This window comes from Candidatus Effluviviaceae Genus I sp. (genome assembly GCA_016867725.1).
GTDB lineage: Bacteria > Joyebacterota > Joyebacteria > Joyebacterales > Joyebacteraceae > VGIX01.
In genome coordinates this window covers 115,344-173,014 of the sequence record VGIX01000001.1, presented here as the reverse complement: position 1 = coordinate 173,014, position 57,671 = coordinate 115,344, and the positions used below count along the sequence as shown (strand labels likewise).

The 57,671-nt window shown below is 70.5% G+C and carries 50 protein-coding genes, 2 tRNA genes and 1 riboswitch (1 of these 53 only partly in view); of the genes, 44 read left to right on the top strand and 8 right to left on the bottom strand.

Going from position 1 to position 57,671, the window contains the following annotated elements; translation table 11 throughout:
* Both FJY74_00710 and FJY74_00705 read left to right on the top strand, forming a co-directional pair.
* Positions 1 to 619, top strand: the 3' portion of a protein-coding gene (locus FJY74_00710; protein MBM3306838.1) for a radical SAM protein. It extends 323 nt beyond the left edge of the window; 619 of the gene's 942 nt are visible here — the last part of the coding sequence; its start codon lies beyond the left edge, outside the window; it ends in the stop codon at positions 617 to 619.
* Positions 616 to 1,329: an anaerobic ribonucleoside-triphosphate reductase activating protein gene (locus FJY74_00705; protein MBM3306837.1), complete on the top strand. Its 714-nt coding sequence runs from the start codon at positions 616 to 618 to the stop codon at positions 1,327 to 1,329. The genes FJY74_00710 and FJY74_00705 overlap by 4 nt, the downstream gene beginning before the upstream one ends.
* Positions 1,330 to 1,392: 63 nt before the next feature.
* On the opposite strand, the gene FJY74_00700 is transcribed toward FJY74_00705, so the two are convergent.
* The 3 genes from FJY74_00700 to thiE are packed head-to-tail and all read right to left on the bottom strand — an operon-like array spanning position 1,393 to position 4,348.
* Positions 1,393 to 2,088, bottom strand: a complete 696-nt coding sequence (locus tag FJY74_00700; GenBank protein MBM3306836.1) for a hypothetical protein — start codon at positions 2,086 to 2,088, stop codon at positions 1,393 to 1,395.
* Positions 2,085 to 3,176 (bottom strand): AIR synthase family protein, encoded by a 1,092-nt coding sequence (locus tag FJY74_00695; GenBank protein ID MBM3306835.1) that lies wholly within the window; start codon positions 3,174 to 3,176, stop codon positions 2,085 to 2,087. The genes FJY74_00700 and FJY74_00695 overlap by 4 nt, the downstream gene beginning before the upstream one ends.
* Positions 3,173 to 4,348, bottom strand: coding sequence for a thiamine phosphate synthase (gene thiE / locus FJY74_00690; protein ID MBM3306834.1), 1,176 nt, complete (start codon positions 4,346 to 4,348; stop codon positions 3,173 to 3,175). The genes FJY74_00695 and thiE overlap by 4 nt, the downstream gene beginning before the upstream one ends.
* Positions 4,349 to 4,452: 104 nt before the next feature.
* Positions 4,453 to 4,546: riboswitch (TPP riboswitch) on the bottom strand.
* Positions 4,547 to 4,699: 153 nt separating this feature from the next.
* Between thiE and FJY74_00685 the strand changes: the two genes are divergently transcribed.
* The gene (locus FJY74_00685; protein MBM3306833.1) at positions 4,700 to 6,088 is read left to right on the top strand and encodes an MBL fold metallo-hydrolase; all 1,389 of its coding nucleotides are present in this window, start codon (positions 4,700 to 4,702) and stop codon (positions 6,086 to 6,088) included.
* Between the two features lie 490 nt (positions 6,089 to 6,578).
* Here FJY74_00685 and FJY74_00680 read toward each other — a convergent pair.
* From FJY74_00680 to FJY74_00670, 3 genes are all read right to left on the bottom strand, one after another.
* Positions 6,579 to 6,653 (bottom strand) — tRNA-Glu (locus tag FJY74_00680).
* A gap of 8 nt (positions 6,654 to 6,661) precedes the next feature.
* Positions 6,662 to 6,735 (bottom strand) — tRNA-Gln (locus FJY74_00675).
* Positions 6,736 to 6,741: 6 nt separating this feature from the next.
* Entirely contained in the window at positions 6,742 to 8,199 is a 1,458-nt protein-coding gene (locus FJY74_00670; protein ID MBM3306832.1) for a glutamate--tRNA ligase, read from the bottom strand.
* 229 nt (positions 8,200 to 8,428) lie between these two features.
* Between FJY74_00670 and FJY74_00665 the strand changes: the two genes are divergently transcribed.
* From FJY74_00665 to FJY74_00610, 12 genes are all read left to right on the top strand, one after another.
* On the top strand, positions 8,429 to 10,126 hold the full coding sequence (locus FJY74_00665) for a glutamine--tRNA ligase/YqeY domain fusion protein (protein MBM3306831.1): 1,698 nt from the start codon (positions 8,429 to 8,431) through the stop codon (positions 10,124 to 10,126).
* A gap of 32 nt (positions 10,127 to 10,158) precedes the next feature.
* Positions 10,159 to 10,641 (top strand): DUF2914 domain-containing protein, encoded by a 483-nt coding sequence (locus FJY74_00660; protein ID MBM3306830.1) that lies wholly within the window; start codon positions 10,159 to 10,161, stop codon positions 10,639 to 10,641.
* Positions 10,642 to 10,707: 66 nt separating this feature from the next.
* Complete coding sequence (locus tag FJY74_00655; protein MBM3306829.1) at positions 10,708 to 11,067, top strand: winged helix-turn-helix transcriptional regulator; 360 nt, start codon at positions 10,708 to 10,710, stop codon at positions 11,065 to 11,067.
* 2 nt (positions 11,068 to 11,069) lie between these two features.
* The gene (gene trxA / locus FJY74_00650) at positions 11,070 to 11,402 is read left to right on the top strand and encodes a thioredoxin (protein MBM3306828.1); all 333 of its coding nucleotides are present in this window, start codon (positions 11,070 to 11,072) and stop codon (positions 11,400 to 11,402) included.
* Positions 11,403 to 11,462: 60 nt separating this feature from the next.
* Complete coding sequence (locus tag FJY74_00645) at positions 11,463 to 12,068, top strand: TlpA family protein disulfide reductase (protein MBM3306827.1); 606 nt, start codon at positions 11,463 to 11,465, stop codon at positions 12,066 to 12,068.
* Between the two features lie 245 nt (positions 12,069 to 12,313).
* On the top strand, positions 12,314 to 12,706 hold the full coding sequence (locus FJY74_00640; GenBank protein ID MBM3306826.1) for a L,D-transpeptidase: 393 nt from the start codon (positions 12,314 to 12,316) through the stop codon (positions 12,704 to 12,706).
* 94 nt (positions 12,707 to 12,800) lie between these two features.
* Entirely contained in the window at positions 12,801 to 13,466 is a 666-nt protein-coding gene (locus tag FJY74_00635; protein ID MBM3306825.1) for a deoxynucleoside kinase, read from the top strand.
* Between the two features lie 78 nt (positions 13,467 to 13,544).
* A complete protein-coding gene (locus FJY74_00630) occupies positions 13,545 to 14,081 on the top strand; it encodes a TlpA family protein disulfide reductase (protein MBM3306824.1) in 537 nt (178 codons plus the stop codon).
* A 3-nt stretch (positions 14,082 to 14,084) separates the two neighbouring features.
* Positions 14,085 to 15,560 (top strand): hypothetical protein, encoded by a 1,476-nt coding sequence (locus tag FJY74_00625; protein MBM3306823.1) that lies wholly within the window; start codon positions 14,085 to 14,087, stop codon positions 15,558 to 15,560.
* 8 nt (positions 15,561 to 15,568) lie between these two features.
* Positions 15,569 to 16,627 carry a hypothetical protein gene (locus FJY74_00620; GenBank protein ID MBM3306822.1) on the top strand — a complete coding sequence of 353 codons (1,059 nt, stop codon included), beginning with the start codon at positions 15,569 to 15,571 and terminating at the stop codon, positions 16,625 to 16,627.
* Between the two features lie 243 nt (positions 16,628 to 16,870).
* Positions 16,871 to 18,721, top strand: a complete 1,851-nt coding sequence (locus FJY74_00615) for a T9SS type A sorting domain-containing protein (GenBank protein ID MBM3306821.1) — start codon at positions 16,871 to 16,873, stop codon at positions 18,719 to 18,721.
* 77 nt (positions 18,722 to 18,798) lie between these two features.
* Positions 18,799 to 21,126 carry a carboxypeptidase regulatory-like domain-containing protein gene (locus FJY74_00610; protein ID MBM3306820.1) on the top strand — a complete coding sequence of 776 codons (2,328 nt, stop codon included), beginning with the start codon at positions 18,799 to 18,801 and terminating at the stop codon, positions 21,124 to 21,126.
* Between the two features lie 62 nt (positions 21,127 to 21,188).
* Here FJY74_00610 and FJY74_00605 read toward each other — a convergent pair whose 3' ends face one another.
* Both FJY74_00605 and FJY74_00600 read right to left on the bottom strand, forming a co-directional pair.
* A complete protein-coding gene (locus FJY74_00605; protein MBM3306819.1) occupies positions 21,189 to 23,441 on the bottom strand; it encodes a tetratricopeptide repeat protein in 2,253 nt (750 codons plus the stop codon).
* A gap of 19 nt (positions 23,442 to 23,460) precedes the next feature.
* Entirely contained in the window at positions 23,461 to 23,649 is a 189-nt protein-coding gene (locus FJY74_00600; protein ID MBM3306818.1) for a hypothetical protein, read from the bottom strand.
* A gap of 182 nt (positions 23,650 to 23,831) precedes the next feature.
* Here FJY74_00600 and FJY74_00595 point away from each other — a divergent pair, with 182 nt between their 5' ends.
* The 29 genes from FJY74_00595 (at position 23,832) to FJY74_00455 (ending at position 57,649) form a co-directional block, all read left to right on the top strand.
* Positions 23,832 to 24,119 carry a hypothetical protein gene (locus tag FJY74_00595; GenBank protein MBM3306817.1) on the top strand — a complete coding sequence of 96 codons (288 nt, stop codon included), beginning with the start codon at positions 23,832 to 23,834 and terminating at the stop codon, positions 24,117 to 24,119.
* Between the two features lie 46 nt (positions 24,120 to 24,165).
* Entirely contained in the window at positions 24,166 to 24,981 is an 816-nt protein-coding gene (locus FJY74_00590) for an MBL fold metallo-hydrolase (GenBank protein ID MBM3306816.1), read from the top strand.
* A 2-nt stretch (positions 24,982 to 24,983) separates the two neighbouring features.
* On the top strand, positions 24,984 to 26,312 hold the full coding sequence (locus FJY74_00585; protein MBM3306815.1) for a UDP-glucose/GDP-mannose dehydrogenase family protein: 1,329 nt from the start codon (positions 24,984 to 24,986) through the stop codon (positions 26,310 to 26,312).
* 9 nt (positions 26,313 to 26,321) lie between these two features.
* Complete coding sequence (locus tag FJY74_00580; protein MBM3306814.1) at positions 26,322 to 26,846, top strand: dTDP-4-dehydrorhamnose 3,5-epimerase family protein; 525 nt, start codon at positions 26,322 to 26,324, stop codon at positions 26,844 to 26,846.
* A gap of 94 nt (positions 26,847 to 26,940) precedes the next feature.
* Complete coding sequence (locus FJY74_00575) at positions 26,941 to 28,578, top strand: SLBB domain-containing protein (protein ID MBM3306813.1); 1,638 nt, start codon at positions 26,941 to 26,943, stop codon at positions 28,576 to 28,578.
* A 43-nt stretch (positions 28,579 to 28,621) separates the two neighbouring features.
* Positions 28,622 to 29,827, top strand: a complete 1,206-nt coding sequence (locus FJY74_00570; GenBank protein MBM3306812.1) for a hypothetical protein — start codon at positions 28,622 to 28,624, stop codon at positions 29,825 to 29,827.
* Positions 29,828 to 29,854: 27 nt separating this feature from the next.
* On the top strand, positions 29,855 to 31,324 hold the full coding sequence (locus FJY74_00565; protein MBM3306811.1) for an oligosaccharide flippase family protein: 1,470 nt from the start codon (positions 29,855 to 29,857) through the stop codon (positions 31,322 to 31,324).
* Positions 31,321 to 32,760, top strand: coding sequence for an O-antigen ligase family protein (locus FJY74_00560; protein ID MBM3306810.1), 1,440 nt, complete (start codon positions 31,321 to 31,323; stop codon positions 32,758 to 32,760). Before FJY74_00565 ends, FJY74_00560 begins: the two co-directional genes overlap by 4 nt.
* Positions 32,757 to 36,074 (top strand): glycosyltransferase, encoded by a 3,318-nt coding sequence (locus tag FJY74_00555; GenBank protein MBM3306809.1) that lies wholly within the window; start codon positions 32,757 to 32,759, stop codon positions 36,072 to 36,074. Before FJY74_00560 ends, FJY74_00555 begins: the two co-directional genes overlap by 4 nt.
* Positions 36,071 to 36,283: a hypothetical protein gene (locus tag FJY74_00550; protein ID MBM3306808.1), complete on the top strand. Its 213-nt coding sequence runs from the start codon at positions 36,071 to 36,073 to the stop codon at positions 36,281 to 36,283. The genes FJY74_00555 and FJY74_00550 overlap by 4 nt, the downstream gene beginning before the upstream one ends.
* Positions 36,284 to 36,496: 213 nt before the next feature.
* The gene (locus tag FJY74_00545; GenBank protein ID MBM3306807.1) at positions 36,497 to 37,456 is read left to right on the top strand and encodes a GDP-mannose 4,6-dehydratase; all 960 of its coding nucleotides are present in this window, start codon (positions 36,497 to 36,499) and stop codon (positions 37,454 to 37,456) included.
* Between the two features lie 123 nt (positions 37,457 to 37,579).
* Entirely contained in the window at positions 37,580 to 38,737 is a 1,158-nt protein-coding gene (locus FJY74_00540; protein ID MBM3306806.1) for an undecaprenyl/decaprenyl-phosphate alpha-N-acetylglucosaminyl 1-phosphate transferase, read from the top strand.
* 41 nt (positions 38,738 to 38,778) lie between these two features.
* The gene (gene serS / locus FJY74_00535; protein ID MBM3306805.1) at positions 38,779 to 40,050 is read left to right on the top strand and encodes a serine--tRNA ligase; all 1,272 of its coding nucleotides are present in this window, start codon (positions 38,779 to 38,781) and stop codon (positions 40,048 to 40,050) included.
* A gap of 96 nt (positions 40,051 to 40,146) precedes the next feature.
* Positions 40,147 to 41,424 carry a HAMP domain-containing histidine kinase gene (locus FJY74_00530; GenBank protein MBM3306804.1) on the top strand — a complete coding sequence of 426 codons (1,278 nt, stop codon included), beginning with the start codon at positions 40,147 to 40,149 and terminating at the stop codon, positions 41,422 to 41,424.
* A 50-nt stretch (positions 41,425 to 41,474) separates the two neighbouring features.
* The gene (locus FJY74_00525) at positions 41,475 to 43,037 is read left to right on the top strand and encodes a response regulator (GenBank protein ID MBM3306803.1); all 1,563 of its coding nucleotides are present in this window, start codon (positions 41,475 to 41,477) and stop codon (positions 43,035 to 43,037) included.
* 2 nt (positions 43,038 to 43,039) lie between these two features.
* Positions 43,040 to 43,537 carry a tRNA (adenosine(37)-N6)-threonylcarbamoyltransferase complex ATPase subunit type 1 TsaE gene (tsaE, locus tag FJY74_00520; protein MBM3306802.1) on the top strand — a complete coding sequence of 166 codons (498 nt, stop codon included), beginning with the start codon at positions 43,040 to 43,042 and terminating at the stop codon, positions 43,535 to 43,537.
* Between the two features lie 4 nt (positions 43,538 to 43,541).
* A complete protein-coding gene (gene tsaB / locus FJY74_00515) occupies positions 43,542 to 44,210 on the top strand; it encodes a tRNA (adenosine(37)-N6)-threonylcarbamoyltransferase complex dimerization subunit type 1 TsaB (protein MBM3306801.1) in 669 nt (222 codons plus the stop codon).
* On the top strand, positions 44,210 to 44,713 hold the full coding sequence (gene rimI / locus FJY74_00510; GenBank protein MBM3306800.1) for a ribosomal protein S18-alanine N-acetyltransferase: 504 nt from the start codon (positions 44,210 to 44,212) through the stop codon (positions 44,711 to 44,713). Before tsaB ends, rimI begins: the two co-directional genes overlap by 1 nt.
* Positions 44,710 to 45,507: a purine-nucleoside phosphorylase gene (locus tag FJY74_00505; protein ID MBM3306799.1), complete on the top strand. Its 798-nt coding sequence runs from the start codon at positions 44,710 to 44,712 to the stop codon at positions 45,505 to 45,507. Before rimI ends, FJY74_00505 begins: the two co-directional genes overlap by 4 nt.
* Before the next feature lie 50 nt (positions 45,508 to 45,557).
* Positions 45,558 to 46,460 (top strand): acetyl-CoA carboxylase carboxyltransferase subunit beta, encoded by a 903-nt coding sequence (locus FJY74_00500; protein ID MBM3306798.1) that lies wholly within the window; start codon positions 45,558 to 45,560, stop codon positions 46,458 to 46,460.
* Positions 46,432 to 47,748 (top strand): bifunctional folylpolyglutamate synthase/dihydrofolate synthase, encoded by a 1,317-nt coding sequence (locus FJY74_00495; GenBank protein MBM3306797.1) that lies wholly within the window; start codon positions 46,432 to 46,434, stop codon positions 47,746 to 47,748. Before FJY74_00500 ends, FJY74_00495 begins: the two co-directional genes overlap by 29 nt.
* 20 nt (positions 47,749 to 47,768) lie before the next feature.
* A complete protein-coding gene (ugpC, locus tag FJY74_00490) occupies positions 47,769 to 48,887 on the top strand; it encodes a sn-glycerol-3-phosphate ABC transporter ATP-binding protein UgpC (protein MBM3306796.1) in 1,119 nt (372 codons plus the stop codon).
* Between the two features lie 6 nt (positions 48,888 to 48,893).
* On the top strand, positions 48,894 to 49,847 hold the full coding sequence (locus tag FJY74_00485; protein ID MBM3306795.1) for an ROK family protein: 954 nt from the start codon (positions 48,894 to 48,896) through the stop codon (positions 49,845 to 49,847).
* 30 nt (positions 49,848 to 49,877) lie between these two features.
* The gene (locus tag FJY74_00480; protein MBM3306794.1) at positions 49,878 to 53,267 is read left to right on the top strand and encodes a hypothetical protein; all 3,390 of its coding nucleotides are present in this window, start codon (positions 49,878 to 49,880) and stop codon (positions 53,265 to 53,267) included.
* Between the two features lie 222 nt (positions 53,268 to 53,489).
* Positions 53,490 to 53,774 carry an HU family DNA-binding protein gene (locus FJY74_00475; protein MBM3306793.1) on the top strand — a complete coding sequence of 95 codons (285 nt, stop codon included), beginning with the start codon at positions 53,490 to 53,492 and terminating at the stop codon, positions 53,772 to 53,774.
* A gap of 115 nt (positions 53,775 to 53,889) precedes the next feature.
* On the top strand, positions 53,890 to 55,278 hold the full coding sequence (locus FJY74_00470) for a hypothetical protein (GenBank protein MBM3306792.1): 1,389 nt from the start codon (positions 53,890 to 53,892) through the stop codon (positions 55,276 to 55,278).
* Between the two features lie 3 nt (positions 55,279 to 55,281).
* Positions 55,282 to 56,505, top strand: coding sequence for a hypothetical protein (locus FJY74_00465; protein MBM3306791.1), 1,224 nt, complete (start codon positions 55,282 to 55,284; stop codon positions 56,503 to 56,505).
* A 39-nt stretch (positions 56,506 to 56,544) separates the two neighbouring features.
* Positions 56,545 to 56,883, top strand: coding sequence for a hypothetical protein (locus tag FJY74_00460; protein MBM3306790.1), 339 nt, complete (start codon positions 56,545 to 56,547; stop codon positions 56,881 to 56,883).
* Between the two features lie 10 nt (positions 56,884 to 56,893).
* Positions 56,894 to 57,649, top strand: coding sequence for a slipin family protein (locus FJY74_00455; GenBank protein MBM3306789.1), 756 nt, complete (start codon positions 56,894 to 56,896; stop codon positions 57,647 to 57,649).
* Positions 57,650 to 57,671: the final 22 nt, after the last annotated feature.

The following is a 57,671-nucleotide window of genomic DNA, read 5'->3' as shown; positions in this document are numbered from 1 at the left end:
CCTCATGACGGACGACGCCGTGTGCGCGGCGCTCGACCTCGCGGACGTCGTTCTTCCGTCCCTCGATGCCGTCTCGCCGGATGCGTTCAGGCGCATCAACCGCCCTCATCCGTCGCTCGACCCGGCCGCGATCGCCCGAGCCATAGCGGACTTCTCGCGCGAGGCCAGGCCCCAGGTGTGGCTGGAGTCGGTCTTCGTACGTGGCGTCAACGACAGCGACTACGAGGTGAGCCTTCTTGCCGAGGCTGTCCGCGCCATCGCCCCGGAACGAGTCCACGTGAACACGGTTGTGCGGCCTCCGGCAGTGGACGGCACGTTCCCCGTCGGCGCCGAGGGTCTGTCGAGCATCGCGCGCAGGCTTGGAGAGCGCGCCGAGGTCATCGCGGCACAGCCGCTCGGGCGGCAGCGAGGGACCGAGAGGACGCAGGATGATGTCATCGTCGCGATGTCGAGGAGGCGTCCGCTCACCGCGGAGGATGTCGCGAACGCGCTCGGGACAACGCGCGCGCGCGCGGAGGAGATTCTCGCGGACCTCGTGAGCAGGAAGCTCTTGACGCTTGTGCTTCACGACGGGAAGTTGTATCATGAGGCTCGACCTGACCCGGGAGAGCGACCGTGAAGTTCGGCATCAAGGGCTTCGACCGCATGTCCCTCGTCGACTGGGACGGCATGGTCGCGACCACGCTCTACGTCTCCGGCTGCAACTTCCGTTGTCCGTACTGCCACAACTCCGGCCTCGTGCTCTTCCCCGACGAGTACGAGACCGTCGGCGTCGCCGAGGTCCTCGCGTACGTGAAGGAGCAGAACGACTTCCTCGACGGGGCCGTGATCTCCGGCGGTGAGCCGTGCACCCACCGCGACCTGCCCGAGCTCGCCGAGCTCCTGCGCGGGGCCGGCGTGCGCGTCAAGCTGGACACCAACGGCTCATTCCCCGACCTCATCGAGACGCTCATACGGCGGGACCTGGTCGACTACGTCGCGATGGACGTCAAGGCGCCGCTGGACTTCGAGTCATACTCGAGGAGCGCGGGGATCACCGACGCGCGTCTGGTGGAGCGGGTCCGCGACAGCGTGGATCTGCTTCTGGACGGCAAGGTGGACTACGAGTTCCGCACGACCGTCGTGCCGGCGCTGCACCGCGCGACGGACCTCACGAGGATCGCCGAGCAGATCAGGGGCGCGCGGCGATTCGTCATCCAGAACTACAAGCCCCGGACCACGATCGACCCGGAGTTCCTCGAAGAGACTCCGTACAACCCGGAGCGGTTGGAGGAGTTTCAGAAGATGGCGGCGGGCGCGGTCGAGGAGTGCCTCGTTCGCGGCCTGTGACGATCGCCGCCCGTCCGCGCGTCTCCCGACGTTCCGAGGACACGTTCACCGAGGAAGGGCTGCCTACCGAGGGCGGCCGCGCCGCAGATCGCGCGGGCCGGGCAGGAGCGTCCAGCGCGTGTACATGCGGTCGCGGATGCTCCTGACCGACCGCCGGTCGTCGGCCCGCGGCGCGCGCCTCCCGCCGGCGCCGAGCGCGAGCGCCACCGCGCACCCCGACGCGACGAGGAGCGGCGCGTGTTTGAGCGGCCCGTCCGCCACGGCGCCGAGCGCGCCCCAGAGGAGACCGGTCGCGGCGAGCGCCCAGCGCAGCGCGCGGTCCGCCCTCTCGGCGCAGTTGAGGACGGCCAGGGCGACGAGCAGCGTGGGCTCGAGAAGGACGCCGTAGGGCGAGAAGAGGACCGCGGGCAGCCCCGCGGCGTACCCGGGGTACGCCGCGCCGAACGCCGCCGCGGCCCCCATCGCCACGAGGAGATGCCGCGGCGCCGTCTCGAACGCGAAGGCGTTCGCGGGCGCGAGCGCGTCGCGGACCCACAGCGCGGCGAGCGCGGCGGCGAAGGCGCCCGCCGGCCGCGCGCCGGGTGTCGCGAGGAGCGCGACGGCGGCCGTGGCGAACGCCGACGCGAGGCACCAGTCGATGAACCGGTTCATCGCGCGCCGCCGCGCCCAGTAGACGGCGGCGGTCGTGTACAGCACGAGATGCTGCGCGACCGCAAGCCAGAGGAGCCTGTCCGCGGCGACGCTCCGCGCGTCGTTCACCGTCCCGCGCCTCCCTCCGAACCTCGCCCTCCGGCGCTTCTCCTCGCGGCCTGCTTCGCGAGGTACTCCTCGAAGCGGCCCCAGAACGGGTCGACGCGCGGGTGCTCGAGCGACCGCTCGCCGTCGTCATCGACGACCCGCACACCGCGCTCGGCGGGGAGGAGCTCGCCGACGATCGACGCCGGGATGCCGCTTTCGCCGAGCACCGAGACGGCGCGGTCGGCGCTCTCGGGCGCGATCGCGGCGACCAGCGTTCCCTCGCTGATCGCGGCGAACGGATCGATGTCGAAGACCTCGCAGACCTTGAGCACGACGTCCTGCGTCACGATCCTCCGCTTGTCCACGAGCAGGCCCGCGCCGCTCGCCCGCGCGACCTCGAAGAGCGCGCCCCAGATCCCGCACTCGGTCGCGTCGTGCATGGCGCGGACGCCGCCGACGCCGGCGCAGAGGGCGGCGTCACGGACCACCGACATCTGGTAGAAGACGTCGCACGCCTCCTGCGCGACCTCTTTCCCCCAGCGCTCGACGATGAACTCCGGGAACTGGACCGCCATGAGGCCGGTGGTCTCGATGGCGGGCCCCTTCGTGATGACGATGGCGTCGCCCGGCCGCGCCTTCCTCGGGTCCACCAGGTCCCGCTCCGACCCCACGCCGAAGACCGTCGCTCCGCCGACCATCGGGAAGTTGCAGCCCGCGTACCGCGCCGTGTGGCCGCCCACGATCGCGATCCCGAGCTTCGCGGCCTCGTTGTGGACGGTCCTCCAGATCGTGGTCAGCGTCTCCTCGTCCATCTCGGGAGGGAGATTGAGATCCACCGTGAGGAACCGCGGCGGGATGCCGCTCACCGAGACGTCGCTCGCGATGATGTGGAGCGCGAACCACGCCGCGCGCTCCCATCCGAGCGACGGGGCGATGAAGAACGGGTCTGAGGAGAACACGACCACCCGGTCGCCGATCCTGACCGCCCCGAAGTCGACGCCGTGGGTCGGTCCGACCACGACGGCATCGTCCTTGGCCCCCAGGTGCGGGAAGATCACCTCATCGAAGAACTCCGGAGTCGCCTTGCCGAGCGCGGGGAGCTTCGTCACGTCCTGTTCCTCCTTCTCTCAGTGAAGTACCTGGCGAGGGCCGAGCGGTGTGTCGGGAACGCGATGTCGCGCGGCAGCTCGTGCTCCGCAAAGAACGCCGCGTCGTCGGCGTCGTCGCCGGGGGAGAGACACCCGCCGACGGCGACGCCCGTGAACGCGATGCACACGACCGGGGTCCGCGGGTCCTCGCGGGTGGCCCACGTGTCGAAGACGCCCGTGATCCTGACGTCAAGCCCCGTCTCCTCCCGCGCTTCGCGCGCCGCGCACTCCGACGGCGACTCGCCGGGCTCGACGAATCCCGCGGGGATGCACCACATGCCTGCCTGCGGCGGGTACCTTCGCCTGACGAGAAGGACCGCGCCGTCGCGCTCGACGAGCACGCACGTCACGGGCGCTGGCGGCGCGTACACGATGTAGCCGCACCGGGGGCAGCGCGGGCGCGCGTGCCCGCGCACGTCGGTCTGCGCGAGCGGCGCGGCGCAGCGCGGACAGAAGCGCAGCCCCTCGTGGTTGACCTGTGCGTCGATGTCCTCCAACGGTCGCGCCTCCCGGCGGCCGCGCCGCGCCGCCTCCAGCAGCGCGTCGAGCGCCGCGACGGGGTCGTCCGCCGCGCACACCGCCGAGACGACCGCGAGGAGTGACGCGCCGGCGTTCACGACCGCTTCGGCGTTCGATCGATCGATTCCCCCGATGGCCGCCACGGGGAGGTCCCGGACGGCGGCCGCCACGCGCGACAGCCCGGCAAGCCCCATGGGCGGCGCGGCGTCCGGCTTCGTCGCCGTCGGGAACACCGGCCCCGCCCCGACGTAGTCCGCTCCCGCGTCGCGCGCCGCGACCGCCTCCCGCGCCGTCGTCGCCGAGACGCCGACGATCCTGTCCGGACCGAGCGCGGCCCGCGCCGCGGCGGGCCGCGCGTCGCCCGCCCCGACGTGAACGCCGTCGGCCCCGACCGCGACCGCGATGTCGGGGCGGTCGTTCACGATGAAGAGGGTGCCCGTGCCGAGCGTGACGCGCCGAAGGTCGGCCGCGAGGCGGAGGAGCGCGTCGTCTTCGAGGCGCTTCTCGCGGAGCTGGATGGCCGGCACGCCGCGGTCGACCGCGGCGCGGGCCAGATCCTCGTGGGCGATGCGGGGCGCCGTCAGCACGAGGTACACGCCTCGGGCGGTCCGCATCGTCACTCGCGGCGATGATCCCACGGTTCCTCGCTTCCCGCCGGAGTCTCTCACGACCAAAGACAAAGGGCTCCGACCCGACACGTGCGGGCGGAGCCCCTGAAGGCGCGATCGAGCCGTTTCCCTACGCTGGCATTGCCCAGATCAGGTTCGTGGGGTATCGGTTCTCAGGCCCGCGGGCCACCCCCAACGACTCCGCTCGGTCCGCTCTCGCGGGGACGAACGCGTCCCTCGACCTTGAGCGGCTATGTGCTTTCCGATACGCTAGCACGCACCCCGCGCGGCGTCAAGGCCCCGGCCGGCGGACGCTCGGGGGCGCTCGGCGGCACACCCTGCATCGGGGGAGGGCGCATGCGGTTCACGGCGTTCGGCGCAGCGCGCAACGTCACCGGGTCGAAGCACCTCCTCGAGGTCGGGCCGTCGCGCGTCCTCCTGGACTGCGGGCTCTTCCAGGGACACCGCGAGGAGAGCAACCGCAGGAACCGGGAGTTCCCGTTCGACGCCGCCTCGATCGACGCCGTGCTCCTCTCGCACGCGCACATCGACCACTCGGGGAGCCTCCCGTCGCTCGTCCGCTCGGGCTTCCGCGGCCGCATCCTCGCGACGGCGGCGACGGCGGACCTCACGGAGGTCCTCCTGCAGGACTCGGCGTGGCTCCAGCAACGCGATGCGGAGTACCTGAACGCGAGGCGCAGGCGGGGGCGCGCGGAGATCGCGCCGCTCTACTCGCTCGCCGACGTCGAGGCCGCGCTCGCCCGGGTGAGTGCGGTCGAGTACGACCGCCCCGTGGCCGCGACCGCGGGAATCACCGTGACGTTTCGCGAGGCGGGGCACATCCTCGGGTCGGCGATGCTGGAGATCGACGCGCGGGAGCGAGGTCGGCGGACGCTCATCGTGTTCACGGGCGACCTCGGCCGGCGCGGCGTGCCGATCCTGCGCGACCCGTACCGGCCGCCCGACGCCGACGTGCTCGTGACCGAGAGCACGTACGGCGGGCGCGTCCACGCGCCGCCCGCGGACGCGCGGGAGCGCCTGGCGCGCTTCGTCTCGCGCGTCGCGTCCCGTCGCGGGACGATCGTCGTGCCGGCGTTCGCGGTCGGCCGCACGCAGGCGCTCGTGTACGAGCTCCACGGGCTCATGCGCGAGGGGCGCGTGCCTGGGATCCCGATCTACGTCGACAGCCCGCTCGCCGTCCGCGCCACGGAGCTTCTCGAACGCCACCCGGAGTGCTTCGACGAGGAGATGAACGCGCTCGTCCGGAGGCGGGGCGACCCTCTCGGGTTCGATCGCGTCACGTACGTCCGTTCGGCGGACGAGTCGAGAGCCCTGGGCGGGAGGCACGGGCCGATGATCGTCATCTCCGCGTCCGGGATGTGCGAGGGGGGACGCGTGCTTCACCACCTGAAGCGCACGCTCGGAAGCCGCCGGAACGCCGTCCTGATCGTCGGCTACCAGGCCGAGTGGACGCTGGGAAGCAGGATCGCGGCAGGCGCGGACTTCGTGAAGATCCTCGGGGAGACCCACGCGGTGCGGGCCGAGGTCGTCGTCTTCGACGAGTTCAGCGCCCACGCCGATGCCGACGGGCTCGCCGCCTTCGCGTGCGGCTTCCGACGCGCTCCGCGGCGCACGATCGTCGTCCACGGAAGCGAGGAGAACGCGCTCGCGCTCGCGCGACGTCTCTCGGCCGACGGTCTTCCTCGCGTGAGCGTTCCTCTCGACGGCGAGTCGTTCGATCTCTAGATCCGTCGCGCGCCGTTCCGAACTCGACGCGTCGCGATGTCGTTCGTCGCTTCGTCGACGTCGTCGCGCGTCGTGATCGTGGTCGTCGACGTCGTCTCCGTTCGTCCGCCGGCAACTTTTTCCTTGACACGAATCCGCCGTCATTCTACATATGTCCACGTCACGCGCTCGGATGAGCGCATCGCTCTTTCACACGATACAAGACGACGACCTCATGGTCTCTTCGGTGTTGACGGAGGCGTGTGGTGAGGGCGCGCGTCGTCCGGATCTTGGATGCGCGTCGCGTCCTCTTGATGGGAGCCAAGTCGGCCAACTCCCCCCGCGAATGGGCGCGGGTGGGGCGAAGGAGGTGAAAGGCCATGGCGAAGAAGAAGGTCGCGAAGAAGAAGGTTGCGAAGAAGAAGGTCGCGAAGAAGAAGAAGAAGTAACTGACGGGTTGCTGAGGGACGAAGCGGGGCACGGCCTAGGCGGTGCCCCGCTTCTGTCTTGGTGGTAGCGCCAACGGGAATCGAACCCGTGTTACCGGCTTGAGAGGCCGGCGTCCTAACCGCTAGACGATGGCGCCTGGGGTGCTGGTTGGGGAGGGAGGGGTCGAACCTCCACTAGCGGATCCAGAGTCCGCGGTCCTGCCATTAGACGACTCCCCAGTCATCCTACGCGACGAGCGCTTGGGCCTTCGCGATCCTGTCGAGGGTCCGCGTGCGCCCCAGGACAGACATGACCTCGAAGATCCCCGGGCTGGCCGTCCGTCCCGTGATCGCGACCCTCATCGGCTGAATGGCTGCGCCGAGCTTGAGACCTCTCGTCTCGGCGTAACCCCGAAGGAGCCGCTCCAGCGTCGCCGGATCGAAGTCGGGCGCGGCGGCGAGGAGCTCACGGACGGCCATCAGCGTGTCGCCGGCGCCGGGCGCGCGAAGGACCTTCTCCACAGCGATAGTATCATAGGCGATGTCCGACGCAAGGAAAAACCCGAGCTGCTCCGCGGCATCGCCGAGTGTCTTGACGCGGTCGCCGACGACATCGAGCGCGCGCTCGAGGTGTTCCCGTTGCTCGGAGGTCTCGTCCTCACCGACGAGCCCCGCGGCACGAAGGAACGGCACGGCGCGCTCCGCGCGCTCGCGCACGGGAAGCCGCTTGATCCACTGCGCGTTCATCCAGACGAACTTCTCGGGGTCGAACGCCGCCGCCTTCTTCCCGACGCCCCGGATGTCGAACGCCGACACGAGCTCGTCGCTCGTGAAGAACTCGCGCGAGTCGTCGTAGGCCCACCCAAGAAGCGCCATGTAGTTGACCACGGCCTCCGCGACGTAGCCCTGCCGCCGGTACTCGCGGACGGCGACCGCGCCGCGCCGCTTGGAGAGCACCTTCCTGTCCTGGTCCAGCACGAGGGGCAGGTGGGCGTAGTCCGGCGGCCTCGCCCCGAGCGCGCGGAAGATGAGCACCTGCTTCGGCGTGTTCGTGACGTGGTCGCTGCCGCGGATGACGTGCGTGATGTCCATGAGCATGTCGTCGACGACCGCGACGAAGTTGTAGGTCGGCACGCCGTCCGACCGCGCGATGACGAGGTCGTCGAACTCCGAGTTCGCGACCTCGATGTCGCCGAGGATCAGATCGCGGAAGCCGGTTCTGCCCTCGGGGATGCGGAACCGCACGGCCGCTGGGCGTCCCTCGGCGAGGTAGGCCTTGCGCGTCGCCTCCGGCAGGTCGAGGCAGCGCCGGTCGTACTTCCACTCGCGTCCCTCCTGCGCGGCCGCGCGCCTGCGCTCCTCAAGCTCGGCGGCCGGGCAGAAGCAGCGGTACGCGGCTCCCTCTCGCAGGAGCTTCTCGACGTAGGGGCTGTACGTGTCCGAGCGCTCGGACTGGAAGTACGGTCCGACGGGCCCTCCGACCTCCGGGCCCTCGTCCCAGTCGAGCCCGAGCCACCGCAGGTCCTCGATGAGCGCGTCGAGATACTCCCTCGTCGAGCGCTCGCGGTCGGTGTCCTCGATGCGCAGCACGAACGTGCCGCCCTCGTGCCGGGCGAACAGCCAATTGTAGAGGGCTGTCCTTGCGACGCCCATATGAAGGAAGCCCGTCGGGCTGGGCGCGAACCGGACGCGGACCTTGGCCATCGGCGCTCTCCACGAAAAAGGCCTCCCGAGGCGAGGCCTGTGATGCGCCGAATCTACCAAGCCGCGGCCCCCGCGTCAAGTCGGCGTCCGGGGCGGCGGACCCGCACCCGTGCCGTGCCGCCGTTGACATGCGCATCCACGTTGCATAGAGTGAGTGCGCGGGCGTCCGGGGCGGCGATCGGACGCCCGTATCGGCAACGCCGCCCGCATTCCCTCCGGGAGACCCAGGATGGCCACGAACGGCCCCGCGGCATCGCGGGACTTCATCCGCGAGAGGATCGACGAAGACAACCGCACGGGCCGGTACGGCGGGCGCGTGCACACGCGGTTCCCGCCGGAGCCGAACGGCTATCTCCACATCGGCCACGCGAAGTCGATCTGCCTCAACTTCGGCATCGCGCGCGACTACGGCGGCCTGTGCAACCTCCGCTTCGACGACACGAACCCCTCCAAGGAGGAGGTCGAGTACGTCGAGTCCATCAAGGAGGACGTCCGCTGGCTCGGATTCGACTGGGAGGATCGCCTCTACTTCGCGTCCGACTACTTCGAGCGCCTGTACGAGGGCGCCGTCGAGCTCATCAAGCGGGGCAAGGCCTACGTCTGCGACCTGAGCCAGGACGAGGTCCGGGAGCACCGAGGGACCCTCACGCGGCCCGGTGTCAACAGCCCCTACCGCGACCGCTCCGTGGAGGAGAACCTCGATCTGTTCGCGCGGATGCGGGCGGGCGAGTTCCCCGACGGGTCGAGGACGCTCCGCGCGAAGATCGACATGGCCTCGCCGAACGTGAACATGCGCGACCCGGTCATGTACCGCATCCTACACGCCGAGCACCACAGGACCGGCGGCGCGTGGTGCATCTACCCGATGTACGACTACACGCACTGCATGTCGGACTCGTTCGAGGGCATCACGCACTCCATCTGCACGCTCGAGTTCGAGGACCATCGTCCGCTGTACGACTGGTTCCTCGACGAGCTCGACCTGTACCATCCACAGCAGATCGAGTTCGCCCGACTCAATCTCACGCGCACCATCATGAGCAAGCGCAAGCTGCTCGAGCTCGTTGAGGGTGGGCACGTCACGGGATGGGACGACCCGAGGATGCCGACGATCGCGGCGATGCGCAGGCGCGGGTATCCGCCTGCGGCGATCCGCGACTTCCTCGGCCGCGTGGGGGTCGCGAAGTTCGACAGCACCGTGGACGTGGCGCTTCTCGAGCACTGCGTCCGGGACGCCCTCAACCTGACCGCGCCGCGCTCGATGGCGGTGCTGCGTCCCCTACGCCTGGTCATCGACAACTACCCCGACGGCAAGGTCGAGGAGCTCGAGGCCGTCAACAACCCTGAGTTGCCGGACGCCGGGACGCGCCGCGTGCCGTTCTCGCGCGTTCTGTTCGTCGAGCGGGACGACTTCCGCGAGGACCCGCCGAAGCAGTTCTTCCGGATGGCGCCGGGGCGCGAGGTGAGGCTCAAGCACGCCTACCTTGTGACCTGCACCCGCGTGGTGAAAGACGAGCGAACGGGCGAGGTCGTCGAGCTTCACTGCGAGCACGACCCCGCCTCGCGGGGAGGTGAGGCGCCGGACGGGCGAAAGGTGCGGGGCACCCTGCACTGGGTGTCGGCGGAGCACTCCGCCGAGGCGGAGGTGAGGCTCTTCGACCACCTGCTTCTCGAGGACGATCCCGGCGCGCCGCCTCCGGCCGACTTCATCGAGCGGCTGAACCCGCGCTCCCTGACGAGGCTCACGGGGTGCCGCGTCGAGCCCTCTCTGGCCGGCGCGCTGCCCGGCGAGCGCTTCCAGTTCCTGCGGCACGGCTACTTCTGCGTTGACACGAAGGACTCGAGGCCGGGGTCACCGGTCTTCAACAGGACGGTGTCTCTCAAGGACACGTGGGCGAAGATCGAGAAGACGCTGTCGGGGGTCTGACCGGCGCCGCGAGCGGCGCGGAGTGAGCGACGATGGCTGTTCGTGCGGTTCTCTTCGCAGTGCTGATGCCCGTGACTCTGTGCCTCACGCCGAGTGCGACGGCCGACGAGCCGTCCACGGAAGAGCCCGGCGCCGCCACGGCGCCGGCACCACCCACCCAGCCGCGCATGGTCGTCTCGCCGGCCGGCCTCGAGGTTCTCCGCGCCTACATCTGCGAGGACGTCGAGGAGCGGCAACCGGTGCAGGCCGGCACCTCGTTCGTCGGCGACGATCCCGGCGCCTCCAGGCTGTGCTGCTTCAGTGAGATCGGCCTCCCCGCGGCGTCCGACACCGTGCTCCACATCTGGTACTGGGGCGAGCGCGAGATGCTGAGGATCCCGCTCGAGGTGAGGGCCCCGCGATGGAGGACCTGGAGCGCCAAGAGCGTCAGCGACAGCTGGAGCGGCGCCTGGCGCGTGGACATCACCGACCGCGCTGGCCTTGTGCTCATGCGCCTTCCCTTCTCGGTCGAGTAGCAGCCTAGGGCTTGACAGCTCAGCATTCGATGAGTATAATATCAGCACTATTGAATGTTCTCCTGCATGGGAGGAGCCGTACTGGTGCGGTCCGGGGCGAAGAGGTTCGGACAGGTCGGCGAGGAGGGACCCGGCAACGCGGCGGAGCTCGATGACGCCGCGGCCGTCTTCCGGGCCCTGGCGCATCCGGTGCGCGTTCGGATCGTCTCCCTCCTGTGCGACGGAGAGCTGTGCGTCAAGCGCATGGAGGAGCTCCTGGGCATTCCGCAGCCGTCCGTGTCACAGCACCTGACGAGGCTGCGGTACGCGGGGCTCATCTCGGCGGAGCGACGCGGCCATCTCGTGTGCTATCGGCTGAACGAAGGTCCGGCGGCCGCGATCGTCGCGGCCGCGCTCGGAGGCGCTCGCAAGGCGAAGGGGGTGTGAACATGGGATCAGCGAAGACCGTGGATGTGAGCGAGGCGACGTTCGACGCCGAGGTCGCGACGTCGGCGGTCCCGGTCGTCGCGGACTTCTGGGCCCCGTGGTGCGGACCGTGCCGGATGGTGGGGCCCGTGCTCGAGGAGATCGCGGCGGGGAACCAGGGCAAGGCGAAGGTCGTAAAGGTCAACGTCGACGACAACCCGGGGCTCGCGCAGCGGTTCGGCGTGCGGGGCATCCCGACACTCATCTTCTTCAAGGGTGGGGCGGAGGTCGACAGGATGGTCGGTGCCGGCCCGAAGGAGACCATCCAGAAGCGCATCAACGCGATCGCGGGTTGACGGCAAGGGCCGGCTGCGAGGCCGGCGGGCTCGGCGCAACAGCAAAGAAGGGGGAGTGACATGGCGCAGTTCTTGAGGTGGCTTGCGGTCGGGATGCTCACGGTGGCGGTCCTCGCCGCGGCGGGATGCTCAAGGCAGGAGACGCCCCCGGCCGGCGCGGATGCAGCAACGCAAGGCGAGGCGAGCGGCGGGTCCGCTGTTCCGGGCTCGGCGGCCGTCGGCGTTGACGTCGGGATGACGCCGCCGCCCTTCACGCTCAAGGACGTCGACGGGCGGGATGTCTCGCTGTCCGACTTCCAGGGCAAGGTCGTGGTGCTGGACCTGTGGGCGACGTGGTGTCCGCCCTGTCGCCAGGAGATCCCGTTCCTCGTCGGGCTGTACGAGGAGTTCAGGGACCGGGGGCTCGTGGTCGTCGGCATCGGACTCGACGACGGTGGAGCCGACGTGCTGAGGCCCTTCGCCGCGGCCAACAAGGTCTCGTATCCTGTGCTCGTCGGAGACAAGCCCGTCGCGGCGTCCTACAAGGTCAGCTCGATCCCCATGACGTTCGTGATCGGCCCGGACGGGAGGATCGCGGCGAAGCACGTGGGGTTCACCCCGGCCATCGGGAATGCGCTCCGTGAGGAGGTCGTGAAGCTCATCGAGGGCGCGCCGCAGGAGGTGTAGGGGAGAGGCAATCGGCCGGGCGAACGGGCGCGCCCCGACGGGCGCGCCCGGGTGCCGGCCCCAGGCGGAGGTCGTGCGGTGAGATGGTCGAACGTGGCGTTCCCGGTGGTCTTCCTGGCGGCGTGGCTCATCCTGCAGCTCGTCGTGCTCCCGCGCCTCGGCGTCTCCACCTGACTGCGAGGCGCGTGCAGGCCCGCGGAGCGGGCGAGCGAGGCTGAGAAGGACGGCGGCGGGAGGAAAGGGCAGTGACGCTGCCGCGGGTCGTCGTGCGGAAGTCGGCCTTCGTGCTCGAGCTCGAGACGGCCGAGGGCACGCTGAGGTTCCCCGCGGCGATCGGCGCGAACCCCGACGGCGCGGACAAGAAGGCCGAGGGGGACTGCCGCACGCCCGAGGGGGAGTTCGAGGTCGTCTCGATCGAGGACTCGAGCGACTGGGAGCACGACGGCAGGCGCGCCTACGGCCCCCTCTTCATCAGACTCGCGACGCCGCCGTGGACCGGCATCGGCATCCACGGGACCGACGAGCCGGACACCGTCGGCACGCGCTGCACGCTCGGCTGCGTCCGTCTGCGGAACGAGGACCTCGTCGTTGTCGCGAGCGTGGTCGGTCCCGGCACGCGCGTCGCGGTCCTCCCGTGAAAGCCGTTGACACTGGCGCGCGCCGGGAATAGATTCTGGGCGCCTCGACGGCGAGGCTCCCGACAGACGCAGCCCTCGTTCCCGGAGCGCCTCCATGCGACCCGGTCAGTTCGTTGCCGTGGCGGGCAACATCGGTGTGGGCAAGACGCACCTCACGACGCTCCTCGCCAACCGCCTCGGCTGGCGCGCGTACTACGAGCCTGTCATCGACAATCCGTACCTGGACGACTTCTACGCCGACATGACGCGCTGGGCCTTCCACCTGCAGGTGTACTTCCTCTCGAAGCGCTTCGAGATCCACCGCGACATGGTCCGGCTCGGCGAGCCGTGCATTCAGGACAGGACGATCTACGAGGACAAGGAGATCTTCGCGGCGACACTGCATCGCCAGGGCTTCATGGCCGACCGCGATTACGCCAACTACGTGGCGCTCTTCGACGCGATGACGAGCTTCCTCAGGGTTCCGGACCTCGTCGTGTACCTTCGCGCGGACGTGCCCAGCCTGTTCGAGCGGATACGCTGCCGCGGGCGCGACTGCGAGAAGGAGATCTCGGCGGGCTACCTGGACGCGTTGAACTCCGCCTACGACGACTGGAGCGCGCGTGCGGCCCGGGCGACCAGCGTGCTGACGCTCGAGACCGACGGCGTCGATCTCGTCTCCGACGAGGGCGCCATCGAGGAGACGCTCGACAGAATCCTCTGCCGCCTGGGCGGAGCGCCCGCATGCGAGCCCGCGCACGCCGTGGGAGCCGGACCCTGAGCGGTCACCGCCCCGAAGCGTCCTTGACCAACGCTATTCATGGTGGTATAATCAGTTAGGAAAGGTCAGGGGGAACTCATGACCAAGAGGCGAGGTGTAGGCACAAGCGGCTGGGCCGCCGTGTTGCTCGTGGCGGCGACGTGCGCCTTCGGCGCGACGCCGACCAAGGCGCCCGACTTCACGCTGCCGAACGTCGAGGGCAAGTCCCTCACGCTGTCGGAGCTTCTGAAGGGCGGGCCGGTCGTCGTCGACTTCTGGGCGACCTGGTGCAAGCCCTGCATCAAGGCCTTCCCGGACCTGCAGCAGGTGCTCGACAAGTATGCCGACTGCGGCCTGCGCGTCGTCGCGGTGTCCATCGACGGCCCGAAGTCGGCCTCGCGCGTCGGGGCGCTCATCGCCTCCAAGGGGCACACGTTCGACGTCGTGCTCGACACGTCGCAGGACGTGGCCCGGAAGTTCCACGTGTCGGCGGTCCCCCGCACAGTCCTCATCAACACGAAGGGGGAGATCGTCTACGCGACGGCCGGATACCGGCCGCAGAACCACGCCGAGCTCGACGCGGCGGTGCGCTCGCTCCTCCCGGCGGGCTGCCCCGAGCGGACCAAGCAGGAGTAGCGCGTGAAGCGGATCGCGACCGTCCTCGCAGCCCTCGGAGCCTCGCTCGCCTGGGCGCTCCCCGCGTCGTCGTTCGACGCGGGCGACGTCACCGTGAGGGGATCGGTCGACGGCGAGTACCTCCACAACGTCGATCTGGACGGCTCGGTGTTCGACGGGCGCGTTGAGTTCGGCATCGAGGTCGGACGGTTCCTCCTCGGCGCGACGTATCGCGCGTACCAGCTCTCGGACCCCGGCTACAGTCCGGCGCAGAAGGACATCCCCCGCTCGGAGGTCAGGCACCGGTACGCCGAGTTCCGCAACGAGTCGCTGTCGGCCCGCGCGGGCAGCTTCTTCTGCACCTTCGGGAAGGGGCTCGCTCTCCGGAGCTACGAGCAGACCGACCTCGAGCACGACACGGCGCTCGATGGCGTCCTCATCGGCTATGGGACGGGGCCGCTCGCGTTCACGGCGGTTTCCGGCGTCGTGAGCGAGCCGCTCTCGAGGGTCCGCACCCGCGAGCACACGGTGCGGGGGCTCGAGGCTGCCGCCGCGCCCTGGGACTGGGTGCGGCTCTCCGCTCGCGCGGTGGAGCGCTCGTGGGAGGACGCCGACGCGAACCTCGTTCTTCCGCCCGCGCAGGCCCGCCGTGAGGACGTCGTGCTCGACGGCGCCGTGGACCTCTGGCTCGGCCGCGTCGCCCTGTCCGGCGAGTACGCCAGGCGCGACGTCGAGAACCCGGTCACGGGCGCGGAGGCGGGCGAGGGCCGTGCTCTGTACCTCTCGGGGACGTTCGACCTCGGGCTGCTCACGCTCTTCGGCGAGTTCAAGGACTATGACCTCTTCTCGCACCACCTGATCAACCCGCCGACGTGCGTGCGCGAGCACCCGTGGACCCTCATGAACCGGGCCACGTACGAGATCAGCCTCGATGACGAGCGCGGGTTCCTCGGCGAGGGCACGCTGCCGGTCGGCGACGCGCTCTCGCTCACGGCGGGCGCGTCGGAGGCGAGGACGCACTCCGGGAACCTGTCGCACTGGGAGATCTTCGGCGAACTCTCGCATTCGCTCGCCGCGTCGGTGAGCGGGGCCGTGGCGGGGTCGTGGTCCCGCGAGTATCTGCTGGGGAAGTTCACGGAGCATCTGATCGGCGCGGCGGAGTTCGACGTGGAGCTTCCGGCCGAGCAGAGGGCCGAGCTCGGCATCGAGATCGGCTCGACCGACGACGTCACCGGCTCCGCCTACACCGACTACATGGGGTCGCTCACATGGTACGCGCGCGCCGACCTCACCGTGTCCGCGGTGTTCGAGCGGAGCACGGCCGACTTCGAGGAGCGCGAGGCGTGGTTCTCGGCGGAGCTCAAGAAGCGGCTCTCCGACGACGTCGAGGTGCTGTTCGGCGCGGGCACGCAGCGTGGCGGGAAGAAGTGCGCCGGCGGCGTCTGCTGGTTCGAGCCGGAGTTCGAGGGCGTGCGCGTTCGGCTGAGCGCGTACTTCTAGGAGGGGGCGTGGCGAGGACGCGGACCGGACGGTGGTGGGGTCGGGCGGGCGCGGCCGCGCTCGCGGCGCTGGCGCTTGCCGCCGGCTGCGACTGGTTCCACTCCCCGGCCGAGGTGAACCTCCTCCCGGAGACGGTCATGGAGGCGTGCCCGGCGCCTGGCGCGGTCGTGGCGGGCGCGGACGCGCTCATCGCATGGAGCGGCAGCGACCCCGACGGGGCGGTGGTGAAGTACGTCTGGTCCCTCAACGACACGCTGACCGGGGAGACGACGGCCACAGAGCTCGTGCTGCCGGCGGTCGCCGAGGGAGACTACCTGTTCGAGGTCGCCGCCCTGGACAACGACGGCGACCTTGACCCGACGCCGGCCGCGTGCTCGTTCGCGGTCGGGCCGGCGGGCGGGCTCGTCCCGCGCGTCGTGCTGGCGGAGCTTCTCACGACGCGCCCGTGCGCCAACTGCCCGAACGCCGAGGCCGGCCTCCACACGGTGCTCGGCGAGTACGGCGCGGGCAACCTGTGCGTGATCGCGTATCACGATCTTCTCCCGCCGGCCGACCCGCTCGGGACGCCCGAGACGAATGCGAGGATCGACTGGTACATGGGGCCTTCGTGGAACACATGGCCCGCGGTGATCTTCGACGGGGACGTCGCGCGCATCGTCCAGGGCGCCGGGTCGCCGTCCACCGCGGCCGCGGCCTACCGCATGGAGATCGACCACCGGAGGACCTTCGGCTCGCCGGTCTCGATGCGGATGGCGGGGAGCGCGGCGTCGGGCAGCGTGACGGTGACCGTGAAGGTCCGCGAGGCGCTCACGACGACCGAGGCCGTGCTCAGGGTCGTCGTCATCGAGGACCACGTCGTCGTGGCGTCGAGCGTGTACGACTTCGTCGCGCGCGACCTCCTCGACGACGAGCCGCTGAGCGTTGCGTCCGTGGGCGACTCCGCGGTCGTGACGCGGTCGTTCGCCGTGAGTCCGTCGTGGAACACGGCCAATCTGAGTGTGATCGCGTTCGTGCAGGACGACCTGACCAAGGAAGCCCTGCAGGCTGCGCGACTTGGAGGACGATAACAGGCACGAGAGCGGGGATGCCGACACCCCACGCACACGGCGCCGGAACCCCGAGAGAAGGCCAACGCATCGCCAGGAAGGGAGACCATGACGATGAAGCGTTCGGCGATGATCGGACTCGCAGCGGCCCTGCTGCTCGGCGGCGCGGTGACGGCCGTGCCGGCGGAGCGGGCGGTCCTCGCGGAGCTGTTCGGGGCCACGTGGTGAGGGTACTGCCCGAACGCCCGTGCGGCGCTCCAGGCAATGCAGAACGACTACGGCAAGGACAACCTCGTCGTCCTCTACTACCACCTGAACGACGCCTACTCCACGACCGAGACGCAGGCGCGCGCCACCTACTACGGGGTGGGCGGCATCCCCGAGGTCGACTGGGACTCGGTGGTCGAGGTCATCGGAGCGGGTTCGACCGTGCGCGATACCTACGAACCCATTTACGCGGCCCGAAAGGCAGCTTCGACGCCGATCGTCATGAGGACGAAGGGCCTCGTGGTGGACGACCCCGGGACGACGTGGATCGAGGCCACGTTCAAGGCCGTCGAACCTCACACTCTCGGTCCGCTCCGCGCCCAGTTCGTCGTGTACGAGAACATCGGGACGGACTACCCATGGACGGTGCGCAAGATGCTGCCGACGGAGAACGTGACGCTCTCGGCCGTCGGCGACTCGGTGACCGTCTACCGTAGCCTTGTCCTGAGTTCGTCGTGGAACCACGCGAACGTGTGGATTGCGGCGTTCATCGAGAAGGTCGAGTCGCCGCGGCTCATCGTGAACGCGCAGTGCATGCGCGAGCCGTACGGCGTGGGCATGTCGCCCGAATCGTACGCCGCGGAGATGGGATACCTCGAGAGCAGGAAGTTCTTCGCGAAGATCAAGAACACCGGCACCGTGGCCGACTCGATCAGGGTCAGCCTCTCGTCGGTCTTCCCGCCTGAGGTCGGCCCATACGAGTGGCTCGCGATCGCGTGTGATCCGGACGACGTGTGCTGGATCACGGCGCAGACCTACCACTTCGAGGCAGGCGAGGAGAAGCGGTTCTCCGTGGAGATCTCGGACTTCATCGGCACCGTGCGGGGGCTCGGGACCGCGACGCTGACGGCGACGAGTAGAACCAACGCTTTGAAGACGGCCAGCGCGTCGTTCGGCGTGTTCGTGGACCTCCCGTCCATCCTCATCGTGGACGACGACGGAGGTGCCTCGTACGAGAGCCACCTCAGGCAGGCCGTCCTCGACAACGGGTACACGCCGCTCGTGTGGGACGCGAGCGCGAAGGGGAGACCGCTGCAGCTCCTCCTGAACGACTTCTGGGCGGTCTTCTGGACGACCGCCAACACCGACGGGTCGGCCATCAACGCGGCAAACGAAGCCGCGATGGCCGCGTACCTGGACGGCGGCGGGAACCTGTTCCTCTCGAGCATGGGGTATCTGAGCAGCCGCACCGGGGCGACGACCTTCACCAGCGACTACCTGCACATCGCCTCGTGGTCGAACAACACGGGCGGCTTCATTATGACGGGCGTGGCTGGGGATCCGATCTCCGACGGGATGTCCCTCGGGATCACCGGCGGGCCGTTCTCGGTGTCGGGGAGCGAGAGCGTTGAACTCAACGCGTCCGCCGACGGCATCTTCACGGCCGCGAACGGCATCAAGGCGCTGAAGGCCGCGGGCCGCGGCCACCGCGTCGTGTTCACGTCGTTCCCGTTCGAGTGCGTGAAGACGGCCGCGGCCGACCCGAACAACCAGCGGACGCTCATGAACCGCATCCTGCACTGGTTCGGGCCGATCCCGACCGGCGTGCCCGAGACGCCGCCGGTCACGACGCTCGCGCTCAGGCAGAACTTCCCGAACCCGTTCAACCCGACGACGACGCTGGCCTTCACCGTGCCGGCCGACGCGGGCCGCGTGACGCTGGCCGTGCACAACGTGAACGGCCGCGCGGTGCGCACGCTCGTGGACGGTGATCTTGCCGCCGGGCCGCACGCGATCGCGTGGGACGGGACGGACGACGGCGGTCGCGCGCTGGCGTCCGGCGTGTACTTCGCGCGGCTCTCGGGGGCCGGCGAGACGCGCACGACGAAGATGGCGCTTCTGAAGTAGACGAGAGCGGCGGCGGGCGCCCGGGGGCACGGTGCCTCCGGGCGCTGCCGTCCGGGGCCGGTCCTTGAGGGAGGTCCATGGTGCTCCGGAGCGCGACATGCCTTGCTGTGCTCATGACCGCGCTGGTGTTCGCGACCGGCGCGGCGGCGTATCCGAGGGACGACGCCGCGGTCGTCGAGGTGGACGTCTACTCGCGCGCGGACATCCACAGGCTCAACGAGCTTGGGATGGACATCATGAACGTGCGGGACGGGGTCGCCGAGATCGCCGCCGTCCCCGGTGAGATCGAGGCGCTGTGGGCGAACGGCTTCCGGCCCCGCGTCGTGGTCGAGAACATGCGCGACGCGTTCCTCGCGCAGAGCGCCCCGTACCGCGGCGTGTACCACAACTACAGCGCGATCACGGCCGACCTCGCCGCGTGGCACGCGGCCTATCCGTCCATCACCGAGCTCATCTCGATCGGGCGATCGGTGCAGGGCCGCGAGCTCTGGGCCCTCAAGATCACGGACAACCCGGGGATCGAGGAGGCCGAGCCGGAGATCGTCTGGGTGGGGGCCCATCACGGCGACGAGACCATCTCCGTCGAGACCTGCTACTACGCGGCGAAGTACCTGCTCGAGAACCACGGGACGAACCCGCAGGTGACCTGGCTCGTGAACAACCGGGAGTTCTGGGTCATCCCGATGATCAACCCGGACGGCCACACGAACGGCTCGCGGTACAACGCGCAAGGCACAGACCTGAACCGCAACTACCTCTGCCCGGACGGGAGCAACGCCGGCTCGGCGTTCTCCGCCCCGGAGACGCAGGCCCTGAGGGACTTCTGCGTCGGCATGAACCCCGTGACGTCGCTCCAGTTCCACTCGGGCGCCGTGTACGTCAACTACCTCTGGGACTACTCGTACGACCCGACCCCCGACGAGCCGATGATCATCACGCTGTCGAACGGGTACGGGTCGCGGAGCGGGCTCCCGGTGACGAACGGGGCCGACTGGTACGTCGCCAAGGGCACCTGCCAGGACTGGTGCTACGACCAGCGCGGCGAGATCGCGACGACCATCGAGGTCTCGACCTCGAAGAACCCGCCGGCCTCGAACATCGACGGCATCGTGAACGCGAACATCCCGGCGATGCTGTACCAGGCGCGGAAATCGGGCAAGGGCATCAGGGGCATCGTGACCGACGCCGGGACGGGCGAGCCGCTCTACGCCACGATCAGCATCCCGCAGATCGGGAAGGACGTGTATACCGACCCGGCGGTCGGGGACTACCACAGGATGGTCCAGCAGGGCACCTACACGGTGACGGCGAGCGCGCCGGAGTACCAGAGCCAGACCGTGTACAACGTCGTCGCGAACCTCGACACGTTCGTCGTGGTCAACTTCGCGCTCGAGCCGCCGCCCCGCGGAACGATCGCCGGCTACGTGTTCGATCAGACCATGAACCCTCTCTCGGCGTCCGTGACGGTCACGGACATCGGGGGATACTCCGCGGTCTCGGATCCCGTGACGGGCTACTACGAGATCAACCACGTCCCCGTCGGCGCGCACGACATGCGGGTGACGAAGGCGGGCTACTCCACGGTCACGCGGGCGGGTGTCCAGGTCGTCTACGGGACGACCGTGACGGAGAGCTTCCTGCTCCCGAGTCCCGTCTTCTACGACGACCTCGAGTCGGGCCTGTCGCGGTGGACCGGCGCGTGGGGGCTCACGACCGGCCAGTTCCACAGCCCGTCGTCCAGCATGACCGACAGCCCGAGCGGCAACTACGGCAACAACGCCAACATCGTCATGACGCTCGGCAGCCCCGTGGACCTGGGCGGCGCGTCGAGCGCGACCCTGTCCTTCTGGCACCGCTACGACACGGAGTCGGGCTACGACCTCTGCCGCGTCTCCGTGAGCGCGAACAACGGGTCGAGCTGGACGCAGGTGGCCTCGTACAGCGGAACGCAGTCGGCGTGGACGGAGGTCTCGTTCGACGTCACCGCGTACGCCACGAGCCAGTTCAAGGTGCGCTTCGCCCTGACCTCCGACAGCTGGATCACGCGGGACGGCTGGTACGTGGACGACGTGCAGATCTCGCGCGACGCGCCGTCCGCCGGCGTGCCGGGGGAGGGGACGGAGCGGAGCAGGATCGCGCTCTCGGGGCATCCGAACCCCTTCAGCGCGGGGACCGGCGTCCGTTACGTCCTGCCTATGGAGACGCAGGTCCGCCTGGCGGTGTACGACGTGTCCGGGCGGCTCGTGCGGACGCTGCTCGACGGCGAGATCAGGCCGGCCGGCGCCCACGAGTCCGTGTGGGACGGTCGCGACGAGCGGGGGCTTGAGGTGGCGACCGGGGTGTACTTCGCCAGGGTCGCCTGCGCGGACGGTGAGTCCACGGCGAAGCTCGTGCTCATCAGGTAGGGTCTGCGAAGGGGATCGGCGTTCGACGGCGGGGCGGCTCGCGTGAGCCGCCCCGCTTCGTTCTACCGCCGGAGCTTGTCGAGTTCCCTCTGGAAGAGCGCCCGGAGGTCGCCGTCGTTCGTGAGCGAGAGCGCCGTCTCGTACTCGCGGCGCGCCTCGTCCGTGTTGCCCTGCTCCGCGAGGAGCCCGGCCAGCACCGCGTGCGGCGACGCCATCCTCGGCGAGGCGAGGATCTCCTTGCGCATCGCGTCGACGGCCCTGTCGAGCTCGCCGAGCGCGTGGTAGGCGCGCGCGAGCTTCGAGTGCGCGTGCTGCACGGGCATCTGCCCGAGGATGGCCGCCTTGTAGGCCTCAACGGCCTCGGCGTACCTCCTCTCGCCCATGCGGATGTCGCCGAGCCGGTCCTGCGCGAGGCTGTGCGCGGGGTCCGCGGCGACCGTCCTCTCGAGCGCGCGCCTCTCCTTCTCCAGGTCGCGCGTCTCGAGGTAGACGCACGCGAGCGTGTACGCGGCCTCGGCGCTGCGCGGGTCCAGCTCGATGGCGCGGTCGAGGACGGCGATCGCGCTGTCCGCCCTCGCGTGCAGCATGTGCGCCTGCGCGATGCCGATGCGCGCCCGCGTGTTCCCGGGATCGAGCGCGAGCGCTCTCCTGAACGAGCGAGCCGCCTCGGTGGCCCGCCCGAGCCTCACGTACGCCCCGCCCGCCGCCAGGTAGGCCGGGGCGTACTCGGGGTCGGCCTCGATCGCGCGCCTGAACGCGGCGGCCGAGCCCGCGATGTCGCCGCGCTGCATGAGGGAAAGCCCCTCGCTCATCGCGGCGGTGGCCGGCGATCCGGCCTCCGGGGCGCTCCTCCGCGCCGCCACCACCCTCGGGAAGTCGGTGCCCCGCAGCTCGTCGCGGAGGCGGGGATGGTCGCCCGAGGCCCACACGGCCGCGGCCGCCACGCCGACGACGGCGGCCGCGCGGAGCCCTGCGGGCACCGCGCGGCGGCGGCCCAGGAGGGCCGCGGCGGCCGCGGCGAGCGCGCCCGCGGCGAACACCGCGGCGACGACGCTTCGGGGCATCCACAGCGTGGCGGACGCCCCGGCGTACGACGCGTAGCCGAGCTGGACGAGGAAGACGGCGAGCCCGCCCGCAAGGAGAGCGGACGCCGGCACGATGCGGCTCAGGCGGAACGGCCGCGCGTGGCGCAGGGCGCACGCGGCGCCGACCCCGAGCACGTACGTGAGGGCGACGTAGCTCACGCTCAGCGCGAAGAGCGCGGCGAGGGTGAAGAGGATGGCGCCGTCGGCCGCGGTCGCCTCGCGCTGACCCGCGGGGCGGTCGCCGTCGGCGTGGGCGGCCGCCATCGCGGCGGCCGCGGGCTGCATGAGCGCCGCGGCGACGACGATGCCTGCGAGCGCGAGCGGGTCGAACGGGTGCGTGACGGCCGGCGTCCCGAACGCTCTCACGACGACGCCCCGGGCAAGCGCGATGCCCAGCGCGGCGAGCGCCGCGTGGACGGCCGCGGCGAAGGGGTCGAACAGGCGCGCCACCGACCTGAACCTCTCAGGAGCCGCCATCCGGCACCAGACGGCGAGGAGCGGGACGGTCACGAAGAGGTCCACGAGCGCGCTCGAGAGGTCCGAGAGCGCGTACGGCTGAGCCCCCGCGTAGGCGCGGTGCACGGCCCCGGACGTGAAGAAGAGCCGCTGCACGCCGTCGACGTCCGCCCCGAAGATCCGAACGACGGCCAGGACGAGCGCCGGCAGCGCGAAGAAGAAGAACATCGTGACGTAGATCGCGACGAACGCCGCGGCGGCCCTGAGCGCGCTCCTCGTCTTCAGGTGGACGTAGCAGGCGGCCAGGACGCATCCGATGGCCGCCTCGATCCGGATGCCGGCGGTCGGGCCCTGGAAGCCCTTGTACAACGGGTTCCAGAGGTTCAGGAACGCCTGGCCCAGCGTGCCCGTCCTCGGGATGAGATAGCCGATGATCTCCGGCGCCGGCGCGCCGCGCGAGACGAGCATGTCGAGGAGCGGCGGCAGGAGCGTGAGGAGCCACGCGAAGAGCATGAGCCTGATGACCCGGTCGGCCCTCTCTCGCGCGAACGCCGCGAGCACGATCGTGAGCCCAAGGAGCGGCGCGACGTAGGCCAGCGGGTAGTGCAGGAAGTAGGCGAGGAAGTAGAGGATCTTCCGGCCGCCCGCGAGCTGCTCGAGGAAGTGCCGGACCGCGACGATCGACACGAGCCCGAGCAGCCACGCTCCCAGGCTCACGCGCGCGTCTTCGAATCGCTCCGTCACGGCCAGCACGCGGGCCATGAGTCCACGCATCGTCGCTCCCTTGCGCCGCTCAGGCCGCCCGGCGCGATTGGCTGTACAGCACCGCGTAGATGGCGAACGCCAGCAGGGAGAGCGAGAGCCTCCAGAGCGTCGTCGGCGCGATGCCCAGGACGAACCTGCCTCCAGCCAGCTTGACAACGACCGAGAGCGCAAGCGCCACCGCTGCCGCGGCGGCAAGCACGAACGACGCGAATCTCACGCCGGCCTCCTCGTTCTCAAGGGGCGCGCGGTCGCCGAGGTGGCACCCTGCCCCGCTGCGTTTGAGGCTACGACCCGGCCGGGACGGCTGTCAAGCCGCTTGACGCTGCGCACGGCGCCGTCCTACAATCGCAGAATTCGGAACCCCATCGCGGACGACACGGAGCCCGGAGCGTGCCCCACATGGCCTTTGACCACGACGTCGACGACGGCGAGATCGAGAAGCTCCTTGCGAACGAGGAAGGCAAGCTTGCGCAACTTCGCGAGCTTGTGGACAGCGCGTGCGAGGAGATCAGGGGCGGCCGTCTCGACCGGCAGGAGGCGACCGTCCTCGCGCAGCGCGTGCGGCGGCAGGCCCAGGAGCTCATTCCCGATCTCATGGACCGCTTCGACGTCATCTACAAGGCCAGGTTCGAGCGCCTCATCTCGCAGTACATCGACGGACGGGGCAGGGGGCGCGATGGGCGGTGACGCCCCCCGACACGCGGGATTCCGCGGACCTCACGCGGGGACGCAGATGCGCATCACGCTCCTGGCGAGCGGCAGTTCCGGCAATTCGCTTCTCGTGCACTCGGGCTCCACGCGCGTCCTCGTGGACGCCGGGATCTCGGCGCGCCGGCTGACCCGGGCCGTCCGTGCCGCGGGCGCCGAGCCGCGCGCCGTCAGCGGGGTCCTCGTCACGCACGGTCACTCCGACCACGTGAGCGGGCTTCCGGCCTTCGGGGCGCACGGGGACATTCCCGTCTACGCCACGCCAGGCACGCTGGACGAGATCGGTCGCTTCATGACCGGCGGGTGCCGCGCAGTGCCCGTGTCGCCGGGCGCCGCGTTCGACGTCGGCGACCTCTCGGTCACGGCCTTCGGCGTGAGCCACGACGCCGCCGAGCCCGTCGGGTTCACCGTCTCCGACGGCGCGTGCCGCGTGACGGTCGCGACGGACCTGGGAACGGTCGGGGACGAGGTCCGCGAGCACCTCATGGTCGCGGACTGCGCCGTGCTCGAGTTCAACCACGACGAGCGGATGCTGCTCGACGGGCCGTATCCCTGGCATCTGAAGCAGCGCATCCTCGCCGACACCGGGCACCTGTCGAACGGCGCCGCGTCGCGCGAGATCGAGCGGATGGCCGGCGGCCCGCTCTCCGCGCTCGTGCTCGCGCACCTCTCGCGCAGGAACAACACGCCCGACCTGGCGCTCGGGGCGGCCGCGGAGGCGCTGGCGCGCGCCGGGCGCGACGACGTGAGCGTATACGTCGGCGCGCCGTCGGACGCGGTCGGCCCCATCGAGGTCGCGGCCGCACGGCGGACCGCCGACGCGCCTCTAGGGATGGAGTGACGATGCACAGGATCGCGATGATCGGGACGGGATACGTCGGTCTCGTGGGGGGCGCCGGCCTTGCCGACCTCGGCAACCAGGTGGTCTGCGTCGACCAGGTCGGGGAGAAGATCGCGCGGCTGCGCGAGGGCGGCATCCCCTTCTACGAGCCGGGGCTCCAGGAGGTCGTCGTGCGGAACGTGCGCGAGGGGCGGCTCTCGTTCACGACGGACCTCGCGGAGGCGGTGAGGGAGCACGACGTCGTCTTCATCGCGGTCGGGACCCCCGAGGGCGAGGGCGGCGCGGTGGACGTGTCGCAGGTCGACGCCGCGGCCCACGCGATCGGCCGGCACATGACCGGCTACCGGCTCGTCGTGCAGAAGAGCACGGTTCCGGTCGGGACCGCCCGGAGGATCCGCGCCATCATCGAGCAGGCCCAGACGACGCGGCACGAGTTCGACGTGGCGTCGAACCCGGAGTTCCTGCGCGAGGGCTCGGCCGTCGAGGACTTCATGCGCCCGGACCGCGTCGTCGTCGGCGCGGACACGGAGCGCGCCTTCGAGCTCCTCCGCGGCATCTACGCGCCGCTGTACCTCATCCACACGCCGATCGTCGAGACGACGCCCGAGACCGCCGAGCTCGTGAAGTACGCGTCGAACGCCTTCCTCGCGACGAAGATCTCGTTCATCAACGAGATCGCGAACCTCTGCGAGCGGACCGGGGCCGACGTCCGCATCGTCGCGTATGCCATGGGCCTCGACAACCGCATCGGCTCGAAGTTCCTGCACGCCGGAGCCGGGTTCGGCGGCTCGTGCTTCCCGAAGGACACGAAGGCGCTCGTGCGCATCGCGGAGGCCGCCGGCGAGGACGCGCGCGTCGTGCGGGCGGCCGTTGAGGTCAACGAGTCGCAGAAGGAGCGCATGGTGGACAAGGTCGTCGCCGCCGTGGGCGGGGACGTCCGCGGGAAGACCGTGGGGCTCCTCGGGCTTGCGTTCAAGCCGAACACGGACGACATGCGCTACGCGGCGTCCATCGTGCTCGCCGACGGCCTCGTCGCCCGGGGCGCGACGGTCCGGGCGTTCGACCCCGTGGCGATGGAGAACGCGCGCGCCGTCCTGCCGGACGTCACGTACGTCGGCGACCGGCACGAGGCGGCCGTGGGGGCGCATGCGCTCGTCATCGTGACGGAGTGGAACGAGTTCAGGCGGCTCGACTTCGAGCGGCTGGGCCGCGCGATGGCCGAGCGCGTGCTCGTGGACCTTCGGAACGTCTACCGGCCGGAGGACGTCGAGCCGTACGGGTTCGTCTACGTGGGCGTCGGCCGGGGTAGACCGCCCGTCGGCGGACGATAGGGAGGTACGATGGGTGCCGACAACCGGGGCGCGGGCTCGGGGCCGCGGGGGCTCCCCAGCGGCGTCAGGGCGAAGCGGCTCATCCACGGCGTGGAGCACAAGGCGCTCCGGCCGATCCCGGACGAGCGCGGGTACCTCATGGAGATGCTGAGGGCGGACGACGCGATCTTCAGGAAGTTCGGGCAGGTGTACCTGTCGGTCGTCTATCCGGGCGTCGTGAAGGGGTGGCACTACCACAAGGTGCAGACCGACTACTTCGTCATCGTGAAGGGCATGGTGAAGGTCGTGCTGTACGACGACCGTCCCGACTCGCCCACGCGCGGCGAGGTCAACGAGTTCTTCATGGGCGAGACGAACCCGCTCCTCATCACGATCCCGCCCGGCGTGCTGCACGGGATGAAGGCCGTGGGCGCGGAGCCCGGGTTCCTCGTGAACTGCCCGACGGAGCCGTACGACTACGGCTCGCCGGACGAGTACCGGGTGGACCCGCACGACCCGAGCGTGCCGTACGACTGGACGGCGAAGGACGGCTAGGAACGGCGGACCGCGGCGAAGCGGATCCGCGCGGCGAACGACCTTGACCGCGGCGAGACGCGTCCACCATACTCGGTCGCCCCGAGGGGCGCCCGTGCGCGAGGGAGGCAAGACCCTGAACCTGCGCGAGATGCACGTGATCGCAGTCGCGGTCCTCACGATCGCGCTTGCCGCGTCGGCAGGACACGGCGTGGACGGCAGCAGGGATGCCGCGGCTCTCGGCCTGGCTGCCGCGCAGGGCGCGAGCGCCGCAGGCATCTCGCCCGCAGCCTCGGCGGCCTCTCCGCTGAAGGAGCCGCCGGCGCTCCGCGGACCGGTCGATCCCGACACCTACATCGTCGGGCCGGGCGACGGTATCTCCATCGCGCTCTGGGGACGAACCGTCCTGAGTTGGCGCGAGACGATCACCCCGGAGGGAGATCTGATCCTCTCGGGGGTCGCTCCCATTCCCGCGGCGGGACGGACGCTCGCGGCGCTCAAGGCCGACGTCGAGGCTCGTCTGGGGAAGCTCTACCACGGCATGGACGTGAGCGTGTCGCTTGTCGGGCTCAGGACCATGTGGGTCAACGTCCTCGGGGCCGTTGCGGCGCCGGGGGAGTACTCCGCAACGGCCCTCGATCTCACGAGCGAGCTTGTTGGGAAGGCCGGCGGCCTGCTGAGCGGCGGGAGCGACCGCAACATCGTCATCACCCGTCGGGACGGTTCCACCGCACGAGCCGACCTCGCGAGATACAGGAACACCGGTGACATCAAGTCAAACCCGCCGGTCCTGGACGGCGATGTCATCTTCGTGCCCTTCGCCACCCTGTTCGTTCACGCCTATGGGGGCGTTGCCCGACCGGGGCGGTACGAGCTGACCGACGGAGAGACCGTCGGGTCGCTCATCGCCCTGGCAGGAGGCTTCGTCCGAGGCGCGGTGACTGAGACCGTCGAGCTCAGGACGTTCAGGGACGACGTGAAGACGGGTGCCCGCGTCGTGGACCTCACAGGCTCGGACGGCGCCGCGGTCCCGCTCGTGGACGGCGATCAGGTCTACGTGCAGCAGCGGAGCGAGTGGCGGGTCGTTCGTTTCGTCTCCGCGGAGGGCGAACTCGTCCACCCCGGCGTGTATGGCATCAACGAGGGGATCGACCGCCTGTCCGACGTTCTTGCCCGGGCCGGCGGGCCGACGGCGGCGGCATCCCTGCGCAACGCGAGACTCGTGCGCCGTCAGGGGGCGGCGGACATGGACGCCGAGCTCGAGCGGCTCAAGACGATGACCGCCGGCGACATGACGGAGACCGAGTACGCCTACTTCAAGGCGAAGTCGACCGAGCTCGAGGGAACGGTCGTGGCCGACTTCGAGGGCCTGCTCGTCGCCGGCGCGTCCAACGACCCCCTCCTGAGGGACGGCGATCGGATCCTCGTGCCGAGAGCGATCACGACCGTGACCGTGAGCGGGCGCGTCACGCGCCCCGGGCACGTTGCCTTCGCGCCGGGGAAGGACGCTCGGTACTACGTGGCACGGGCGGGCGGGTTCGCGTCCCAGGCGAAGAGGACCGGAACTCGCGTCGTGCGGGCGGCCACGGGGCAGCGTCTGACCGCGCGGGAAGCCGGCCCGATCCTGCCCGGCGACGAGGTCTGGGTCCCCGAGCGGCCGGAGTCCGACTGGTGGAGGACCGCGAGGGACATCGCGTCCTTCGCCGGCTCGCTGGCGACCGCGTACCTTCTCATCAACCAGGCCACGAAGTAGCAGGTCACTGCCGCGTGCCCGAGCGTGGAGGAAGGCAGGAAGCGTGACCTCGAAGCCGATGCTCGATGTGCTCCTCGAGTGGAAGACCCTCATCTACCGACTGGTCCTGGCGGCGGTGGTCGTCTCGGTGGCGGTGAGCCTCGTCCTTCCCACGTGGTATGCTGCGAGCTCGACGATCCTCCCGCCGCAGGAGTCCGAGGCACGGTCAAGCCTCGTACAGATCACGTCGCGCCTGGGCATTGACCTCGCCGGAATGGGACTGGCGTCGGACACGCCGTCGCTCGATGTCACGATCGGCATCCTGAAGAGCAGGCGACTGCGCGAGCAGCTGGTCGACCGATTCGACCTCGCGCGAGTGTACCGCTCGCGGACGAGGGAGCACGCGATCCGCCGGCTTGCGCAGCACGTGAAGGTGGACAGCACCCCGGAGGGCCTCATCGAGGTCCGGGTAGAGGATCGCAGCAAGGACCGCGCGGCCGAGATGGCGAACGCGCTCGTGGATCTTCTGGACGCCTACAACAGGACGACGAGCATCGAACAGGCCCGCCTGACGACGGAGTTCATCAGCCGGTGCCGCGACGAGAATGACGCGCTCCTCAGGGAAACGACTGCGGCGCTCCAGTCGTTTCAGGAACGCCATGGCGTGATCGAGCTGACCGAGCAGACTCGCGTGAGCGTGGAGGCCGCGGCAACGCTGGAGGCCGAGCGCGTGAGGCTCGAGGTTGAGCGCGGCATCCTCGGCGACTATGCGGCGCCGGCCCACGTTCGCATGGTGGAGCTTGAGACGCGGATCGGCGAGCTCGACGCGAAGATCGGGAGCCTGGCTGGTGCGACACCGCAGTCCGGCGACGAAGCATCTGGTGCCGTCTTCCTTCCCCTCTCTCAGATCCCGAAGCTCGGCGTCGAGTACGCGAGGCTCACGAGAGACGTGCTGGTCAAGGAGAAGGTCCACGAGTACCTGACGGCGCAGTACGAGGAGTCCCGCATCCAGGAGGCGAAGGACCTCCGCACGATCCAGGTCGTCGACAGGGCGGTGCCTCCGATCAGGAAGTCGCGGCCCCGCAGAAGTCTCATCGTTGCGCTCACCGTGATCCTGGCCGCGATCGCAGGGGCCGGGATCGCGTTCGCCTGCGACGTCATCCTCCGCTCGGAGGACGAGTGGAAGGCGCGAAGCGCGGGCGCTGCGCCCGAGCTGGCAGCGCTCTTCCGAGCGGCCCGCCGACTGGCCCACATGCGCGGCGGGCGCTAGCCCTTGTCGCCGCACACGGGAACGCCGATGAAGCGCATCGTGGCACGGGGATTCCTGTGGGTCGTGAGCACCATGGCCCTGGCAAGGGCCGCCCGCTACCTCTCGTTCCTCCTTCTCGGCGGCATGCTTGCCCCCGAGGAATTCGGGCAGTTCGCGGCCATCTTCGTGGTTGTCAACGGGTTCACCCTCTTCCAGGGGTTCGGCCTCGGTCAGGCGCTCCTTCTCCGGCGTGAGCGCGTCGACGAGGCGAGCGACACGATCTTCATCCTGTCGCTCGCGCTCGGCGTGCTCTTCCTGGCGTTGGCCTGGGTCTCCGCGCCGCTCCTCCGCGTCGTGTTTGGTCAGACGGACCTCGCGGGGCCGTATCGCCTGTGTTCGCTCGTCGTTCTCTTTCGCGCGCTTCAGACGGTTCCCTCGAGGCGCTTCGAGAAGGACCTCGCCTTCTCGAAGCAGTTGGCGCCCGGACTGGCCGGATCGGCCGTCTACGCCGCCACGGCGCTCGTGCTCGCCACTCGGGGCGCCGGCGTGTGGGCTCTCGCCGGGGCGGAAGCCGCCGCCGCCGCCGGGGAGATGATCGCGTACTGGATCCAGTCACCGTGGCGGCCGCGCTTCCGCTTCGATCGGTCACTGGCGTGGGCGGACCTGAGCGTGGGTTGGGTGGTGCTCGGGGGGACCTTGCTCGTCTTCCTCTACCAGGGTGTCGATCGGGTGGCCATCGGGAAGATCCTCAGCACACGGGAGCTTGGCACCTACGCGTTCGCGTTCACGCTCGCCAGCGTGCCGGCAAGCTATGCCGTCCGTGCGCTGAACACGGTGCTCCTGCCGTCGTATGCGTCGGGGAAGGCGACGGCCGGAGACCGCACGGCGCTCTTCCTGCGGGCGACGTCGTACGCCTGCGCCCTGGGGTCTCTCTTCGTCATCGGCGTGGCCTCGCTCGGAGGCCGCTTCCTTGAGGCGGCGTACGGTGAGAAGTGGCTCGACGCGCGGGGCGCGCTGACGGTCCTGGCGTTTCTGGGCCTGTTTCACTCGTTCTCCTCGCTCTCGGAGGATCTCGTCGTGGGCATCGGGCGCCCGGCCGTCTTCCGCAGGATCTCGGCGCTTCGCTTCGCGCTCGCGGCTGCCGGCGTGTGGGCGGCGGCGCGGTGGGCGGGGATCCTGGGGGTGGCACTCGTCATGGCGCTCGCCATGCTCGCGTCGAGCATCGCGGGATGGGCGGCGGCGCTCCGCCTCCTCGGCGCTCCCGCGCGGGAACTCGGTCGCGCGGTGGCGCGCCCCCTCGTTGCGGCTGCGGCGGTGGCGCCGCTGGCGGCCGGCGCGGCCCGAGGTCTCCCGCCGGACGTCGGTGTCGGCGCCGTTGTCGCGCTCGGGGTCCTCCTCGCGGCCGTCTACGCCGCCGTGTGGCTCGGCATCGATGGGGTCGCGCGGACGGAGTGCGCGAAGTGGCTGGCGCCGGCCAACCTCGCTCGGGGTCCGCGCGGGGACGGAGGGGAGCGGTGATCGAGCGGGGCGTCGCACGGCGGGCCCTCGGATGCCCATGGGCCGTGTTCGCGGTCGCCATCGCGGCGATCGCGCTCGGCGTCGCGTTCGCGCCGTTCGCCGTGTCGCTCGTCGTGGGAGGCGCGGCGGTCGCGGGGTTCCTCGTCTGGCGCTTCGGGGCGATTCGCGGCATGTGGTACCTCGTTCTGCTCACGCTGCCGCTCAAGGAGCCTCTGTCGTTCAGTATCGCGGGCACGGTGTCGGCGTACCCGATCGACTTCCTGGCGATCATCCTCCTCGCGGCCGTGATCCGACGGGATGGGATCGCGCGGCCTCTCAGAGAGAGCGCGTCGCTTCGGGTCATCGGCGCCATCATGCTGCTCTCCCTCGTAGGTCTCTACACCGCCTCCAACGTGTTCTGGGGCGTGGCCTCCGTCTACCGCATCGTCATGCAGCTCGTGGTCTTCGCCCTCGCGGCGTCGATCATCAGGACCCCCGAGGATGCTCTGCGCGCGCTCGCCGCCGTCGCGGCGAGTCTCGTGGTGCCGGCGCTCTACGGCTTCTACCAGGCTTCCCTTCCGTACGGGGCGCCCGTGCCGGCCTGGGGATACCGGGCCACGGCGTACGACCTGCGGGGAACGCCGTTCCTGCGCGTCTTCTCGACGATGGACCACCCGCTTCACTTCTCCCACTACATGTCCATCGCTCTCGGGCTCTCGCTGGGCCTCGCCGCCGGCGCGCGGAGCGCGGCGAGGCGAGGAGTTCTCCTCGCGCTCGCAGGGCTCGCCGTGGCCGCGAACCTCCTCACGTACTCCGCCAGCGGGGTCGTGGGCGTCCTGGCATCGTTCGTCGCCGCCGTGCTGGCGCTCCGCTCCCGGCGGCTGGTGGCAGCGCTTGTCGCTGCCGTGATCGCCCTTGCGGTGCTCGCACCCCCGCCGCTCGTGGCCAAGCTCGAGCGTATGCTCAAGGGGGACGCGGCCACGACGGCCGCTCGTCTGGTGACCTATGAGCAGTCGTTCATGATCATCCGCGACCACCCGCTTCTCGGGGTCGGTTGGGGGGGGATCCGGAGCGCCATGCAGGGGGAGTACCGGATCACGCGGGCTGACCCGGTCGCCTACACGGCGGAGAACTACTTCCTCCAGAGGGCCGTCGCGCTGGGGCTGGTCGGCCTTTCGCTCTACGTTGCGCTGCTTGTCCGGTTCATCCGCAACGTGCACGCCCTGAGAAACGACCGGTCGCGCTCGCCCGACCGTGCGCGTGTCGGAACAGCCCTGCTGATCGGCGCGGTGGTCTTCTTCGCGCAGGCGCAGCTCATACCCGCCGCCAACGTGAGCACGAACTCCGTGCTCTGGCTCTTCTATGCTGCGGCGGAGGCGCTTCGGCTGGCGCCCGGCGGTCCAGGAGCGGTGGAAGCGAGCACGGCCACGGCCGCGGGAGGAGGCGAAGCCGCATGAGCGCGACGGTCGGTGTCTCCGTCATCATCGTCAACTTCAACGGCGGTGGGAAGGTCGTTGAGACGCTGCGGGCCATCGTCCGCGAAGCGGACGGCCTGGACGCAGAGATCGTCGTCGTGGACAACGCGTCCGGCGACGGGAGCCCCGACCGCATTGCCGAGGCGCTCCCCGGCGTTCGGCTCGTCCGGGGGCAGGAGAACCGCGGCTACGCCGCCGGAGTGAACCGCGGCCTCGAAGCGGCGCGTGGCGACGTGTACATCATCATGAACGCTGACGTGGCGCCCACGCCCGGTTCTCTCGAAGCGCTTGCGCGCGCCGTCCGTGCCGAACGCGGGTTCGGGCTTTTCGGAGGCGTGGCGCTCACGCGCTCCGGACGACCGGATCCGAACTCGTTCCGCGCGCTTCCGCGGCCCATTGACATCCTGCGAGAGGCCGTCTTCCTGCCCCCGCGTCGGGGCGTCCGGTCGCCTGTCGGCGCCGCGACGGCGGCCGGTGTGGTTGAGACCGAGGCCGTGTCCGGGAGCGTCATGGCGCTGCGGCGCGAGACCCTGACCGCGCTCGGGCCGATGGATGAGGGCTTCTTCCTCTACAGCGAGGACGTGGAGTGGTGTCGGCGCGCCAGACGGAAGGGCCTCCGCGTGGCGGTCGTCCCGGCGGCGACGTTCAGGCACGATGGAGGGGCGTCAACGTCCGGGGTCGAAGCGCAGGCCTTCACGGCGCGCGTTCTCTCCGACTTCCGGTACTTCTGCGACGGCGAGGGTGTGCCGGCGTCCCGCGTGAGGGCGCTCTGGCGCGCCCGCGCCGCGCTCCGCGCGTGGCTCTACGCGACCCTCGCCTTCCTGGGGCCGAGGGGGCGACGGCGCTCCTCCGCTCGGCGCGGGGCCATCTACCGGCTGCTCTCGCGAGCGCTGGGACGCTTCCGGTGGGACGCTCCGTGGGAAGGACAGCCGGGGCATCCGTCGAGACTCGTCGACCTTCCGGCCCAGCTGCCGCGGACGCCCGATGACCGCAGGCCCACGGTCCTCATGGTCACGCCGAACATGGAGTATGGCGGCTCGCAGAGGCTCATCGAGGCGCTCGTCCTGGGGCCGGCTCGCGAGTCGTACAGGTTCGAGATCCTCTGCCTCACGCACGTCGGGCCGATCGGCGAGCGTCTCAGGCGCCGCGGAGTCCCGGTCCATCTCGTCGGGATGTCCGGATGGCGGAGGCCCGGGGAGTGGATGGTGGCGGCGGATGTCGCCGCTCTTCTTGATGCCGATCTCGTTCACTCCCATCTCCTCCCGGGCGACGTCGCCGCGTTCCTGGGCTTCCGCGGACGGGCTCCCGTCGTCTCAACGAAGCATGGGGTGGACGAGGCCTTCCCGTGGTGGGGGCGGCTCGTCGAGTGGCTCGTGCTTCGGCGCGCCTGTGCAGTCCTGGCCGTCTCCGACGCCGTCGCGGAGGCGAAGTCCTACCTCGGGCGGTGCGGAGCGCTCCCCGAGGTCATCGAGAGCCCGCCGACCGTGCCGTTCGCGGACGCTCCGGTCGAGAGGCTCGTGCCAGGCAGGCCTGTGCGGCTTGCGATGGTCGCGCGGCTCCATCCGGTCAAGCGCGTGGACCTGTTCCTCGAGGCCGTCGCGGAGCTCGAACGGGTGAGGCCCGCCGCCTTCTCATGCAGCGTGATCGGGGAGGGCCGTGAGGGGGAGCGACTCCGCCGGCTCGCCGGGGACCTCGGCATCGCTCACATGGTCCGCTTTGCCGGTGCGGTCGATGACGTCGCCGCGGAGCTGGACCGGGCGGACATCGTCCTTCTCCTGTCGGACCACGAGGGTCTCGGACTCGCAGTGCTTGACGCACTGGCGCGGGGGAGCGTGCCGATCGTGCGGCGGGTGAGCGGGGCCGCCGAGGCGCTCCCTGCGTCGCTCGAGGACTGCTTCGTCGACAGCGCGGCGCCCGCGGACATCGCGCGCAAGATCCTCGAGGTGAGCGACGATCCGAGGCGCTTCCTGGCGCTTGTGGACATCGGGCGCGCTTGGCTCACGCGGCGCGCCGACTACGGCTCCGCCATGGCGACCGTGTATGGGACACACCTCCGGGCCGCGGGACAGGCTGCCAAGACGCGGGTCCTGTACGTCATCACGCGACTCATCGTGGGGGGCGCCCAGGAGCACACCATCGCGTCGGTGGCGCGGGTTGACCCCACGCGATTCGAGTCGCACCTCTGGATCGGTCCCCAGACAGGGCCCGAGGGATCACTGCGCGCCGACGCGAGGTCTCGCGGCATCGTCGTGCGCGTGTTCCCGAGGCTCGTGCGCGAGGTGAGTCCCTGGGACGACGTGCGCGTCACGGCCGAGCTCCTCGTCCAGATGAGGCGCGGGGCGTTCGACATCGTCCACACGAACAGCTCGAAGGCAGGCATCGTGGGCCGCGTGGCGGCGCGGTTGGCCGGCGTCCCGCACATCGTGCACACGGTGCATGGATGGGGGTTCCACGATCGGATGCGACCGGCCGTGCGGCGGCTGTATGTCCTTCTGGAGCGTTTCATGCAGCCATGGACGAGGCCGCTCGTGGCCGTGTCGAACCGGACGATCCGCATCGGGCTCGAGCACGGCATCGGACGGCCGGAGGCGTACCGCCTCGTCCGGAGCGGGATCCCGATGGACGCGTTCTCGCCGGACCGGGAGATCGGGCGTTCGGTGCGAGCGCGTCTCGGCGTGGGCGACGGAGAGCTTCTGGTCGGCTCGGTCGGCAGGCTCTCGCCGCAGAAGAACCCGCTCGACTTCGTGCGCGTTGCGGAGGGCCTTCTCAAGCGCCACGCGAACGCGCGCTTCCTCTATGTCGGTGACGGCCCGCTACGCGCCGAGGTCGAGAGGGCGGTGGCGGACGCCGGGATCAAGGACCGTGTGCTCCTTCCCGGGATTCGCGGCGACGTGCCGGATCTCCTGCGCGCCATGGACGTTCTTGTCATGACGTCCCTGTGGGAGGGACTGCCGCGGGTCATCCCGCAGGCCCTCGCGACCGGGGTTCCCGTTGTCTCGTACGACATCTCCGGGATCGACGAGTGCGTCCACGACGGGCTGAACGGCTATCTTGTCCCCGAGGGGGCCGTGGACGTCATGGTCGACAGGCTGGCGCTCCTCGCCCGGGACACCGCCCTTCGTGCTGAGATGGTAAGGAGAGCGCGCGAGGACCTTGATCCGTCGTTCACGGAGGATGCGATGATCCGTGAGCTGGAGGGTGTCTACGAAGAACTCACGGGGGACCGCGACGAGCACCGCGCCCAAGGTCGTGAGGCGATGGGAGGCATCGAACCGAAGGACAGGTCATCACCGTGAGCCACGACGCGGGAGAGCACCTCGGGGAGATCAGCGCCTGTGGCGTGTTCGATCGGAAGGGACTCGGGTTTCTCGAGCGCAGTGTCAAGCGCGCTGACAGGCACGGCTGCGCGTGGCACCACATCGTGGCGCTCTTCCAGTTCGCGGGGTCGTATGACCACTCGCGACACCTGCGACAGGGCGTCGCGCCAGGTGTGAAGGGGCCGTAGCAGGCCGAGCCCGGCGGTCGGTGCGAGGCGGGCGCGAAGAGAGGCACGGGCCTTGCACCGAACGGCGCTCACGGGTCATGGGGGCGACGGAAAACCGGTTGCTTCGGCGCGGCGGGCCCGCGTATACTCGGACCGCTGTCGCTCCCCGGTCTCCGGCCTCCGTCGGCCAGGCCGGGGGCGTCGGATCTCATCGACCCCCGTGGAGGTGCTCGGGTGAAGGCGCTCGTGACCGGCGGCGCCGGGTTCATCGGTTCCCATCTCGTCGAGACTCTCCTCGAGAGGAACGACGAGGTGTGGGTCATCGACGACCTCTCCACGGGGCGGTACGAGAACATCGCACACCTGGAGAGCCACCCGAGGTTCCACTACACGATCGACACGATCCTCGACGAACGCGTCGTCCGCGAGTTCACCTCGAAGGTGGACACGGTCTTTCACCTGGCCGCCGCCGTGGGCGTGGCCTACATCATCGAGAACCCGCTCAAGTCGCTCGAGACGAACATCCGCGGCACGGAGATCGTCCTCAAGCACGCGAACGAGAGCAAGCGCACCACCGTCGTCTTCTCCACGTCGGAGATCTACGGGAAGGCGAACTCGCAGCCCTGCAAGGAGAACGACGACAGGATCCTCGGCGCGACGACCATCTCGCGCTGGAGCTACTCCGACTCCAAGGCGGTGGACGAGTTCCTCGCGCTTGCGTACCACCGGGAGAAGCAGCTGCCCGTCGTGATCGTGCGCTGCTTCAACACGTGCGGCCCTAGGCAGACGGGGCAGTACGGGATGGTCATCCCGAGATTCGTGAAGCAGGCGCTGCTGGGCCACCCGCTCACCATCTACGGCGACGGCAAGCAGTCGCGGTGCTTCTGCGACGTGTCGGACGTCGTGCGCGGCGTGCTGGGGCTCGTCGAGACGCCTGCGGCGAACGGCAACGTCTTCAACATCGGGAGCGACGAGGAGGTCACGATCGAGGAACTCGCGACGAAGGTCAAGCGGATGACCGGAAGCGCGTCCCCGATCGAGTACATCCCCTACGAGAAGGCGTACGAGCAGGGCTTCGAGGACATGCGGCGGCGTGTCCCCGATCTCGCGAAGATCCGCGCGGCGATCGGCTACGAGCCGCGGGTCTCGCTCGACGGACTCCTCGAGCGCGTGATCGAGCACTTCAAGAGCTGAGCGCGCCGCGGCAGCGCCGCGGGGCCGCCGGCTGGAGGGTGGGCCCGGAGAAAGAAGTTGACAGCTGTGTGTGTCCTGACAATACTGCCGTTCGACATCTGACACGTAGGTCAGGGAGCTGTCATGGTCTTCCTCTGCGCCTTCGGGCTGTCCATGCTCGCCGTCATCGCGCTCACCCCGGCGGTCAGGAGCCTGGCGACCCGCCTCCGCTTTCTCGACTACCCGAACAGACAGAAGGTGCACGCGACCCCCACGCCGCTCATGGGCGGCGTCGCGGTGGCGCTTGCGAGCCTGGCCTCCGCCTCGGCCGCGCTGGCCCTCATCCGGTGCCCGTACAGCGCGAGGATCGTCGGGTTCATGTCCGGCGGCCTCATGGTCATCGTGCTCGGGCTGGCCGACGACGCCAACGGCATGCGGCCGGCCACGAAGCTGGCCGGGCAGTCCGCGGCCGCCCTCGTGATGCTGCTGTCGGGCGGGGTCGACGGCATCCCGCTGCCGCTTCCCCTGGCCTACGGGCTCGCGCTCTTCTGGATGGTCGGGCTCATGAACGCCTTCAACTTCCTCGACAACATGGACGGCATCACGTCGGGGCTCGCCGCGATCGCCACGTTCGGCATCTTCACGCTGGCGCTCGGCAACGGCCACGTGCCCACGGCCATCGCGGCCATCTCCGTGGCCGGAGGGGCGCTCGGCTTCCTGCGGTACAACTCGTCGCCGGCCTCGATCTTCCTCGGCGACGCCGGCAGCCTCTTCCTCGGGTACGTCGTCGGCGGGCTGTCCCTGCGCGCCGTGGCGAACGCGGGGACGGGCGCGTCGTCCCTTCTCGTGCCGGTCCTCATGCTCGGCTACCCGATCTTCGACGCGACGCTCGTGACCGTGTCCCGCCTCATGGACGGGCGGAGGCTCTCCGAGGGCGGGCGCGACCACAGCTCGCACCGCCTCGCGCGCCTGGGACTGAGCTCGCGCCAGACGGCCCTGGCCATCTACATCATGTCGCTGTCGCTCACCGCGACGGCCGTCGTCGTGTCCCGCTTCATGGGTCGGAGCCCCGTGGTCCTGCCCCTGGCGACCATCGCGGCCGCGGGGGGCATGGCGTTCCTAGGCCTCAGGCTCTTCCGCGTTCCGGTGACCGCGGGCATGGTGCAGTCCGCCCCGGGCGCGCGCCGCGTCGCGATCCGGATCCCGGACCGTGACGACCTCGCGATCCTCGTGCCCCGGGACCGGGTCTATACCGGCGGGCGGCGCTCTCGGCGTCCCAGCGAGACCGTCGAAGTGCGCTGAACGCGCCGTCGCGCGAGTCGCGACGCGCAGGGGATGCGCCCGTGCTCGATCTCAGGTTCATCCGTGCGAACCCCGACGTCGTCCGCGCGGCGATCCGCGACAAGGGGGAGAAGGCCGACCTCGACCGTCTGCTCGAGCTGGACGCCGAGCTCCGCGGGCTTCTCGTCGCGGCCGACGATCTCAAGCGCGAGCGCAACGAGGCGAGCGAGCGGGTGGCGGCGCTCAAGCGCGAGGGCGGCGACGCTTCGGAGATCGTCGAGAGGATGCGGGGCGTCTCTGCGCGCATCAAGGAGCACGACGAGCGCATCGCCGCGGCGCGCGAGCAGGTGCGCGCGCTCGAGCTCACCATCCCGAACGTCCCGCACGCGAGCGTCCCCGTCGGCGCCACCGAGGACGAGAACGTCACGGTCCGGTCGTGGGGGGACCCGCACCCGCTCGCCGCGAAGCCCGTGCCGCACTGGGAGATCGGCGAGGCCCTGGGCATTCTCGACTTCCGGAGCGCCTCGAAGATCGCGGGGTCGGGCTTCGTGACCTTCGTCGGAGTGGGCGCCCTGCTCGAGCGTGCGCTCATACGGTTCATGCTCGACGTCCACACGACCGAGCACGGGTACACGGAGATCTCGCCGCCGTTCGTCGCCAACCGCGACTCGATGGTCGGCACGGGCCAGCTGCCGAAGCTCGAGAGCGACATGTACCGCTGCGAGGGCGACGAGCTCTTCCTCATCCCGACCGCGGAGGTGCCGCTCACGAACATCCATCGCGACGAGATCCTGCCCGGCGAGCGGCTTCCCGTCCGCTACACGGCCTACACGCCGTGCTTCCGCCGCGAGGCGGGCTCGTACGGCAAGGACACACGCGGGCTCGTGCGCGTGCACCAGTTCGACAAGGTCGAGATGGTCAAGCTCGTGGAGCCGGAGACCTCGTACGACGAGCTCGAGTCGCTCACGGCGTGCGCCGAGTCCATTCTCCAGCGCCTCGACCTTCCGTACCGCGTGAAGGCGCTGTGCACGGGCGACCTCTCGTTCTCCGCCGCGAAGTGCTACGACCTCGACGTGTGGGCGCCGGGCTGCGGCCGCTGGCTCGAGGTCTCCTCGTGCAGCAACTTCGAGGACTTCCAGGCCCGGCGCGCGGGGATCCAGTACCGCCCGGCGGGCGGCGGCAAGGCGCGCTTCGTGCACACGCTGAACGGCTCCGGCGTCGCGCTGCCCCGCACGGTGATCGCCGTGATCGAGAACTACCAGACCGACCGCGGCACGATCGTCGTCCCCGACGCGCTGCGCCCGTACGTGAGCGGCCTCTCCGAGATCGCGTAGCCTCCCGCGCCCCGTCGCGGGCCGCCCGCTTTCGCGCGGCCCGCTCCTGTGGTATGCTGTGACCCGAACGGCCGTGTTCCGCGTCCGGAGGCAGCGATGCGACAGGGCGGGCAGTGGCGGCTCGACGCCGACGAGCTGGCGCTCCAGCGATCGAGGGCCTACATCTTCGTCGGCATCCTCGTCATCGCCGTCGCCATCTTCCTCTACACCAACAGCCTCATCCGCCGCCTCGAGGTCCAGGCCGAGACGCTCTCGAGCTCGATCGCGAGCCTGTGCGCGAGCGCGACCTACGCGGCGAGCGAGGACGAGGAGCTCCGGCTCGTCTTCGGCAAGCTCATCGAGACCATCAACTTCCCCATCGTGATCACCGACGTCCGCGGCGTGCCCATCACCTGGAAGAACCTGCCGGTGGGCTTCGATCCCTACGACGTGACGCACGAGGAGTACCTGCGCGCCCACCCGGCGACCCCCGACTCCACGAGGCTCGGGCAGGTCATGGCGCTCGCGCGCGACATCGACAGGATCAACGAGCCCATTCCGATGACCCATCACCCTAACCAGCCTGCCCTCGGATATGTGCACTACGGCGAGTCCAGCATGATCCGCGAGATGCGCTACGTGCCGGCGCTCGAGCTCGCCGCGTTCGGCATCGTCGTGCTCCTGGGGTTCCTCGGGTTCAGGAACGCGAAGCTCGCGGAGCTGCGGTCCATCTGGATCGGGATGGCGCGCGAGACGGCGCACCAGCTTGGGACCCCCATCTCGTCGCTCATGGGCTGGGTGGAGCTCATCCGGGAGTCCACGCGCGCGGACAGCGACCCGGACGCGCTCGTCCGCATGACCGACGAGATGCAGCGCGACCTCGAGCGCCTCGAGAAGATCTCGCTGCGCTTCAACCAGATCGGCTCGACGCCGCGGACCAGGCGGCAGGACGTCGTCGGGGTGCTCCGCGAGGCGCTCGACTACCTCCGACGGCGGCTGCACGGTCTCGGCAGGAGCATCACCATCGAGGAGAACTACGAGAACGTGCCGCTCGTGGACATCAACCGCGAGCTCATGGAGTGGGTCATCGAGAACCTCGTGAAGAACGCCGCCGAGGCGCTCGGCGAGGACGGCGGTCGCATCGAGATCTCCGCGCGGCACGTGCCCAGGGACGGCGTGGTCGAGGTCGTCATCAAGGACAGCGGCCGCGGCCTGCCGCCGGGCGACCGTCGCCGGGTGTTCGCGCCCGGCTACTCCACGAAGCGCAAGGGCTGGGGGCTCGGGCTTGCGCTCTCGCGGAGGATCGTCGAGGAGTACCACAAGGGGCGTCTCTACGTGGCGTGGACCGAGCCCGGGAAGGGCACGGCCTTCGTCATCTCGCTTCCTGCGACCTAGAAGGGCGCGGCGCCTCCCATGCCGCATCCGGGGTCAGGGTGGAGGAGTGGATGAACGGTTCCAGGAAGGTCCTCTGGGTCGACGACGAGATCGACCTGCTTCGGCCGCACATGATATTCCTCGAGCAGAAGGGCTACGACGTCACGCCCGCGCCGGGCGGCGGCGAGGCCATCGAGCTTCTGAAGAAGGTCCGCTACGACATCGTGCTGCTCGACGAGATGATGGTCGGCATGGACGGACTCACGACCCTGGGCGAGATCAAGGCCATCGACCCGGCCGTTCCCGTCGTGATGGTCACGAAGAGCGAGGAAGAGGAGCTGATGAACGACGCGCTCGGCCGGCGCATCGACGACTTCCTCATCAAGCCCGTGAAGCCCTCGCAGGTGTTCCTCGCCATCAAGCGGCTCCTCGACGGCCAGCGCATCCTCCAGGACCAGCTGGCCCAGCGGTACGCTCAGGACTCGTCCGAGCTGCGCGGCAGCATCATGGACCCGCTCGGCTGGCGGGACTGGATCCAGTTGTACACGCGCCTCGTGTCGTGGGACCTCGAGCTCGACCGGTTCCGCGACCCGGGGCTCCGGCAGGCGCACGACGATCTCGAGCACAGCGCCAACGCCGAGTTCTCGCGCTACGTGGTCGCCAACTACGAAGGGTGGGTCAACGACGCGAAGGACCGGCCGCCGCTCTCGGTGGACGTCGTGCGGACGTTCGTGGCGCCCAGGCTCAAGGCCAGGGAGAAGGTCTACTTCGTCGTGCTCGACTGCATGCGCCTGGACCACTGGCTGAGCATCGCGACGAGTCTCGAGTCGTTCTTCGACATCACGAACCACTACTACTACTCGATCCTCCCGACCGCGACGCCGTTCTCGCGGAACGCGCTCTTCAGCGGGCTCTATCCCTCGCAGCTCGGCGAGAAGTACCCGGACCTCTGGGCCACGCCCGCGCGCGACGAGTTCAGCAAGAACCGCTACGAGCGTCAGCTCATGGACGCGCAGCTCGATCGGCTCGGCGTCCGCCTGACGCCGGAGCCGAAGTACGTGAAGATCTACGAGAAGGACGAGGCGGACAACGTCCGGCGGCAGATGTCCTCGATGCGCGGGCTCTCGCTCGTGTCGCTCGTGTACAACTTCGTCGACATCCTCTCGCACTCGCGGTCCGAGTCGGAGATCCTCCAGGAGATCGCGCCCGACGAGGCGGCGTTCCGCTCGCTCGTGCGGTCGTGGTTCAACCACTCGGCCCTCTATCACATCCTCATCGAGATGGCCAGGCACAAGGCGGCCGTCGTCCTCACGACGGACCACGGCGTGACGCTCGGCAGGCGCGCGGCGCTCGTGCGCGGGAACCGAGAGACCTCGACGAACCTCCGCTACAAGTTCGGGAGCAACCTGGGGTGCAACGAGAAGGAGACGTTCCTCATCACGAACCCGGCCCGCTTCAAGCTGCCGAGCGACGGGGCGAGCAAGCAGTACGCGATCGCGAAGGAGGACTACTACTTCGTGTACCCGACCGATTTCCACCGCTACGAGCGCCAGTACAAGGGAAGCTTCCAGCACGGCGGGATCTCGCTCGAGGAGATGGTCCTTCCCTGCGCGGTCATGCTTCCGAAGGCCTGACGATGACGCGCCGCGCCGGCCCTCACGCGATCGTCACGCGGTCGCCCGACGAGACGCGGGAGCTCGGCCGCGCGCTCGGCCGCGCCCTTCCGGCGGGCGGCTTCGTGGGGCTCCTCGGGGAGCTGGGAAGCGGCAAGACCGTCCTCGCGCAGGGCATCGCGCTGGGGCTCGGTTGCTCCGGGGTCGTGTCGAGCCCGAGCTTCGTCATCGTCAACGAGTACGCGGGCCGCGTGCCCGTCATCCACGTTGACCTGTACCGCCTGTCGGACGCCGGGCCGCTCCACGAGCTCGGGTATCGCGAGCTCTTCTACGGCGAAGGCGTGGCGCTCGTCGAGTGGGCGGACCGCGTCCCCGAGCTCCTGCCGAAGGACCGGCTGGACGTCTCGCTCGAGCTCGTGGACGCGGAGGTCCGCCGCGTGACCCTCACGGCGACGGGGCCGGCCCACGCGCCGGCGGTCGAGGCGGCTGACCGCTGGGCGAGCGGACGGGGGAGGGAGTAGGGCGATGCGCGTGCTCACGATCGAGACCTCAACACCCGTCGAGGACGTCGCCGTCGTCGAGGGCGGCGAGGTCCTGGCCGCGCGACGGCTCGCCGCCGGCCGCGGCCGCGCCGAGGAGCTCATCATCGCCATCGCCGAGACGCTTCGCGAGTCCGGGACGGACCTCAGGGCGCTCGACGCCATCGGCGTCTCGATCGGGCCGGGGCGCTTCACGGGCCTCAGGGTGGGTCTCGCGACGGCCAAGGGGCTCTCGGCGGTCTCCGGCGTGCCCGTGCGGCCGGTGCCGACGCTCGAGGCCCTCGCGCGGAGCGCCCGGGACGAGGGGGAGCTCGTGGGCGCGGCGCTCGACGCCAGGCGCGGCGAGGTCTACGGGGCGCTCTTCGTGCTGGGGCGGGCGCCCCGGCGCCTTCTCGATGACGCCGCCGAGCCGCCGGACGCCTTCGCCGCGCGCGTGGCCGGCGCGGCGGCCGGGAAGCCCGTGCTCCTCGTCGGCACCGGGGCCGTAGCGTACCGCGACGAGCTCATGCGGGCGCTCGGGGACGCGGCGCGCTTCCCGTCGGAGGAGCTGCAGAGGCCCTCGGCGCGCGCGATCGCGGCGATGGTCGAGGGCGCTTCGGCTGCTCCTCCGCCCGACCTCGACGCGCTCGAGCCCATCTACCTCCGGGGCGTGTGATGGACGCGCGCGCCGTGTCGGACCCCGTGACCGTGAGGCCGATGACCGCGGACGACCTCGACGCCGTCTGCGAGATCGAGCAGGCGGTCTTCGCGATGCCGTGGTCGAGGCAGTCGTTCGAGAACGAGGTCTCCGGGGACACGCGCTCCATGTCGTTCGTCGCCGAGGAGGGCGGTCGCGTCGAGGGGTACCTCGTCGCCTGGCACGTCGTCGACGAGCTCCACATCGGCAATCTCGCGGTCCGACCGGACAGACAGGGCGAGGGCCTCGGCGCCCGGCTCGTGGCGGCGGCGCTCGCCGCGGCGGCCGGGCGCGGCATCCGGCACGCGGCGCTCGAGGTGCGCGTGTCGAACGCCCGCGCCATCGCCGTCTACGAGCGGTGCGGGTTCCGCGGCGTCGCGATCCGCCGCGGGTACTACGAGGACAACGGCGAGCACGCGCTCGTCATGTTCCGCGAGTTCGGCGAGGCGGCCGACGGCCCGGGCGCGGAGGGCGTGGCATGACCTCGAGAGACCGGCTCGCGCGGTCCGTGGACTGGCTGGGGCGGGCCGGGTTCGGCGGCGCGACGCTCGGCATCGTGCTCGGCTCCGGGCTCTCGTCGTTCCTGGACGGTGTCGAGGTCATCGCCCGCGCGCGGTGCGCGGACGTGCCCGGCTTCCCCGTTCCCGGAGTCGGGGGGCACGACGGCGCCGTCGTCTCGTGCACGATCGCGTCGAAGCCGGCGCTCGTGATCTCCGGCCGCGTGCACCACTACGAGGGGCGTGGCCCCGACGAGGTCGTGTTCGCCGTGCGCGCGCTGCGCCGCCTCGGGGTCGTCGCGCTCGCTCTCACGAACGCCTCGGGCGGCGTGGACCCGGGCTTCTCGGTCGGGGACGTGATGCTCATCGTCGATCAGATATCGCTCCTCGGCGGGCGATGCCGCACGGCCGGCGCGCCGACGGGCCGCGCGCCCGCGTACTCGCCGCGCCTCGCGGCGCTCGCGCGGGACGTCGGCGCGGCGCGCGGCATCGCGCTTCGCGAGGGCGTGTACCTCGGGTCGCTCGGGCCGGCCTACGAGACGCCGGCGGAGATCTCGCTGGCCCGGAGGCTCGGGGCCTCCGCCGTCGGCATGTCGACGGTCTCCGAGGCGGCGGCCGCGGCGGGCGCCGGCATGGAGGTGCTCGGCCTCTCGCTCATCACGAACGTCCCGCTTCCCGGCCGCTTCACGAGCACGACGCACGGGGAGGTCCTCAGGGCCGGCCGCGCCGGATCGAGGAAGCTCCTTTCGCTCGTCGAGGGGGTCGCGGAGCGGCTATAATCGCCGAGGCGCCCGCGTGCGCGGCGATCCGACTCGTTCCCGGAGGGGCTATGGACCAGGTGCCGTGGCTCAAGCGAAGGAAGCCCGCCATCAAGGAAGCGCCCAGGCGCGAGGTGCCCGACGGCCTGTGGCGCAAGTGCGAGGGGTGCGGCGAGATCATCTACCACAAGGAGCTCGAGCGCGGCCTGTGGACCTGCGCCCGGTGCGGCTATCACTTCCAGATCGGCGCGGAGCAGTACCGCGACCTCCTGGTGGACGAGGGGAGCTTCGTTGAGCTTCTCTCGGGGATCGAGCCCACGGACCCGTTGGGCTTCGTCGACTCCAAGCGATACTCCGACCGGCTCGACGCGGCGAAGCGCAAGTCCGGGCTCAACGAGGCCGTGCACACCGGGAGCGGCAGGATCGACGGGCATCTCGCCATGCTCGCGCTCCTCGAGTTCGCGTTCCTCGGCGGGAGCATGGGCTCCGTGATGGGCGAGAAGATCGCGCGGCTCACGCGCATGGCCATCGAAGAGCGCGTGCCGCTCGTCACGGTCTCGAGCACGGGCGGAGCGCGGATGCAGGAGGGTATCTTCTCGCTCATGCAGATGGCGAAGACGAGCGCCATGCTCGCGAGGCTGCACGAGGAGGGGCTTCTGCACATCGCCATCCAGGCCCACCCGACCACCGGCGGAGTGACCGCGAGCTTCGCCTCGCTCGGCGACATCATCATCGCCGAGCCCGGCGCGCTCATCGGCTTCGCCGGCCCGAGGGTCATCCAGCAGACGATCAAGCAGGACCTGCCCGGCGGCTTCCAGCGGGCCGAGTTCATGCTCTCGCACGGCATGGTGGACATGGTCGTGCGCCGCAAGGACCTCAAGCGGACCGTATCGAGAGTGCTCGCCTTCTTCGCCGATGAGGGGCGCGACCGCGCGGAGGATGCGCTTGACCAAGCGCGACGGCAGGGCCTTTGACAGCTACCGCTCGTGCCTCGACTGGCTCTTCGCCCGCCACCGCTTCGTGATGAAGCCGGGCCTCGAGCGGGTCGAGAGGCTGCTCGAGGCGGCGGGTCGGCCGGACCGCGCGTTCCGCATCGTCCACGTCGCCGGGACGAACGGGAAGGGCTCCACCTCCACCATGATCGCCCGCGTGCTCACCGAGCACGGGCTGCGCACGGGCCTGTACACCTCGCCCCACGTCGTGGACTTCACCGAGCGCATCACGGTGGACGGCGCGCCGATACCGCCTCCGACCGTCCTCGAGATCGTCGAGCGGCTCAAGCCTGCCGCCGACGAGATCGAGGCGACCTTCTTCGAGATCGTGACCGCGGCGGCCGCCGTGCACTTCGCCGAGCGGGGCGCGGACCTGGTGGTCGCGGAGGTCGGTCTCGGCGGGCGGCTCGACGCGACGAACGCGCTCGATTCCGCCCTGTCGGTCATCACGAGGATCGCGCTGGACCACACCGACGTCCTCGGGGGCAGCCTCGCGTCGATCGCGGCGGAGAAGGCCGGCATCGTCCGCGACGGGGGCGTCGTCGTCTGCGGCGCGGAGGGCGACGCGCTGGACGTCATCCGCGGCGCGGCCGCGGCGAGGCGGGCGCGCCTCGTGGACATCGCGGCCGCGTCGCGCCTGGGCGAGGCGCGCGTCGGGGCGAACGGGAGCGTCTTCGACGTCGAGTGCCTGGGGACGCGGTACGAGTCGCTCCGCGTGTCGATGCTCGGGAGGCATCAGATCGCGAACGCGCGGGCCGCGCTCGTCGCCCTCCACGAGCTTGCCGGCCTCGGGGCCTTCCGCCTGTCCGAGGCCGCGCTGCGTCGCGGCCTGTCGGACGCCGGCGTCCTCGGGAGGCTGCAGATCCTCGAGCGACGGCCCACGGTCGTCGCCGACGTCGCGCACAATCCCGACGCGGCGGCCGCGCTCGCGGCGGCGGTCGACGAGGTGTTCGACTTCGACCGCCTCATCGTCGTGCTGGGGATCATGGCGGACAAGGACGCGCGGGGGTTCCTCGGCGCGCTCGCGGACATCACGGACAGCCTCGTGGCCATGCGCCCGTCCACGCCGCGCGCCGCGGCGCCCGAGGACGTCGCGGCGGCCGCCGGCGAACTCGGCATCCCGGCCCGCGTGGTCCCCTCGGCGGGGGCGGCGCTCAGGAGCGCGCTCGACGAGGCGCGGGAGGGCGACCTTGTCCTGGTCACGGGTTCGCACTACACTGTCGGCGACGTTCTCACGAGCCTGGGAGTCGGCCGGCCGGCGGAGGCGTGAGCCGGGTTCTGGAGGTTCCGATGGCCAAGGTGGTCATGAAGAAGGTCTCGAAGGTCTTCGACGGCAACGTCGTCGCCGTCAAGGACATGGACCTCGTGGTCGAGGACCGGGAGTTCGTCGTGCTCGTCGGACCGTCCGGGTGCGGGAAGTCCACGCTCCTCAGGATGGTCGCCGGCCTCGAGGAGGTGACCTCGGGCGAGATCCACATCGACGACCTTCTCGTGAACGACGTCCCGCCCAAGGACCGCGACATCGCGATGGTCTTCCAGAACTACGCGCTCTACCCGCACATGACCGTGTATGAGAACATGGCCTTCGGCCTCCGCCTCCGGAAGTACCCCAGGGCCGAGATCGACGCGCGCGTGCGCGAGGCGGCGGAGATCCTCGAGATCTCGGCGCTCCTCGACCGGAGGCCCAAGGCGCTCTCCGGCGGCCAGCGGCAGCGCGTGGCCGTGGGGCGGGCGATCGTCAGGAAGCCCAAGGTCTTCCTGTTCGACGAGCCGCTCTCGAACCTCGACGCCAAGCTCAGGGTGCAGACGAGGACGCAGATTATCAAGCTGCACGAGCGGCTCAAGGCGACCATCATCTACGTCACGCACGACCAGGTCGAGGCCATGACGATGGGGACGCGCATCGTCGTCATGAAGGACGGCGTCGCGCATCAGGTGGCCGCGCCGCTGACCGTCTACCAGCGCCCCGTGGACCAGTTCGTGGCGGGGTTCATCGGGAGCCCCGCGATGAACTTCATCGAGGGAGCGCTCGCGCGGCGCGACGGGCGGACCGTGTTCGTCGCCGGCGACTTCTCGGCGCCCGTGGCGGACGACCCGGGCGGCGTCCTGGCGTCGCACGGCGAGCGCGAGATCGTGCTCGGCATCAGGCCCGAGGACATCCATGAGCCGGCGGACGCGAGCCGGTTCCCGGCGTCGGCCAGGATCCGCGCCCACGTGGACGTCGTCGAGCCGATGGGCAACGAGATCTACCTCTACGTGACCATGGGCGAGAGGCCGCTCGTCGCGCGCGTCGACGTGCGCACCCCCCCGGCGCTCAACACGGACATCGACCTGCTCCTGGACATGTCGCGCGCGCACTTCTTCGACAAGGGTACCGGCAGATCGCTCCTGTTCGGCGCGGGGGAGTGAGCAGCCTTGCCGCACTGCCTGGGCATCGACATCGGCGGCACGAACGTGAAGGCGGCGCTCGTTTCCGACGAGGGGACAGTCGCCGCCTTCCTGCTCAGGGCATGGTCCGGCGGGGACCCCGCCGACGCCGTCGCGGCCGCGGCGGGCCTCGTCGAGGAGCTCGAGCGGCCCGGCGGGGAAGCGCGGCCGAACGCGTGCGGCGTCGGCTGCGCGGGCCTCGTGGACGGCGCGCGGGGCGTCGTCCGCCTGTCGCCGAACCTGCCGTCGTGGCGGGACGTCGAGCTCGCGCGTCTGCTGTCCGAGGCGCTGGGCGCGCGGACGCTCGTGGAGAACGACGCGAACGCCGCGGCGTACGCGGAGCACCGGGCCGGGGCGGCGCGCGGAGCCGGGAATGCCGCCGTGCTCACGATCGGGACCGGGGTCGGCGGCGGTCTCATCCTGGGCGGCCGGCTGTACCGCGGGTCGCACGGCTTCGCCGGCGAGGTGGGGCACGCGACGATCGACCTCGACGGGCCGGCGTGCGCGTGCGGGGGCACGGGGTGCCTCGAGCGGCTCGTGAGCGCGGACGCCATCGTGGCGCGGGCGGCGGAGCGCGCGCGCGGCGGGTCGTCGGCGCTGGCCGCCGCGGCGCGCGCCGGGGCGCTGACCGCGAAGGACGTCGGCCAGGCCGCGGCGGGCGGCGACGCCGCCGCCCTGGGCGTGATGGAGGAGACCGGGCGCCTCCTTGGCGTGGGGCTTGCGAACCTCGTCGAGATCCTGGACCTCGAGGTCATCGTCATCGGCGGCGGCGTCGCGTCGGCCGGGGAGAGCCTCCTTTCGCCCGCGCGGACGGAGATGGCGGCGCGCGTCGCCGGCCCTCCGTGGCGGCTCCCGAAGGTCGTGCCGGCTCTCCTCGGGGAGACGGCCGGCGTCGTGGGCGCCGCGCTGCTCGCCGCACACCACTTCCGGACGCCCGCCTGACGCGGGCCTCCGCGCCGACGGGTCTTCACTATGCCGTTTGCCATCACCTTCGTTCTTCGCGCGCTCGCCGTCGTCGCTCTGACGCAGGCGGAGCCGGGCGTGCCGGCGGCGGCCGACGCCGCGGACACCGCGGCGGCGCGGCCTGCGGCCGCGCCGGGGCCGCGCGCCCTCCCGCTGTGGCCGTCGGGGGACGGTCTCACGGTCCGCTCCGACGCGTTCGAGGCGAGCGAGGGGCCCGGGGGCAGGATCGCGCTCTTCGAGGGCAGCGTCGTGCTCGAGCGGGAGGGCGCGCGGCTCGTCGGCCGCCGCGGCGTCTACCGTGAGTCGCTGCGCGAGTTCCTGCTCTACGGCGGCGTGAGCGGCGAGGACGACGGCGCGGCGGTCGCGGCCGAGACGCTCCGCTACCACCGGGACTCGGACGTCGTCACCCTGTCGGGCAGAGCGTCCTACGCGGACACGTCGGCCACGGTCACGGCGCGGCGGATCCGGTTCTTCCGCGCCGAACGCGTGGCCGTCTGCGTCGGCGACGCCGTCGCCGTGGACGCCGACGGGTCGTCGGAGCTCTCCGCCGAGCGCATCGTGTACGACTTCGATCGCTCGGAGGTCAGAGCGTCGGGCGAGCCGGTGATCACGACGACCACGGACGAGGGCGAGCTCGACCTCACGGTGCGCGCCGACGTCATCGAGCTCTCGCGGGAGAGGAGCGAGCTCCGCGCGTTCGGCGCCGTGGCGATCGTGCGCGAGGACGTGAAGGCGGGCGCGCGGGCGGCAACGCTCTTCCTCGACGACGAGGTGACGTTCCTCGAGGGGGACCCCTTCGTCTCGAGGGAGCGGGACCAGCTCACCGGCGAGCGGATCTTCGTGGCCGCGCCGGACGGCACGCTCTCGAGGGTGAGGGTCACTGGGCGGGCCGCGGCGACGTACCGGATCGAGCCTGAGTCTCCCGAGGACGAACCCGAGTGGGGACGCGTGGCCGGCGACAGCCTCACGATGTTCTTCGAAGGCGGCGACCCGGTCCTCACCGTCGTCCGCGGCCGCGCGCAGAGCGAGCACTCCATCGGCTCGTCCGGGAAGCGCAACACCGTGGCGGCGCGCGAGCTCACCGTGGCCTTCGCCGACGGGAAGATCGAGCGGGCCGTCTTCAGGGGCAGCGCGGTCGGCTCCTACGTCTTCCCGCCGGAGGGCGGGCGCCAGGTCCCCCCTGCGCCCGTGCCCGGCGAGGACGCGTCCGGCGTCCCGCCCGCGACCCCGCCGGCCGAGCTCGAGACGGTGGACTACCGGGCCTCTGAGATCACCTACCACGTGCCGGACAACAGGATCGTGCTCGCCGACGGCGCGACCGTGGAGTACCAGGGCACCGTCCTGCGTGCCGAGGAGGTCGTTTTCGACCCCGACAGCGAGGTGCTGACCGCGTCCGGCAACCCCGACTTCACGGACGCGGGCGAGCGGCTCATCGGGAGCGGGCTGTGGTACGACCTCGGCGCCAAGACCGGGTCCATCGACGGGGGCGCGACGACGTTCGAGGACGGCCTCTGCTTCGGCGACCGCATCGAGCGGGACGCCGACGGGTCGCTCAGGGTGCGTGGCGGCTCGTACACGACGTGCTCCGCCAGCGAGCCGCACTACCACCTCACGTCCCGCAAGATGAAGATCCACCTCAACGACAAGGTCATCGCGCGCCCGGTGGTCCTGCACATCGGGCGCCTGCCGGTGCTCGCGCTGCCGTTCTACGTCTTCCCGATCCGCAAGGGTCGGCAGTCGGGGTTCCTCATCCCGCAGATCGAGTTCGGCGCTTCGGAGGAGCGGGGGAGGTTCATCCGCAACTTCGGCTACTACTGGGCGCCCAACGACTACTGGGACGCGATGGCATGGGCGGACTACTACGACCAGGCCCGCTGGATCGCACACCTCGAGGCGCGGTACGCCCTGCGGTACGTCCTGTCCGGCTCGGTCAGGACCTCGTTCATGCAGGAGACGCTCGCCGGGCGGCGGCGCTGGGACCTCACACTCGATCACAAGCAGGAGCTGGGGAGGAACTGGACCGCCGGCGCCTCGGGCGACTTCCGAAGCGACGCCTCGTACGCGACCGACGCCAACCAGTCCATCCAGGAGAGCCTGAACAGGAGCCTGCGCTCGCAGCTGTGGGTGCGGGGGCGGTGGAGCGGGCTCTCGACCGGCGTCACGCTGGACCGCCGCGAGGAGCTGGACCTCGGAACGGTGTCGGAGCTCCTTCCGAAGATCGACGTCTCGGGAAGCCAGAGGCCGCTCCTGAGCGTTCCCGAGGGGACGGGGGGCCTCCGCGGCCTGCTCGGGAAGGTGTCCTACAGCTGGGACGCCAGGGCGGTGAACGACAGGTCGCGCACCGACGGCGGGGCCACGTCCCGCCAGGCGGCCGGGCTCGGCCTGAGCCTCCGGGCGCCCGGGAAGCTCCTCGGGTGGCTCACGGTCTCGCCCCACGCTTCCGTCGCGCAGGCCTGGTACGACCGGGACAAGCTGGGCAACCGCTTCCCGTCGAGGCTCACGTACGGGGCGGGCGTGTCGGCCTCGACCGCGATCTACGGGACGTTCTTCCCGCGCGTCGGGCCTCTGGAGGGCGTCCGGCACATCATCGAGCCGTCGGCGACGTACTCGTGGACCCCGGAGTTCGCGCGGTACTTCGACGACGGCGTGGACCGGTTCTACAGCTTCGGCGGCTTCGGGAGCACGCCGCGCGCCCGAGAGGCCGTGAGCGTGTCGCTCGTCAACAAGCTCCAGCTCAAACTCAAGCGGGCGGGCGGCGAGGTCCGCAAGCTCGACAACTTCCTGCGCTTCTCGGTGTCCAGCGCCTACGACCTCCGCGCGGACGACGAGCCCTGGGCGGACATCGTGTCGCGCGCCGAGATGCGGCCCGGGGACGCCGTGTCGTTGAGCTGGGACGCGCGGCACGACCCGTACACGGGCAGGCTGGGCGGATCGAGCATCACGGCCTCCGTGAGTTTGCGCGGCGAGCGGAGCGACGCCGCGGCGGGCGATCTCGGCGGGCCGGCCGGGAGCGGAGACCCGCTCGACGAGCTCAGGAGGGCGGTCGCGTCGCGGTCGGTCGCCGACGCGCCGGCGCGGCGTCCGTGGGACGCCTCTCTTGCCTTCAGGTACTCGCGTGGAGCGGCCCCCGGCAACGAGACCTACTGGGCAGACGCGACGGTCGCGCTGTCCCCGACCGCGAAGTGGCGGGTCAACTGGACCGTCCATTACGACCTCAGGGAGCGCGAGGTGGCCAGCCAGGAGTACGTCATCCACCGCGATCTCCACTGCTGGGAGGCCCAGTTCGTCCGCCGCTACTACGCCGGGGAGTGGCAGTACTACTTCCGCATCAACATCAAGGCGCTTCCTGACGTGCAGCTCGAGACCGGGCGGAAGACCATCTACAGAAGGGTGAACTGACGGGCGGCGGCGGCCTGGAGCGCGGGACACGGGCCCCGGGCGGGGCTCACCGGACGCCGCCCGCAGGGCGTTCCGGAGGCGGTCGCGCTACCAGGCCCACGGGCTGGGGCCTTTCAGGATTATCCTATTGACAGGTTGCGGGGTGTGCTGTAGCGTGTCGCGCAAATCCGGGGCAGCAGGGAGCTTCTTGGCAGGAGGCCACAGCCTAGGAGGGGGTTCGGGATGAACAAGGCAGAGCTCATTGAGGCCGTTGTGAAGAGGTCCGGACTCACGAACAAGGCCGCGAAGGACATCGTCGACGCGATGTTCGATGCCGACAGCGGCATCATCGCGAAGGCCCTGAAGGGGCGCGACAGGGTGCAGCTCTCCGGCTTCGGCACCTTCAGCGCGCAGCACAGGCCGTCGCGCGACTGGCGGATCCCGGGCACGGACAAGACCAAGCACGTGGACGCGCACTACTATCCGAAGTTCAGCGCCGGCAAGTCGCTGAAGGACTACGTGAAGTAGCTCGATCGCGTCAGGGAGTACTTGACTCTGCGGGGGAGCAGGGAGTCCAAGGGCTCGCTGGTCCCCCGCAGTCTTTTTCGGCGGCGACTCCTCGTCGTCGCGCCTGGAGGCGGTTGTGCACAGGCTCTTGGCGAAGGTGCTGGATGCCCGCGCCGCGGGGAGGCCCGCGGCGGCCGGGGGCATCATGCGGCAGCCGTTCAGGCTGCGCGTGGAGGTCCTGGGCTCGGCCGTGCGGGCGGTCAAGGCCCCGGGCTCGGTGACCGGGAAGAGGGGGGAGATCCGCCGCGCGGCCGTCCTGCCGTGGGCGCCGAAGCGGGGGGACCTGCTCGTGCTCGACCCGACCGAGAGCCGGCGGTTCCTGGCTCCGGACGGCCCCGCGCCGAGGCGCCTTGCCGGCGCGGCGGCGCGCCTGTTCAGGGGGGACGTGGACTGCGACGGCTGGGAGGAGGACGTCTTCTCGAACGCCTTCGTCTCGGCGGCCGTGCAGCCGCACCGCGGAGCCCGGCTGGTCTCGCTCGTCGGGCGCGACGGCCGGGACAGGTTCGCCGCGCCGGTCGTCCACATCATGGCCGGGCAGTACCTGCTTCTCGGGGGCGCGGAGGAGTTCCTGCCGGAAGGGAGCATGCCCGGGGAGATCTGGAACGCGGCGTTCGACCGCGAGGAAGGCGACGGCCCGCGCGCGACCTACCGCCGGGAGCTCAAGGCCCCCGAGGGTGTGACCATCGCGAAGACCGTCGCTGTCGAGGCCGATCTCCCGGGCGTCCTCGAGCTCGTGCGCCTGTCCTACGCGGGCCGGCCCGCCAGGAGCGCTGACGACCGCGGCGCCGGCGGGGGCCACGCGGCGAAGGACACGGCGGACCTTGCCATCGGCATCAGGATGACGACGCCGGTGCTGGGACCGGCGGGCTCGGTCAATGTCGTCGAGATCCCGAGCCGGGGCGAGCTCACGAAGGTGCGCTTCCACAGGCCGGCGTTCGGGCGACGCTGGAGGTGGCGAGACTGGAAGGACGAGCACTTCGGCCTCTTCCCGGGGTTCCTCGTCTCGCGCAACGAGCGCGAGGGGAACGCCATGGCCGTGCTCTTCGGGGACGGGCGCGGGAGCGCCGTGAGCGTCCGCAGCGACTTCGAGGGCCCGGAGATCATGCTGCGCGGGCGGCGTCGCGCGGTCCGGAAGGGCGGGTCGGTGGAGCTCGGCGCCGCGTTCCTCACGGCGGACGCCCTCGCCGCGACCGGGTCGTCGCTCCTGCTCGCGGCGCTGGGACGGCGGCGGGGCGGCGCGGTCCCGCTCGCGCTCGTGGTGCGGACCTCGAGGGCCGTCGGGCGTCCGACCGCCGCGCTGTCCACGGCCGGGGGCGGCCGCCGGGCGGTCGCGCTCAGGCGGCGCGAGATCCCGGGCGCCGGCGCCGTGCACGCCGCCGTGGTGACGGCGCGCGCGTCGGACTTCCCGATCGAGTGCTCGGTGAGGCTCGGAGCCGAGCGCCTCTCGTGCGTGGTGGAGGAGTAGACGATGCGATGCGCACTGGAGCCGCTCTCCGTCGGGTACGACTGGGAGATGGCCGTTCTCAAGGACACGGGAGAGAACATCGACGAGAAGGAGGCCGACCGGCTGGCCGACGAGCTTCGGGTCCGCATCCCGTGGGCGGCCCCCGGAACCGACCTCGAGCTCATCGAGAGCCGGCTGGGGCCGCTCTCGGATTTCCGGGAGCTCGTTGAACGCACCGAGCGGTTCGACGAGCGCCTCCGGAAGGCGCTCTCGGCGAGGGGGTGGTCGCTCCTGAGGTCGGGCACGCGTCCGATCGAGCGCGAACCGATCGGGGCGCACATCCACGTGGGGACCGTGCGCGACTGGGACGCGGCCGTCCGCGTGCAGAACGGCGCGGCGGCGTACGTGGCGCCCCTCGTGGCCCTGGCGGCGAACAGCCCCGTGTACAGGAACCGATGGGGCCGCTACAAGAGCTACCGGGTCGCTTCGTTCGCGGAGTTCTGCTCGTTGCCGCCGATGCTGGCCTCTCCGGGCGCCACGCAGCCGGGGTGGGGCACCGACGTCTGCATCAAGCTGCCCTCCGGGTCCACCGTCGAGCTTCGCGCGTGCGACGGCGCGACCTCGGCGCGGCTCATGTGCGAGCTCGTCGCGCTCACCGCGGGCATCATGCATCACGCGGCCGAGCACGGCGACGGCCGGCCTCCCGGCGACGAGGCCTACGCGGAGCTCATGCTGAACCGCTGGCGCGCCGCGAAGCACGGGCTCGCGGCCGTGTTCCGCGTGGACGGCGAGGACGTGCCGGCCCAATCGGTGTTGACAGACATGCTGGACCTCGCGCAGGATGGCATGACGCGCATCGGGGCGTCGCCCGACGACCTCGCGCTGATCCGCAAGATGATCGCGAAGCGGCAGACGCAGGCCGACTTCCAGCGTGCGGTGTTCGAGTCGGAGGGGCGGGACCCGCACCGGTTCACGAGGGCGCTGGCCAACATCCAACGCGACGGGCGGGCGTTCGAGCGATACCTGAGGACGGCGCCGGCGCTCGATGCGGCGCCCCCGGACGACCCCGCAGCGGACATCGCGTCCGACATCGGAGTGGAGACGCCCTACACGCTGCTCCTTCGCGGGGCGCAGCCCGCGCCGGCGGAGCTGGACCGCGTCCTCGCGGACCTCGTGCGGACCGGGAAGGTCATCGAAGGCCGGACACGGCTCGGGGTCAGGACCTTCACACGGGCGGATCTCGTCTAGCGTGCGGGCGACGCGGGCCGCCGGCAGGAGGGTGTTCGGATGGGCGAGTTCACGGGGGTAGTTGATCTTCTGGGAGCGCTCATGAGGCTCCTGGGGCTTGACGAGTCCGCGCTCATGCCGGCCATCGCGCTCCTCGTCGTCTTCTTCGTCTTCGCCGTTCCCGTGGGACTTCTCGCGCAGGCGAAGCGCGTGCGCACGGGGCCGGCCGGCATGATCGGCAAGGTCGGGGAGGCGGCGACGCCGCTCGCCCCCTCCGGGAAGGTGTTCGTGCGAAGCGAGTACTGGAACGCGGTGGCCGACGAACCGCTCCCGGCCGGGAGCGCGGTCCGAGTGGTTGCCGTCCAGGGCCTGAGGCTCAGAGTCGAACGCGCGGAGTAGGAGGTGTGCGATGACGTCAGCCATCATCGTCGTGCTGGTGTTCCTCGTTCTCGTCACGAGGGCGATCAACGTCCTCAGGGAGTACGAGCGCGCCGTGCTATTCAGGCTCGGGCGACTCGCGGGCGTGAAGGGGCCCGGCTTCGTCCTCATCGTCCCGTTCATCGACCGCATCGTGAAGGTCGGGCTTCGGACCGTCGCCCTGGACGTTCCGGCGCAGGACGTGATCACGAAGGACAACGTCTCGGTCAAGGTGAACGCCGTCGTCTACTACCGCGTCTTCGACGCCGAGCGCGCGATCATCGAGGTCGAGGACTACGGCTACGCGACCTCGCAGCTCTCCCAGACCACGCTGCGGAGCGTCATCGGCGCGGCCGAGCTGGACGAGCTTCTTGCCGAGCGCGAGAAGATCAACCAGGAGCTGCAGTCCATCCTCGATCGCGCGACGGACGCGTGGGGCATCAAGGTCTCCGCGGTCGAGGTGAAGCACGTGGACCTTCCCGAGGGCATGCAGCGGGCGATCGCGCGGCAGGCCGAGGCCGAGCGCGAGCGGCGTGCCAAGGTCATCCACGCGGAGGGCGAGCTCCAGGCCTCGCAGACCCTCCAGTCCGCGGCGAAGGTGCTCTCGGGCGAGCCGACCTCTCTCCAGCTGCGGTATCTCCAGACGCTCTCCGAGATCTCCGCGGAGAAGAACTCGACGATCATCTTCCCGATCCCCGTGGACATCATCGGGTACTTCCTCGACGCGAAGCGGAAGCCGTCGCAGTAGGGGCGCCGGGCCGCGCGGCGCC

Coding starts and splice junctions, on each gene's coding strand:
- thiE (MBM3306834.1), bottom strand. CDS start 4,348: ATGCGGACCGCCCGAGGCGTGTACCTCGTGCTGACGGCGCCCCGCATC.
- FJY74_00685 (MBM3306833.1), top strand. CDS start 4,700: ATGCGGTTCACGGCGTTCGGCGCAGCGCGCAACGTCACCGGGTCGAAG.
- FJY74_00670 (MBM3306832.1), bottom strand. CDS start 8,199: ATGGCCAAGGTCCGCGTCCGGTTCGCGCCCAGCCCGACGGGCTTCCTT.
- FJY74_00665 (MBM3306831.1), top strand. CDS start 8,429: ATGGCCACGAACGGCCCCGCGGCATCGCGGGACTTCATCCGCGAGAGG.
- FJY74_00660 (MBM3306830.1), top strand. CDS start 10,159: ATGGCTGTTCGTGCGGTTCTCTTCGCAGTGCTGATGCCCGTGACTCTG.
- FJY74_00655 (MBM3306829.1), top strand. CDS start 10,708: ATGGGAGGAGCCGTACTGGTGCGGTCCGGGGCGAAGAGGTTCGGACAG.
- trxA (MBM3306828.1), top strand. CDS start 11,070: ATGGGATCAGCGAAGACCGTGGATGTGAGCGAGGCGACGTTCGACGCC.
- FJY74_00645 (MBM3306827.1), top strand. CDS start 11,463: ATGGCGCAGTTCTTGAGGTGGCTTGCGGTCGGGATGCTCACGGTGGCG.
- FJY74_00635 (MBM3306825.1), top strand. CDS start 12,801: ATGCGACCCGGTCAGTTCGTTGCCGTGGCGGGCAACATCGGTGTGGGC.
- FJY74_00630 (MBM3306824.1), top strand. CDS start 13,545: ATGACCAAGAGGCGAGGTGTAGGCACAAGCGGCTGGGCCGCCGTGTTG.
- FJY74_00615 (MBM3306821.1), top strand. CDS start 16,871: ATGCAGAACGACTACGGCAAGGACAACCTCGTCGTCCTCTACTACCAC.
- FJY74_00610 (MBM3306820.1), top strand. CDS start 18,799: ATGGTGCTCCGGAGCGCGACATGCCTTGCTGTGCTCATGACCGCGCTG.
- FJY74_00605 (MBM3306819.1), bottom strand. CDS start 23,441: ATGCGTGGACTCATGGCCCGCGTGCTGGCCGTGACGGAGCGATTCGAA.
- FJY74_00595 (MBM3306817.1), top strand. CDS start 23,832: ATGGCCTTTGACCACGACGTCGACGACGGCGAGATCGAGAAGCTCCTT.
- FJY74_00590 (MBM3306816.1), top strand. CDS start 24,166: ATGCGCATCACGCTCCTGGCGAGCGGCAGTTCCGGCAATTCGCTTCTC.
- FJY74_00585 (MBM3306815.1), top strand. CDS start 24,984: ATGCACAGGATCGCGATGATCGGGACGGGATACGTCGGTCTCGTGGGG.
- FJY74_00580 (MBM3306814.1), top strand. CDS start 26,322: ATGGGTGCCGACAACCGGGGCGCGGGCTCGGGGCCGCGGGGGCTCCCC.
- FJY74_00565 (MBM3306811.1), top strand. CDS start 29,855: ATGAAGCGCATCGTGGCACGGGGATTCCTGTGGGTCGTGAGCACCATG.
- FJY74_00555 (MBM3306809.1), top strand. CDS start 32,757: ATGAGCGCGACGGTCGGTGTCTCCGTCATCATCGTCAACTTCAACGGC.
- FJY74_00540 (MBM3306806.1), top strand. CDS start 37,580: ATGGTCTTCCTCTGCGCCTTCGGGCTGTCCATGCTCGCCGTCATCGCG.
- FJY74_00530 (MBM3306804.1), top strand. CDS start 40,147: ATGCGACAGGGCGGGCAGTGGCGGCTCGACGCCGACGAGCTGGCGCTC.
- FJY74_00525 (MBM3306803.1), top strand. CDS start 41,475: ATGAACGGTTCCAGGAAGGTCCTCTGGGTCGACGACGAGATCGACCTG.
- tsaE (MBM3306802.1), top strand. CDS start 43,040: ATGACGCGCCGCGCCGGCCCTCACGCGATCGTCACGCGGTCGCCCGAC.
- tsaB (MBM3306801.1), top strand. CDS start 43,542: ATGCGCGTGCTCACGATCGAGACCTCAACACCCGTCGAGGACGTCGCC.
- rimI (MBM3306800.1), top strand. CDS start 44,210: ATGGACGCGCGCGCCGTGTCGGACCCCGTGACCGTGAGGCCGATGACC.
- FJY74_00505 (MBM3306799.1), top strand. CDS start 44,710: ATGACCTCGAGAGACCGGCTCGCGCGGTCCGTGGACTGGCTGGGGCGG.
- FJY74_00500 (MBM3306798.1), top strand. CDS start 45,558: ATGGACCAGGTGCCGTGGCTCAAGCGAAGGAAGCCCGCCATCAAGGAA.
- ugpC (MBM3306796.1), top strand. CDS start 47,769: ATGGCCAAGGTGGTCATGAAGAAGGTCTCGAAGGTCTTCGACGGCAAC.
- FJY74_00480 (MBM3306794.1), top strand. CDS start 49,878: ATGCCGTTTGCCATCACCTTCGTTCTTCGCGCGCTCGCCGTCGTCGCT.
- FJY74_00475 (MBM3306793.1), top strand. CDS start 53,490: ATGAACAAGGCAGAGCTCATTGAGGCCGTTGTGAAGAGGTCCGGACTC.
- FJY74_00465 (MBM3306791.1), top strand. CDS start 55,282: ATGCGATGCGCACTGGAGCCGCTCTCCGTCGGGTACGACTGGGAGATG.
- FJY74_00460 (MBM3306790.1), top strand. CDS start 56,545: ATGGGCGAGTTCACGGGGGTAGTTGATCTTCTGGGAGCGCTCATGAGG.
- FJY74_00455 (MBM3306789.1), top strand. CDS start 56,894: ATGACGTCAGCCATCATCGTCGTGCTGGTGTTCCTCGTTCTCGTCACG.